This window comes from Pseudomonas fluorescens group sp., assembly GCF_020093335.1.
Lineage (GTDB): Bacteria > Pseudomonadota > Gammaproteobacteria > Pseudomonadales > Pseudomonadaceae > Aquipseudomonas > Aquipseudomonas petroselini.
In genome coordinates this window covers 1-56,683 of the sequence record NZ_JAIOKW010000027.1, presented here as the reverse complement: position 1 = coordinate 56,683, position 56,683 = coordinate 1, and the positions used below count along the sequence as shown (strand labels likewise).

Genomic DNA, 56,683 nt, shown 5'->3' with positions numbered 1-56,683 from the left:
TGGCATGCTGGTCACCGTGTACGGCCTGGCCGTGTGGTTCAACGACCTGAAGGCGGCGCGCCCGGAATCCCACGGCCCGTGGATCTTTTTCATCGGTGGCCTGCTGGTGGCCTACATGATGTTTGGCTGGTTCGGCGCGGTGATCAAGGAAAGCCGCGCCGGTTTGTACAGTTCGCAGATGGACCGCTCGTTCCGCTGGGGCATGACGTGGTTCATCTTTTCCGAAGTGATGTTCTTTATCGCATTCTTTGGTGCGCTGTTTTATGTACGGCACATGTCCGGCCCTTGGCTGGGCGGCGAAGGGCATAAGGGCATTGCGCACATGCTGTGGCCGAATTTCGAATTTGCGTGGCCGTTGCTGAACAACCCCGATCCGAAAATGTACCCCGCGCCGGAAGGCACCATCAGCCCTTGGGGCCTGCCGCTGGTCAATACCATCCTGCTGGTGAGTTCCAGCGTGACCATCACCATCGCCCACCATGCGCTGCGCAAAGGCCATCGCGGTGCGCTGAAGATCTGGCTGGCGATCACGGTGCTGCTGGGCCTGGCATTCCTGGGGTTCCAGGCTGAGGAATACATCCACGCTTATAAAGAGCTGGGCCTGACCTTGGGCTCGGGCGTATACGGCGCGACCTTCTTCATGCTCACCGGATTTCACGGCGCCCACGTCACCATCGGCACGATCATTCTGTTCGTGATGCTGATGCGCATCCTCAAGGGGCATTTCAATGCCGAGCACCAGTTCGGCTTCGAGGCGGCCAGTTGGTATTGGCACTTTGTGGATGTGGTGTGGATCGGGCTGTTTTTCTTCGTCTATGTGCTGTGAAGCGGTTTACCACGGCGCATGAGAAACCAGTTGGCCGCTGAAAAAGCCCCAGGTGATCAACGCCAGGGTAATCACGGCCAGTACGACACGCACGGTCAGGGCGGTGACGAGGCGATTGGAGTTGCCCTCGTCCTTGACCAGAAAGAACAAGCCACTGAACAGACTCACAACGGTCGCGATCAGCATCAGGGCAATGGCGGCTTTGAGCATGGTCGGGCTCCAATGGGATGGGCGGGCAATGAAAACAAGTATAGCCAGCGCCGCAAAACGCTTTCGTCCAGGGATCGCACCCACCTTAGTGGTGCTGGTGTTGCTGCCGTTGATGGTGGGGCTGGGGTTCTGGCAGCTGTCTCGCGGCCATGAAAAGCAGCTGCTGGTGGACAGTTACACCGAGCGCCGCGCAGCGGATCCGATCAGCAGTGCGCAACTCACCGATATGCCTGACCCGGCCTTTCGCCGTGTGCGGCTGCGCGGACAATTCGATGCCGAACACAGCGTTTTCCTCGATAACCGCATGCGCGACGGCAAGGCCGGCGTTGAACTGCTGCAACCCTTCCACGACCAGGCCAGCGGCCTGTGGCTGTTGCTCAATCGTGGTTGGCTGCCCTGGCCGGATCGGCGCACGCCACCGGTCTTCAGCACCCCTGAGCAACCTGTGAACCTGGATGCCTGGGTCTACGTCGCCCCCGGCGAAACCTTCCAGCTGCACGCCGACCCGGCGGGCGCGCAATGGCCGCGCCTGCTGACGGCGCTGCACCCGGCCGCATTGTGGGCGGAGCTGGGACGCAGCGGTTTCGCCTACGAGCTGCGGGCCGAAGCCGGCCCCGGCACCTACGAAACCACTTGGCCGATCGTGGCCATGGGGCCGGAAAAACACCTGGCGTACGCCGTGCAGTGGTTCGCCATGTCGCTGGCCCTGCTGGCGCTTTACCTCTACCTCGGATGGCACAACAAAAAGGAGAAGCCCCATGGGAGCGGCCATGAATCCACTCAACATGTCTGAAGTGCCTGATCGGCGCAAAGGCCGTTGGCAGTTGATCCTGATCCTGATGATGGTGATCGGTCCGATGGCGCTGGCGACCTTCATGTACAAGCTGCAGTTCTGGGTGCCGGACAGCCGCAGTTACCATGGCGAAATGATCGGCAACGGCCAGACCCGCGCCGACATCGGCGTGCAGGCTGATGAACAGCGTTGGCAACTGCTGGTGACCGCGCCCGCCGCTTGCGCCGCGGATTGCCAGCAACTGGTGTACCTCGCGCGGCAATTGCAGATTGGCCTGGGGCGCGATGCCTCCCGCGCCAGCCATGCCTTGGCCAGTGCTCAGCCGCTGGGCAGCGACTATGACGCCAAGCTCAAGGCCGAGTACCCGCAACTGCAACGTTACCCGCTGGACCTCTCGACCTTCAGCAAAAATGCCGGTGCGCCGGGTGATGCGCAGCTATGGATCGTCGATCCCCACGGCAACCTGGTGTTGCGCTACGACGCCAAGGTCAAGGGCAAGGACTTGCTCAACGACCTGCGCCACCTGCTGAAACTGTCCAACATCGGATAAGGGCATCGTCATGGCCAAACCTGGATTTCGCCTCGCGCTGTTTGCCACCTTGCTGGCGCTGATTGTCGTGCTGCTCGGCGCCTATACCCGCCTGACTCACGCCGGACTTGGCTGCCCGGACTGGCCCGGCTGCTACGGCTTTATCAGCGTGCCCAAGACCGAAGCCCAATTGGCCCATGCCGAGCTGCACTTCCCTGATACGCCGGTGGAAGCGGACAAGGGCTGGGCCGAGATGACGCATCGCTACTTTGCCGGCACCTTGGGCTTGCTGATCGTATTGCTGGCCGCGCGCTCGTGGGGCCATCGGCGCGATCCGGGGCAGCCGGTGAAATTGCCGCTGTTCGTGCTGGCGGTGGTGTTCGCGCAGGCGGCGTTTGGCATGTGGACGGTGACGCTGAAGCTGTGGCCGCAGGTGGTGACGGGGCATTTACTCGGCGGCTTTGCGACCTTGAGCCTGCTGTTCCTGCTGACCCTGCGCCTGTCCGGGGTGTTGCCCGCCTTGATCGTGCCCAAGCGCCTGCAGTATTGGGCAACCGCCGGCCTGGTGCTGGTGATCGGCCAGATTGCGTTGGGCGGCTGGGTCAGTTCGAACTACGCGGCGGTGGCCTGTATCGATTTGCCGACCTGTCATGGCGAGTGGTGGCCGGCAGCGGATTTTGCCAATGGCTTTCATCTCACCCAGCACATCGGCCCCAACTACCTGGGCGGGCAGCTGGACAGCGAGGCGCGCACCGCCATCCACCTCACCCATCGTATGGGCGCCGTCATCGTCAGCCTGGTGCTGTTCGGCCTGGCCTGGCAATTACGCGCGGTCGGCATGACGCGATTGGCCGGCTTGCTGCTGATCGCCTTGGCGGCGCAAATCTGCCTGGGCCTGAGCAACGTGTACTTCCATCTGCCGCTGCCGGTTGCGGTAGGGCATAACGCCGGCGGTGCGGCTTTGCTGCTGACGCTGGTACTGGTCAACTACCACGCCCGCACCAGCCTGGTCCGGGTGCGCAACCAGCTGCCGTTCGGCTGGCGCTTTATCCCGCGCAAACACGTATCGGGCCTCATCACCCTTAAAGGAGAGATGCCATGGCGACCTTGATCGGCGCGCGCCACCGCCAGGCGATCTGGCGAGACTATTTGGAGCTGACCAAGCCGAAGGTGGTGGTGCTGATGCTCATCACTTCGCTGGTGGGGATGTTCCTGGCGACCCGCGCCGGCGTGCCGTGGACGGTGCTGGTGTTTGGCAACCTGGGGATTGCCCTGTGTGCGGGGGGGGCGGCGGCGGTCAACCATGTGGTGGATCGGCGCATCGACGCGGTGATGGCGCGCACTCACAAGCGGCCGTTGGCGGAGGGCCGTGTGTCGCCGCTGGCGGCATTGGCGTTTGCATTGTTTCTGGCGGTTGCAGGATTGGCGCTGCTGCTGGCGTTCACCAACCCGCTGGCGGCCTGGTTGACGCTGGCCTCGTTGCTGGGTTATGCGGTGATCTACACCGGCTTTCTCAAGCGTGCCACGCCGCAAAACATCGTGATCGGTGGGCTGGCCGGAGCCGCGCCGCCGCTGTTGGGCTGGGTTGCCGTCACCGGCCACATCAGCGCCGAACCCTTGCTGCTGGTGCTGATCATCTTCGCCTGGACCCCGCCGCACTTCTGGGCCCTGGCCATTCACCGCAAGGAGGAATACGCCAAGGCCGATATCCCGATGCTGCCGGTCACCCATGGCGAGCATTACACCAAGGTGCATATCCTGCTTTATACCTTCGCCCTGCTGGCAGTGAGCCTGATGCCCTATGTCATTCATATGAGCGGCCTGCTGTACCTCGCGTGTGCGCTGGTATTGGGCGGGCGCTTTCTGCAATGGGCCTGGGTGCTGTACCGTGGCGCTCAGCCGCACGCGGCGATCAACACCTTCAAGTACTCTATCTGGTACTTGCTGCTGCTGTTCATCGCCCTGCTCGTAGACCACTACCTACTGTTGAACCTATGACTCGAACTCAAAAAACTGTCTTTATCCTGGTGGCCATTGTCGCGTTGATCATGGGCCTGACCGTCAACAAAGTGCTGAGTGGCAAAGGCCAGGGCGATCCCACCGCCTTGATCGACGCCGGCATCATCCTGCTGCCGCAAAGTCGCCAGCTGCCGCCGGTAACCATGACCAATCAGGAAGGGCAGCCGGTGGTGGTCAATGAGTTGAAAGGCAAGTGGAGCTTGTTGTTCTTCGGCTACACCTTCTGCCCGGACATCTGCCCGACCACCCTCGCCCAGCTGCGCCAGATCAAGAGCGAACTGCCCAAGGACGTTGTGGATAAGCTGCAGGTGATCCTGGTCAGCGTCGACCCGAACCGCGATACGCCGACCCAGCTCAAGCAGTACCTGGGCTACTTCGACCCGCAGTTCCAGGGCCTGACCGGCGCGAATGTGGAGGATGTGCAGAAGGTCTCGAATGCCGTGAGCATTCCGTTCATACCTGCCGATACCAGCAAGCCGAACTACACCGTCGACCACAGCGGCAACCTGGCGCTGATCGGGCCGGATGGGACGCAGCGCGGGTTTATTCGTGCGCCGTTGAATAACCAGAAGCTGGTGGCGCAGTTGCCGGGGTTGTTAAAGCGCAACTAACAGGCGACACATAACAAATGTGGGAGGGGGCTTGCCCCCGATTGCTGAGTGTCAGTCATTGCTTTGGTGGCTGACCCACTGCTATCGGGGGCAAGCCCCCTCCCACATTTTTTGATCTCCAGTGCTTGGGAGATCGGGTTACATCAGAACGCCGGCTTGATCGCGCCTTTGTACTTCTCTTCGATGAATTGCTTCACTTCAGGGGTGTGCAGGGCTGCTACCAGCTTCTTCACCGCGTCGGAATCCTTGTTGTCTTCGCGGGTCACCAGAATGTTCACGTAAGGCGAGTCGTTGCCTTCGATCACCAGGGCGTCCTTGGACGGATCCAGCTTGGCTTCCAGCGCGTAGTTGGTGTTGATCAGCGCCAGGTCGACCTGGGTCAGCACGCGCGGCAGGGTGGCGGCTTCCAGTTCGCGGAATTTGAGCTTCTTATCGTTGCCAGTGATGTCCTTGATGGTCGACAGGATATTGGTCGGGTCCTTCAGGGTGATCAGGCCGTTCTTGGCCAGCAGCAGCAGCGCGCGGCCGCCGTTGGTGGCGTCGTTCGGGATCACCACGTTGGCACCGTCAGGCAGGTCGGCCAGCTTCTTGTACTTGCTGGAGTAAGCGCCCAGTGGTTCCAGATGCACGGCGCCGACGCTCACCAGGTGAGTGCCCTTGGCTTTGTTGAACTCATCCAGGTACGGCTGGTGCTGGAAGAAGTTGGCGTCCAGGCGTTTTTCCGCGACTTGTACGTTGGGCTGCACGTAGTCGGTGAAGACTTTGACCTGCAGATCTACGCCTTCTTTGGCGAGGGCAGGTTTCACGAACTCCAGGATTTCCGCGTGAGGAACCGGCGAAGCGGCGACCGTGATGGTCTCGGCGTGGGCGGAAAACGCGGCAACGGCGGCGAAAGCAACCAGTAGTTTTTTCATCCAACAAGCTCCTTGTTCGGGCATGGGCCGGCGGGGGCCGGCCATGGCCGTTATTTTCGAGAAAAGTGCACCACCAGCTTGTCGCCGACGGTTTGCAGAATTTGCACCAGGATCAACAGCATCACCACCGTGACCACCATCACATCGGTCTGGAAGCGCTGGTAACCGAAACGGATTGCCAAGTCGCCCAGGCCACCGGCACCGACCACACCGGCCATGGCCGTGTAGGACACCAGTGTAATCGCCGTCACCGTAATCGCTGCGAAAATGCCCGGACGGGCTTCTGGCAGCAAGGCATTGGTGATGATCTGGCGCGTGCTGGCGCCCATGGATTGGGTGGCTTCGATGATGCCGCGGTCCACTTCACGCAAGGCGGTCTCCACCAACCGCGCGAAGAACGGCGTCGCGCCCACGACCAGCGGCGGAATCGCACCCGCCACACCCAGCGAAGTGCCGGTGAGCAGCACGGTGAACGGGATCATCACGATCAACAGAATGATGAACGGCAGCGAGCGCAGAATGTTCACAATCAGCGACAGCAGCGCGTACAGGCCCTTCTGCTCGAACAGTTGGCGCGGGCTGGTCAGGAACAGCAGCACACCCAGCGGCAGGCCGAGCACCACGGTGAAGAACAGCGAGCCGAACAGCATGGTCATGGTGTCGCCCGTGGCCAGCCAGATTTCAGACCAGTCGATATTGGCGAAGAAACTCATCAGGACTTCCATTAGCGCAGGACCTCCATGTGGACGTCGGCGGCGGTGAAGCGTGCAAACGCGGCTTCCATGTCACCACCGGTGACGGCGAGGGTCAGTTGCCCGTAAGGGATGTCTTTGATGCGGTCGATACGACCGGCCAGGATGCTGTAGTCCACCCCCGTTTCCCGGGCGACGGTACCCAGCAATGGTGCGTAGGTCGCTTCGCCCTGGAATGTCAGGCGCACGATGCGGCCCGGCACGTGGGCGAAGTCATCGTGTTGCTCGCCTTCGTCGACCTGCTCGGCTTCTTGCACGAAGCGTTTAGTGGTCGGGTGCTTGGGGTGCAGGAACACATCGGCCACCGAGCCTTGCTCGACGATCACGCCGGCGTCCATCACGGCAACTTGGTCGCAGACGCGGCGGATCACGTCCATTTCATGGGTGATCAGCACGATGGTCAGCTTCAACTCGCGGTTGATCTCGGCCAGCAGTTGAAGCACCGAAGCGGTGGTCTGCGGGTCAAGGGCACTGGTCGCTTCGTCGCACAGCAAAATCTTTGGCTTGGTCGCCAGGGCGCGGGCGATGCCGACGCGTTGCTTCTGACCACCGGACAACTGCGCCGGGTATTTCTTGGCGTGGTCGGACAGGCCGACGCGGGCGAGCAATTCGGCCACTCGCAGGTCGATGTCCTTGCGCGACAATTCGCCGGCCAGGGTCAGCGGCAGCGCCACGTTGTCGGCGACGGTCTTGGAGGCCAGCAGGTTGAAGTGCTGGAAGATCATCCCGACCTGCTGGCGGAAACGGCGCAGGCCGTTGGCATCCAGGGCGGTAACTTCTTCGCCATCCACCGTGATCTTGCCGCCGCTCGGTTCTTCGAGCCGGTTGATCAGGCGCAGCAGGGTGCTTTTGCCCGCACCAGAGTGGCCGATCAGGCCGAATACCTGGCCGTTTTCGACACTCAAGCTGGTGGAGTGCAGCGCGGGAATATCCTTACCGGCGACGCGGTAGGTTTTATGGACGTTTTGAAACTCGATCACGTAGCGAACCTTGTGGGGCGCATGGAAAAGGGATCAGCGGTTAGCCGGGCGCGCATTTTAGCCTGTCCGTATAGCGTTTCTTAGCATTTATTTCGCATTCAACCTTTGATTTGGCAATAACGCGATCAAAGGTCATAAAAAAGGAACGGCCCAAAACCCCATCAGTCACTACTTAAGCAACTCGATTTCCCAGGTGCCGTGCCTGGGGTTTTGCTCAAACGAGCCGGGGACCGCTCTGGCCACTTTGAATAAGGAGTTTTGTCTGATGAGTACCAAGAAGCCAGCCACCCCGCCGAAGAGTGAACTCGCGGGCACCGATACCCTGGACCGTGGCAACACCAACGCCAAGCTGCAGGCCCTGGAGGAATTCCGTTCCGATGCGACCGGCCAGGCCCTGCGTACCAACCAAGGCGTCAAGATTTCCGACAACCAGAACACGTTGAAAGTCGGCTCCCGTGGCCCATCGCTGCTGGAAGACTTCATCATGCGTGAAAAAATCACGCACTTTGACCATGAGCGCATCCCGGAGCGCATCGTGCATGCCCGTGGTACGGGTGCCCATGGCTATTTCCAGACGTATGAGAACCATTCGGCGCTGACCAAGGCCGGGTTCCTGCGTGACCCTGGGCATAAAACCCCGGTATTCACACGCTTTTCCACCGTGCAGGGCCCGCGTGGCTCGGGTGATACGGTGCGCGACGTACGGGGCTTTGCCGTGAAGTTTTTCACCGAAGAAGGCAACTTCGACCTGGTGGGCAACAACATGCCGGTGTTTTTCATTCAGGACGCGATCAAGTTTCCTGACTTCGTGCACGCCGTTAAGCCTGAACCGCACAACGAAATTCCTACCGGCGGATCGGCACACGATACGTTCTGGGACTTCGTTTCGTTGCAGCCCGAATCTGCCCACATGGTGATCTGGGCAATGTCTGACCGCGCCATTCCAAAAAGCCTGCGCAGCATGCAGGGCTTTGGCGTGCACACCTTCCGCCTGGTGAATGCCGAGGGTCAATCCAACTTCGTCAAATTCCACTGGCGCCCTACGGCGGGTACTTGCTCGCTGGTGTGGGACGAGGCGCAGAAGCTGGCCGGTAAAGACACTGACTACCATCGCCGCGATCTGTGGGAAGCCATTGAGATGGGCGACTACCCTGAGTGGGAATTGGGCGTGCAGGTTATTCCTGAGGACAAGGAGCATGCCTTCGACTTCGACATTCTCGACCCGACCAAGCTGATTCCCGAAGAGCTGGTGCCCATCACCCCATTGGGCAAGATGGTGCTCAACCGCAACCCGGATAACTTCTTTGCTGAAGTCGAACAGGTGGCATTCTGCCCAGGGCATATCGTGCCGGGTATCGACTTCTCCAATGACCCACTGCTGCAAGGTCGACTGTTTTCCTACACCGATACGCAGATCAGCCGACTGGGTGGCCCGAACTTTCACCAGCTGCCGATTAACCAGCCTGTGACACCGCTGCATAACAACCAGCGTGACGCCATGCACCGCAGCACCATCGACAAAGGGCGTGCGGCTTACGAGCCAAACTCCATCGATGGTGGCTGGCCGAAAGAAACCCCGCCGGCGGCGCAGGATGGCGGTTTTGAGTCTTACCCTGAGCGTATCGATGCGCACAAGATCCGTGAGCGCAGCGAGTCGTTCGGCGATCACTTCTCCCAGGCGCGCCTGTTCTTCCGCAGCATGAGCAAGCACGAGCAAGAGCACATCATCGCGGCTTATAGCTTTGAGTTGGGCAAGGTGGAGCGTGAGTTCATTCGCGCGCGCCAGGTCAACGAGATCCTGGCCAATATCGACCTCGAACTGGCCAAGCGCGTGGCCCAGAACCTGGGGCTGCCAGCACCGACCAAAGGCACTGTACCGGAGCGCAAAACCCAGCCGGAGCGCTCGCCAGCATTGAGCCAGGCGAACCTGCTGCCGGGCGATATCAAGACGCGAAAAGTGGCGATACTGGCGGCCAATGGTGTGGACGGCGTGGCGATTGCCGCGTTGAAGAAGGCGCTGGAAGCGGAAGGTGCTCACGCCAAACTGCTGGGGCCGACCTCGGCACCGGTGAAGACGGCCGATGGCAAGAGCCTGCCGGTGGATGCGTCGATGGAAGGCATGCCGTCCATTGCGTTTGATGCGGTGTTCGTGCCGGGTGGGAAAGAGTCGATCAAGGCGTTGAGCGGTGACGGTGTGGCGCTGCATTTCGTGCTGGAGGCGTACAAGCACCTGAAGGCGATTACCGTCGCCAGTGATGCGAAGCCATTGCTCGATCTGTTGAAGCTTGAGGCGGATGCAGGGCTGATCGTCGGGTCGGATGCCAAGGCGTTCAAGGCGTTTTTTGCCGCGATCGGCCAGCATCGGGTCTGGGATCGGGAGCCTAAGGCCAAGGCGATTCCGGCTTAAGTCTTTGGTTGTTTGTTAGATCGTCATCGGGGGCAAGTCGAATCGTCGCTCCGCCCCCGATGCTCTTACTCCGCTTTGCGCGGAATCAGCACAACCTGCGCCGGAATATTCTTCAGAATCTGCCGGTGAATCTTCAGGTCATACCCCGAATCGATACGCTTCACCCGTTTGGTCAGCAAGGTGGCCAGCCACGGGTAATCCTCTGTGCGCGGCGCTTGGATGCTCACATCGCACTGGTAATTCACCACATCGGTGGCAATTGCATCCAGCTGGTGGCGCAGTTCTTCGATATGGGTGAGGTTCAGCGCCACGGTCGTGCTCGGTGCCGCCGGGTCGATGACCTTGGCGGCGGGCTTGGCTTCGGCGGCTTTCAGGGCAGCCTCGGCTTTGTCCAGCTCGGCTTTGCGGGCGTGGGTGATGGCGCTGTTTACGCCGCCGGTGAGTGCGGGTGCCTTGGGCATCAGGGCGCGGGCACGGCTGAGGGCGGTGGCGGCGGCGTTTACGTCACCTTTTTGCAGCACGATCTGACTGCGCTGCAGATAGGCTTCGGCCAATTGACGCTGGTAGGTTTCCAGCGCCGGGTCGTTGGGCGACTGGGCCTGTAGCGCGGCTAACTGGTCTTCGGCGGTGGCCAACTCGCTGCTGGCCAGGTTTTGCTCCAGCTGTGCAATGGCCACAGCGCGTGCGTCCGGGGCCTCGGGGGCAGCGGGCGGTGTGCTTTGACAAGCGCCCAGCAGCAGGGAAAATGCGGCAAGGAGCAGATAACGGGAGGTGAACGGCTTCATTCCTGCGACTCTCTATTTGCGCAAAAAGCGAGCAAGTCTACACCCCTCGACGGGGCAGGACAAAACTCAGCAAAAACAGGGCGGCGGCCGTGACCACAATCGATGGCCCGGCGGGCGTATCCTTGAACCAGGACAGTGCCAAGCCCCCGCACACTGCGAGCATCCCCAACAGGCTGGCGCCGATCGCCATTTGCTCCGGCGAACGGGCATGGCGCTGGGCAGCAGCTGCAGGAATGATCAACAGCGACGTGATCAACAATACGCCCACTATCTTCATCGCGACAGCAATCACCACGGCGATCAGCAACATCAGGGCCATGCGCAGGCTCGGCACCGGCAAGCCCTCGACCGTGGCCAGCTCTTCGTGCACGGTAATCGCCAGCAATGGGCGCCACAGGGCGACCAGCAATACCAGGACGGCCGCGCTGCCGCCGAGGATCCACGCAAGGTCGGTGGGGCTGATCGCCAGCAAATCGCCGAACAGGTAGGCCATCAAGTCGATGCGCACTTCGTGCATGAAGCTCAGCACCACCAGGCCCAACGACAGGGTGCTCGGCGCCAGGATGCCGAGCAAGGTGTCGGAAGCCAGCGGCTGGCGCTGCTGCAGCGTCACCAGCAGCACCGCCAGGAGCAGGCAGCCCACGGTCACGGCGATGGTGGGGCTGACATCCAGCAAGAAGCCCATGGCCACACCCAGCAGCGCAGCGTGGGACAACGTGTCGCCGAAGTAAGCCATGCGCCGCCAGACCACGAACGAGCCCAGTGGGCCCGCCACCAGCGCCAAAGCCAAGCCTGCCAGCAGGGCGTAGAGCAGAAAATCAGCCATGCTTGCAGCTATCTCCATGAACGTGGGTGTGAGGGGCAACGGGATCGTCGACCACGGCGCCATGCAGATCGTGGGCGTGGTCGTGATGGTGGTGGTAGATCGCCAGGCTTTGGGCATTCTTGCCGAACAGCTCGACGAAGGCCGGGTCGCCGCTGACCTGTTCCGGATGACCGGAGCAGCACACGTGGCGGTTGAGGCACACCACTTGGTCGGTGGTGCTCATCACCAAGTGCAGATCGTGGGACACCATCAGCACGCCGCAGCCATGACGGTCGCGCAGCCGGGTGATCAGGCTGTATAGCTCGGCCTGGCCGGCGACGTCGACGCCTTGCACAGGCTCATCCAGCACCAACAGTTCCGGCTCGCGCAACAGGGCGCGGGCCAGTAGCACGCGCTGCATTTCGCCGCCGGAGATGCTTTGCACCGGGCTGTCGATCACCTGTTCAGCGCCGACTTCCTTGAGCGCAGCCTGGGCACGGGCGCGATCCACGCCTGGCACCAGGCGCAGGAAGCGCAACACGGAGAGTGGCAGTGTGGGGTCGACGTGCAGTTTCTGCGGCATATAACCGACGCGCAGCTTGGGTTTGCGCCACACGCTGCCGGTGTCGGGCTTGAGCAGTCCGAGCACGGCGCGTACCAGGGTGGTCTTGCCGGCGCCGTTGGGGCCGATCAGGGTGACGATCTGCCCAGGCTCAACGCTGAGTGCGATGTTATCCAGCACGGTTTGCCCGGCGAACGTGACCCCAACCTGCTCCAGGCGGATTAACGCGTTGCTCATCAAGCCCCCTGGCAGCCCGAGCACAGGCCGACCACTTCGACCGTTTGCCCTTCGACCCGGAAGCCGACATCGGCGGAGCTTTTGATGATGGCGTCGCTGATGCTTTTTTGTTCAAGCTCGATGGCGGCGTGGCACTCGCGGCAGATCAGGAACTGGCCCTGGTGCGCGTGCTCCGGGTGGCTGCAGCCGACGAAGGCGTTGAGCGATGCGATGCGATGCACCAGGCCGTTTTCCAGCAGGAAGTCCAGCGCGCGGTACACGGTCGGCGGTGCGGCGCGGCGGCCATCCTGCTCGCTGAGCACGCCGAGAATGTCGTAGGCGCCCAGCGGCTTGTGGCTCTGCCACACCAGTTCCAGCACGCGGCGCCGCAAGGCGGTCAGGCGCAACCCCTTCTGTGTGCACAGGGTGTCGGCCTCCGACAGCGCGGTATGCACGCAGTGAGAGTGGTCGTGGGGACGGCTGGCAAGCGGTGTTTTAGGCATGAGCGGCGACAGATATTTGATAGAGACGTTATTATGTTACCCGTTCCTACGCCATTGAGTGGTCATCGTGTCCCGACTTTTTCCCGTTTTTGTCGTATTTGTCACCAGTTTGTTCATTACTGGCGCCGCTCAGGCCGAGGTCAAGGTGCTGACCAGCATCAAGCCATTGCAGTTGATTGCCGCTGCTGTGCAGGACGGCGTAGCGGTGCCCGAGGTGTTGTTGCCGCCGGGTGCATCGCCTCATAACTACGCGTTGCGACCATCCGACGTACGGCGCGTGCAGTCGGTGGACCTGCTGTACTGGATCGGTCCGGATATGGAGAGTTTCCTACCACGCGTGCTGAAAGGTCGTACGGCTGCAACGGTGGCGGTGCAGGACCTTCCGGGCATGAAGCTGCGTCGATTCGCCGAAGATAGCCACTCCCACGCCGACGATGCCGACGAGCACGACCACGATCACCGACCAGGCAGCCTGGATGCGCACTTGTGGCTATCGACTGTAAACGCTCGGGTGATTGCCGCGCGTATGGCGACTGACCTGGCGACAGCCGACCCGGCCAATGCCACGCGTTACCAGAGCAACGTGAAGGCCTTCGATGAACGCCTGGATGCCCTGGACGCGCGCTTGAAAGCCCGCCTGGCGCCGATTGATGGCAAACCTTACTTCGTGTTCCACGAAGCCTTCGATTACTTCGAAGACGCTTATGGGCTCAAGCATGCCGGTGTGTTCAGCGTTGCCGCAGAGGTACAGCCTGGTGCCCAGCACGTGGCGGCGATGCGTACGCGTTTGCAGGAAGTGGGCAAGACGTGCGTGTTCAGCGAGCCACCGTTGCGTCCGCGTTTGGCTGAAACCCTGGTGGCGGGTTTGCCGGTGAAGCTGGCGGAGTTGGATGCGCTGGGTGGGTATACCCCGGCTACGGCTCAGGGTTATGAGCAGGTGTTGGAGAAGTTGGGGAATGACTTGGCCGGGTGCCTGGAGTCGTTGTAACAGACGGCGCACGTCTAATGTCGGAGCTGGCTTGCCTGTGATTGCGGTGGGCCTGCGACGAAATTGCTGGCTGACCTGACGCTATCGCAGGCAAGCCAGCTCCCACATTGACCGAGTTGGGGCTTTAGAGGGCGAACGGTAGTTGGATCGTGACCTGCTGGCGTTGTGCCAAGCGGTGCTCGAACTCTGCCGGGTCATGGATCAACACATCCTGCCCTGCAAACGACTCGGCGGCGATCAGGCGTGACAGCCAGAACCGCACACACGCCACCCGCAACATCGTCGGCCACAGTTCGGCTTCCTTGGCAGTGAACGGTCGCAGGCCGGCATAGGCGCCGAGCAGCGCACGGGCGCGTTGCCCGTCAATCACGCCATCCGCGTCCGAGCACCAGTCATTCAGGGCGATTGCCACGTCGTAGAGCATCGGGCCCGAGCAGGCGTTGTAGAAGTCGATCAGGCCGGTCAGGTGCGTGCCTTCGAACATCGCGTTATCGCGGAACAGGTCGGCGTGCACATTGGCGCGCGGCAGGGCGAGGATCTGGGCCTTGTGCGCTTTGATCTCATTCAGCGCGTCTTGCAGCAGGCGCTGCTGTGCGTCGTTCAAGTGCGAAATCAACTGCGCGCCTTCGTTGAGCATCCAGTCCAGGCCGCGATCGGTCTTACGTTCCAGTACCTTCTCGCCTTGTGTCGCCAAGTGCAGGTGGCCAAGCAGGTCGCCGACCTGGGCGCAGTGCTGGGCGTTGGCGTCCTTGATGTGCTTGCCGGCCAGGCGCGGTTGCAGCAGGGCCGGTTTGCCTTTCAGCTCGCGCAGGGCCACACCGTCGGTGGTGCGCAGGGCGTAGGGCACGGGCAGGTCGGCGTCGTGGAGCACGTCGAGCAGTTCGATGAAGAACGGCATTTCCGCGACCGGGCCGCGTTCAACCAGGGTCAGGACGAATTCACCCTGCTCCAGGCTGATAAAGAAATTGGTGTTTTCGCTACCGGCGGCAATCCCCTGGAAGTCGATCAGGCGGCCGAGCCCGTAAGGGGCGAGAAAGGTTTCCAGCTCGGGCCGAGCCAGGGGGGTGAACACAGACATGGTTAAAACTGCCAGTACGGGCGCCGCGGTGTGCGGCGCCAATTGAAGTTAAGAAATCATTTCCATTCGAAGATCTTCCATGACGGGATCAGCATATCCGGCTGGTCAGAGCGGATGAAGTTCGCGTCGGTTCCGTCCGCGCGTACCAGGAAATACGGAGGTGCACCCTTCGGGGTGACCTTGATTGCGTACAGGAAACCGTTCTGACGGTATTCCTGGATGGTCTTGTCGCCTTCCGTGCGGATCGTAACTTCCGGATCACCCCCAGGGGCATCGTCTGCCGCCATGGCAGCCATCGGAGCGAGTGCAATCAAGCCGGTCAACAGCAGGCGATTGAATGTACGCATGATAACCTTGTCCCTTTGTCGTCATTGGTCCGGCTATTCTAGCGCCTGACCCGCCGAAAAGGTTGATTCTGCTCATGAGCCAAGCACCCCTCGTCCTGGTGGACGGTTCTTCCTATCTGTACCGCGCGTTCCATGCGCTGCCACCGCTGACCACCTCCAAAGGCCTGCCCACCGGCGCGGTCAAGGGGGTGTTGAACATGCTCAAAAGCCTGCGCAAGCAGTACCCGGACAGCCCGTTCGCGGTGGTGTTCGACGCCAAGGGTGGGACCTTTCGCGATGACATGTACGCCGAATACAAGGCCAACCGCCCGAGCATGCCCGATGACATGCGCCTGCAGATCGAGCCGCTGCACCAGAGCGTGATCGCCCTGGGCTTCCCGTTGTTGTGCGTCGAAGGCGTTGAGGCCGATGACGTGATCGGCACCCTGGCCCGCAGCAGTGCGGCCGCTGACCGTCCGGTGGTGATCTCCACCGGGGACAAGGACATGGCACAGCTGGTCGACGGGCACATTACCTTGGTCAATACCATGACCGGTAGCGCGATGGACATCGAGGGCGTGAAGGAGAAATTCGGTGTCGCTCCCGAGCAGATCATCGACTATCTGGCCTTGATGGGCGATTCGTCCGACAACATCCCAGGCGTCCCGGGCATTGGTCCGAAGACTGCTTCCGGCTTGCTGGTCGGTGTGAATGGTGGCCTTAAAGAGCTGTATGAACAGCTGGATATCGTGCCGACCCTGCCTATTCGGGGCGCGAAGACGCTGCCGGCCAAGCTGGAAGAGCATAAGGAGATGGCGTTCCTTTCCTACCAGTTGGCGACGATCAAGATTGATGTGCCGCTGGATGTGGGCCTGGATGACCTGCACCTGATTGAGCCGGACCGTGAAAAACTGCTGGAGCTGTACACGCTGCTGGAGTTCAAGAGCTGGTTTGATGAGATCCAGCGCGACGCCAAGCGGGTGGAGCTCAAGGCTGCGCCGGTTGTTGAGGACGTCGCTGAGGTAGCGGCGCCGGCGGAGGCGACCTACACCACGATCCTTGATCAGGCCACCTTCGACATCTGGTTGAAGAAGCTCAACGACGCGAAGCTGTTCGCCTTCGACACCGAAACCACCGGGATCGATGCCCAGCAGGCGCAGTTGGTGGGTGTTTCCTTCGCGGTGCAGCCCCACGAAGCGGCCTATATCCCGCTCACCCACGCCTACATCGGCGCGCCGGAGCAGTTGGATCGCGATACCGTGCTGCTGGCCCTCAAACCGCTGCTGGAAGACCCGACCAAGCTCAAGGTCGGCCAGCACGCCAAGTTCGACATGAACATCCTGGCCAATTGCGCCATCGGCGGCGACCCGGCGCACGGCATTACCGTGCGGGGCATCGCCTTCGACACCATGCTCGAATCCTATGTGTTGAACGCCACCGCAACGCGGCATGACATGGACAGCCTGGCCAAGAAGTACCTGGACTACGACACCGTCGCCTTCCAGGACATTGCCGGCAAGGGTGCCAAGCAGCTGACTTTCGATCAGATCGCGCTGGAGCAGGCTGGCCCTTATGCGGCGGAAGACGCCGATGTGACCTTGCGTCTGCACCAGGCGCTGTTTGCGCAACTTTCAGCCATTCCGAGCCTGGCGAGTGTGCTCACGGATATCGAGATTCCGTTGGTGCCGGTGTTGGCGCGTATTGAGCGCCAGGGTGCGCTGGTCGACAAGGACCTGCTGGGTATCCAGAGCATCGAACTGGGCAACAAGATGGTCGAGCTGGAGCGCCAGGCGTTCGAGATCGCCGGTGAAGAATTCAACCTGGGTTCGCCCAAGCAACTCGGGGCGATTCTGTACGAAAAACTCGGCCTGCCGGTACTGAAGAAAACCGGCAAAGGCCAGGCTTCAACCGCCGAAGAAGTGCTGGCAAAGCTGGCCGAAGATGACTACCCGCTGCCCAAGGTGCTGATGCAGTACCGCAGCATGAGCAAGCTGAAAAGCACCTACACCGACCGTCTGCCGGAACAGATCAACCCGCGCACCGGGCGTATCCACACGTCCTATCACCAGGCGGTGGCGGCGACCGGGCGTTTATCGTCCAGCGATCCGAACCTGCAGAATATCCCGGTGCGTACCGCTGAAGGGCGGCGGATTCGCCAGGCCTTCATCGCGCCCAAAGGCTACAAAATGCTGGCGGCGGACTATTCGCAAATTGAGCTGCGGATCATGGCTCACCTGTCGAAGGACGAAGGTTTGATGAACGCCTTCCGTCACAACCTCGACGTGCACACGGCCACGGCGGCCGAGGTGTTCAAGGTTGAGCTGGGTGACGTCACGTCTGATCAACGCCGCAGCGCCAAGGCGATCAACTTTGGTTTGATCTATGGCATGGGCGCACAGAAGCTGGGCAAGGATATTGGCGTCGATACCAAGACGGCCAAGGCGTACATCGATGTGTATTTCGCCCGTTATCCCGGGGTTCGTGAGTACATGGAACGCACCCGCGCCCAGGCGTCCGATCAGGGCTACGTAGAGACCTTCTTCGGTCGCCGCCTCTACTTGCCGGATATCCATTCCAACAAGCCCCAGGAGCGCGCGGCGGCTGAACGCACTGCCATCAACGCGCCCATGCAGGGCACAGCGGCAGACATCATCAAGAAAGCCATGGTGCTGGTGGATAACTGGCTGACGGATTCAGGCCTGGATGCCAAGGTGATCCTGCAGGTGCACGATGAATTGGTGCTGGAAGTGCGTGAGGATCTGGTCGCGGAAGTCAGCGAGAAGATTCGCGAGTACATGAGTGCCGCTGCTCAGCTGGATGTGCCGCTGCTGGTGGAAGTGGGCGTCGGCGATAACTGGGACCAGGCGCACTGATCTCGGGGCTTTGCTGCCACTGTGGGGTGGTGGCAGAGTGCTTTAGTCCGGAAATCGCCGTCAGTTATTTCAAATAGTTTTTCGAACCTGCCGGAACTTAACCCGTGAATTGCCACTCAGAGTTACTGAATGGGTGGTGAAGCCCTTCAATGCTCCTATGTTGTGTTAAGTGTTGGCAGATATCTGGACCCCGCCCTAGCGGTCCGGAACTTGAACCCCGAACTTCCCCTCCCCATACGAAGTCCGGGGTTTTTTTTGCCTGCGCAAAAGTTACTCCGCGATTTCCGCGCCCTTGTCCGCCAATTCCATCCAGCCGGCCAGTGCGGTGTAGGCGTCTTCCAGGCCCATGCGCTTGGGCGCCGAGAACAGTTGGATGGTGATCGCATCACCCCAGCCTTTACGGATTTCAGACTGCACTTTAAGCAACGTGTTTTTGGCGGCGCCGTAGGTCAGCTTGTCGGCTTTGGTCAGCAGGATATGCATCGGCATGCCGCTGGCAACTGCCCAGTCGAGCATCAGCAGGTCGAAATCGGTCATCGGATGGCGGATGTCCATCATCAGAATCAAACCCTTCAAACTCTCCCGGCCACCCAGGTAGGCCTCCAGGTGACGCTGCCAGTGCAGCTTCAGCGGGATAGGTACTTTTGCATAACCGTAGCCCGGCAGGTCGACCAGACGCCGATCATCGTCTAGCTTGAAGAAATTGAGTAGTTGCGTACGGCCTGGGGTTTTCGAGGTGCGTGCCAGGCTGGCGTGAGTCAGGGTGTTCAGCGCGCTGGACTTACCGGCGTTGGAGCGCCCGGCAAAGGCGACTTCAAAGCCCTCGTCATCGGGGCATTGGTCAACTTTAGCGGCGCTGAGCATAAACGTGGACTGTTGGCACAGGCCAAGGATGGGATTCTTGAGTTGCATGAGATTTCCGATGTGGGCGATGCCGAGAAAGGGTGCGGCAAGCGGTGTCGTTTCCGTTTCAGTAGCGCCAGTATATAATGCCGCAGATTTTGTGTGTGCTTTGTCCCAGCGAAGGATGAAGTTCACGGGAGCGAAAGACCTTTATTGCGCATTAGAACGCAAAACGCTCTCAAACCCTGAAATGGTCGACGTATGACCAAGTGGTTGCTCGCTATCGGTGTCCTGCTTCCGCTTTATGGCGCTCAGGCTACACAGGATCCGGAAGCGGTGTACAACCGAGTTTGCGTGGCTTGCCATGCCGGCCAGTTGCCGAATGCCCCGAAGCGGGGTGATCAGGCTGCTTGGGCGCCAAGACTGGCGCAGGGCATGGACACATTGGTGCAACACGTGACCCAGGGTTTCAAGGCAATGCCGCCGCGTGGTTTGTGCATGGACTGCAGTACTGAGGATTACCAGGCCGTCATTGAGTTGATGGTGAGTAAACCCGGTAGATAACTCTTAAACCCCTTAGCCGTAGTTGGATTAGCTGATGAACAAACTGATCGTGAGTCTGCTGTTGACCTTGGGCATCACAGGCGCTGCCGTCGCTGCAGAGGGCCCCCTTAAAGGTGATGCCACTGCCGGTCAAGCGAAGGCCGCTGTATGTGGTGCTTGCCATGGACCGGATGGTAACAGCCCGGCGCCGAACTTCCCCAAACTGGCCGGCCAGGGTGAACGTTACCTGACCAAGCAACTGCACGACATCAAGGACGGCAAGCGAACGGTGTTGGAAATGACCGGCTTGCTGACCACCCTCAGCGATCAGGACCTCGCGGACCTCGCAGCGTATTTTGCCAGCCAGAAAGGCAGTGTGGGAGCTGCTGATCCGAAACTGGTGGCCCGTGGTGAGAAACTGTTCCGCGGCGGCGACCTGGAAAAAGGCCTGCCAGCCTGCACCGGCTGCCATTCGCCCAATGGCGCGGGCATAGCCGCCGCCGGCTTCCCGCACCTGAGTGGCCAGCACGCGACCTACATCGCCAAACAGTTGACCGATTTCCGTAAGGAAGAGGCAGGGCGAGCTAACGATGGCGACGCAGCGATCATGCGTACCATTGCGCGCAAGCTGAGCGATGAAGACATTGCAGCGGTCTCCAGCTATATCCAGGGCCTGCACTAACATGCCTGCAACGTTAACACTCGATTAATCCAGCGATGCAAGCATAAAAAGGGTGGCTTAGGCCGCCCTTTTTTGTGGCCGGTGCCGTTACACTAACGAACTCATGCCCGCGCAGACCTGTCACAACAAAGGTCGCGTGAGGCGACTTTATTTGTCCAGGAGTAAAGCATGCGTAATCTGATCCTCAGCGCCGCTCTCGTCACTGCCAGCCTCTTCGGCATGACCGCACAAGCTGCCGACGTGCCGCTTGAAGCCGGTAAAACCTACGTTGAATTGGCTAACCCGGTTCCGGTCTCGGAGCCAGGCAAGATCGAAGTGGTGGAGCTGTTCTGGTACGGCTGCCCGCATTGCTACGCCTTTGAGCCGACCATCAACCCATGGGTCGAGAAGCTGCCTAAAGACGTGAACTTCAGACGTATCCCTGCCATGTTTGGTGGCCCATGGGATGCCCACGGCCAGCTGTTCCTGACCCTGGAAGCCATGGGCGTGGAGCATAAGGTCCACAACGCGGTATTCGACGCGATCCAGAAACAAGGCAAACGCCTGACCAAACCAGACGAAATGGCTGACTTCGTGGCCACCCAAGGTGTCGACAAGGACAAGTTCCTGGCCACCTTCAACTCCTTCGCGATCCAGGGCCAGATCAAACAGGCCAAGGAGCTGGCGCAGAAGTACGGCGTACAGGGCGTTCCAACCATGATCGTCAACGGCAAATACCGTTTCGACCTGGGCACCTCCGGTGGTCCTGAGCAGACCCTCAATGTTGCCGACCAGCTGATCGCCAAAGAGCGCGCAGCCAAGTAAGGGGCTCGTCATGCGCCGCTGGGGTACCGAACGCGTGGTTGGCCTGCATGATCCGCAGGTCAACGAACATCACCTGGAGTCCACGGGGTTGCCGCCGGACAGCCGCTTGCGGCTGCTCAGCTTCAATATCCAAGTGGGGATCAGTACCGAGAAATACCGTCACTACCTCACCCGTGGCTGGCAGCACCTGCTGCCCCACAACGGGCGGGCCGGCAACCTGCAAAAGATTGGCAACCTATTGAATGACTTCGATCTGGTTGCGTTGCAGGAAGCCGACGGCGGCAGCATGCGTTCCGGTTACATCAATCAGGTGGAGCACCTGGCCCAGCTCGGCGCGTTCCCCTATTGGTACCAGCAACTCAATCGCAACCTCGGGCGCCTGGCGCAGCACAGCAATGGTGTGCTCAGTCGCCTGAAGCCCACCGCCATCGAAGACCATCCGCTGCCAGGCCCCAAGGGCCGGGGGGCGATCCTTGTGCGTTTTGGCGAAGGCCCAGAGGCGCTGGTGGTGGTGATGATGCACCTGGCGTTGGGTGCGCGCACCCGCACGATGCAACTGGCCTACATCCGCGAGCTGATTGGCGGTTACAAACACCAGGTACTGATGGGTGACATGAACACCCATGCCAATGACCTGTTGTTGAATTCTCCGTTGCGCGACCTCGGGCTACTGGCTCCGCAAGCCGAAGCCACATTCCCCAGCTGGCGCCCGCAACGCTGTCTTGACCATATCCTGCTCAGCCCTACCCTCACACTCGAGAGTGTGCAGGTGCTGGCGCAGCCCATCTCCGATCACCTGCCGGTCGCGGTAGAGATTCGTCTGCCGGGTTCGCTCACGGCTGATGCATTACCCGCGTTGAGCCCCGGCCCTCGCGGACCCCTTGCATGAGCGACGACGCCCAGCGCTGGAAAGAGAAATACCTCAAAAGCATAGAGCAACAAGAAAAGCTCGAACGCCGTTGGGCAGCCCGCCTCGACCTGCTACGCCGTGGGCTGGTGCGCAGCACGCTGGCCGCTGAAGGCACCGACCGTGCCGTCGACCAGTGCATGAAGGAAATGCGTGACGTTGTCCGTACAGATGATATGGACGCCGCCCTCGCCGCCTTGCTGCCGCGCCTGGAAAAAGCCGTGCTGGATTCGGAGCAGCGCCGTGAAACTCGGGTCGACCAGATCAGCACCGCGCTGACGTCCCTGGTTACCCAGCTGCAAAAGTTGCCATTACCGCGTGAGGTTGCCCGGCCGCTTAAGACGTTCGCCAAGCAGTTGGACGGCCGAGTCAGCCAGGCACGTGAGATCCCCTTGCTGCTCAGCGAGTTGAGTGGCCTGCAGGGCCAGGCGCTGAACAACCTGGAGCCGGACGGCGAAACCACACGCCCAGGGCCGGGGCTTTTGCAGCGCCTGTTTGGTTCCAAAGACGTCGCGACCGAGCCGGAGGCCAGCGAATCGACAGCCCGCCCGGCACCGCAACCCATTGTGGCCAAGCCTGTCGCCGAGCCCCAGCCGCCCGAACAGTCCGAGGAACTGACGCAAGCCTTGCGCGCCTTTGCGCCGCCGCCTCAGGAAAAGGTTGCCTCCGCAGTTGAGTCGGCCGGGCCGGCCAAGGTGGCGGACGCTGTCAGTGAAACGTTTGTATACGAGGCTCCGCCTCAAGCTGAGCCCGTTGAAGCGTCCGTAGTACCCGTAGCGTATGTCGAGCGGGAGCTTCCGACAGAAGAGCCGGCACCGGAAAGCGCCCTCGCCGCTTTTATCGAAACGCCTGACGTTCAGGTCGAAACGCCGGGTGAGACCACCATCGGCAGCCTGTCGCTCCCTCCTGTGCTGGAGGTCGAGGAGTCCGATCCCGACGAGCTGCAAGCGGACGGCACCTATGCCTTACCTGATTCGCCGGAGCCGTCCTACAGCTCCGTAGCCAAGCATATTGAAGACACTCTGCTCGGGCTGCTGGAGGAGTTGTCGCTACCCGAGCGTCACCGGCCCCAGGCCGAAGCCATGCGTGAGCGTCTGGCGCACGGCCTGAACTGGTACGAACTGCTACCGATCCTCGACGATCTGGCCGTCTTGATGCTGGCAATCACCGACAGCGGCCAGCACGAATTCGAGGCTTACCTCAAGCAGCTCAACGAGCGTCTCGAAGCGTTCCAGGGGCATTTGCAGGTCGCCAGCGACGGCCATGCCGATAGCCGTTCGGCCGCCCGTGAGCTGGACACGCAGATCCGCGAACAGGTCGATGGCTTGCAAAGCAGCGTGCAGGAGGCCGCCGATCTGGAAAGCCTCAAGCACGTATTGGAAAGCCACCTCGAAGGTCTTCTCGGCACCATGGACGAGCACCAGCAGCAGCGTGACCAGCGCGAGCAGGAAACGGCAGCGCGACTGAAAGGCTTGGCCGAGCGGGTTGCCAATATGGAGCAGGAAGCCCAGGGCTATCGCGAGCACTTGGAGGTGCAGCGCCAGAAGGCCTTGATCGATCCGCTCACTGGCCTGCCCAACCGCGCCGCGTGGAGTGAGCGGCTCGATCACGAGGTCAACGCCTGGCATCAACGGGGCAACAGCCTGTCGCTGGCGATGCTGGACTTGGATCACTTCAAGCGCATCAACGACGGCTACGGCCACCTGGCTGGCGACAGGGTGCTGAAGATCATCGCCAACGTACTGCGCAAGCGCCTGCGGCCGACCGACTTTATCGCGCGTTTCGGCGGTGAGGAGTTCGTGTTGCTGATGCCCGACTCATCCCTCGCGGATGCCCTGGCGGCGGTTGAAGTGTTGCGCGGCGCGATTGAAGCCTGCCCGTTTCACTTCAAGGGGGAGCCGGTAACGATCACTGTGTCCATGGGTGTGGCGCAGTTCCAGCCGGGAGAGCGCAGTGACCTGGCGCTCAAGCGCGCGGATGCGGCCTTGTACCGGGCCAAGGCCGCAGGCCGAAACCAAGTGCAGGCCGCCTAAAAAATGTTCCATTTTGTAATTTGACGGTTAGGTCACAAGCGGTACGTTACACTGTTGCATTATCGTCTTCAGCGTAACGTCTTCCGTCATGAAATTTTTGTACATTGCCTTTGTGTTTCTTTTCCTTGCGGGCTGCGCCAGCGGCCCTCGCCTGGACACCAACCACCCCTCGGTGAACCACGACAACCGCGTGCAGTTCGTGGTGGTGCATTACACCTCCACCAACCTTGAGCGCTCCCTGGCATTGCTCACCCACGGTCAGGTGAGCAGCCATTATCTGATCGGCGACGATGCCTCAGGCACTATCTACAAGCTGGTGGATGAGAGCCAGCGCGCCTGGCATGCCGGGGAAAGCGAATGGATGGGCCGCACCTGGCTCAACTCCAGCTCCATTGGTATTGAGATCGTGAACCCTGGCTACAAGGACACGCCGACAGGCCGCTTGTGGTATCCGTACTCCGAAGCCCAAGTGAAATCGCTGGTGGTGCTGCTCAAGGACATCAGCAAGCGCAATGGCATCGACCCCAAGAACATCATCGGCCACAGCGATATCGCACCGCTGCGCAAGCTGGACCCGGGTCCCTTGTTCCCCTGGAAGCGCCTGGCCGCTGAGGGGCTGGGTGTTTGGCCGGATGCACAGGCCGTCGCGCGGTTCCAGGTGCAGTACGCCACAGAACTGCCGAGCATTACCTGGTTCCAGGAACAATTGGCCCACTTGGGTTACCAGACGCCACAGACTGGAGAGCTGGATGTGGCTACACGTCATGTGATCGCGGCGTTCCAGATGCATTTCCGGCCATCGCTGTTCGACGGCACGCCTGACGCGCAAAGCGCTGCGATCCTGCGAGCGTTGAACTGTGGCGAGCAAGCGTGCTTGCGCTCGGGTGCGGAGCGCCCTTAAGAGGCGGGTGGAGCGGTGCGACGCTTCAACAAGCGTCCTTGCTACAACAAGCGGGGTTCCTACAAAGGCAACGCCATATAGAACTGAGTGCCCTGCCCCGGCCGCGAGTACACACCCATGCGGCCGCCGTGCAATTGCACGATCTCTTTGCACAGCGCCAGCCCCAGGCCGGCGCCGCCTTTCTTGCGACCCACCTGCACAAAGGGCTCGAAGATCCGCCCCTGCTGCCCATAGGCGATGCCTTCGCCGTTATCTTCGACGCTGATAATCACGCGCTCGCCGTGGCGGCGTGCCTGCAGACGAATCTGCCCCCCATTAGGCGTGTGGCGTAGGGCATTGCCCAGCAGGTTGTCGAGCACCCGTTCCAACTGTGCTTGGTCCGCATATAACCGCGGCAGGTCGGATTGGGCTTCTACCATCAGCTCGACGTTTTGCACGTTGGCCGGCTCGACGAAGCGTGCTCGTGCGTGTTCAAGCAGATCGGTCACGTCGCACGGGCCTAAGGTGAGCTTCTGCAGGCCGTTCTGGTAGCGCGAGAAGTTGAGCAGGTCGTTGATCAATTGCATCAGCCGCTGCATCTCTTCATTGACTGTATCCAGCAGGTCCGCTTCACGGGAGTCCGGTGGAAATTTCGCCCGCTCGCGGAACAGCCCGAATGCCATGTGCATGCCGGTCACCGGTGTTCGCAGCTCATGGGAGGCGCGCAGTACGAACTCGCTGCGTACCCGCTCGAAGGCGCGTTGTTCGGTGACGTCATGCAGCACCATCACCGCCCCGAGGATATGCCCCTGGGTATGGCTGACGGGGGTCAAGCTGTAGGTCAACAGGCGCAATTCGCCTTCGACTTCCACTTCCAGATCTTCCGGCGCCCGCTCCAGGCTGCCGCCACGCAGTACCAATTGCAGCTGTTCATCCAGTTCCGGTCGCACCAGGGCCTCGCCCAGGCCCTGGCCAAGGCGCTCCTCGTCCCAGCCCAGTTGGCGTTGGGCCACCGGGTTGAGGTGTTCCAGGCGGCCTTGCCGGTCAATCATCAGCAGACCATCGTCTATGCTGTCGAGCACCGCTTGCAGGCGCTGCTGACCAGCCAGGAGTTCATCGACATTGGTCGCCTGATGCTGGCGCAACGCCTCGGCCATGATGCCGAAGCGGCGGGTGAGTTGGTTCATCTCTGCTGCCGACGAGATCGGCAGTGTCACTTCGAAATCGCCCTGCCCTATCTTGTCCGCCGCCTTGGCCAGCGCTTCGATCGGTCCGCCAAAACGCCGGGCGATGCCATGCGCCGTCACAAACCCGATGATCAGCACCGCGAGCCCGACCAGCCCCAGTAGCCCGGCGATCAGCAGGGCACGTTCGCGGGATTTGTGTTCGCTGTTGCTGATGTTCTCCAAGGCCTGCTTGTGCTCGTTGATCAAGCCATTGCGCAGCGCATTGAAGGTGTCGGTGAGTTTTTCCTTGGCCCCAGGTGGAGGGGTCGGTTGCTGGGACTCGTCAAAAGCGTTCAGCAGTTCCTGATACTGGCCCTTGGCCTGGCTGAACCCCGTCCCGCGACCGTCGCGTTGTTCATGGGCGATACCTTGGTCCAGCAGGTCGACGTAGCGCTGCTTGGAGGTTTGCAAGGCCTCGGGGTCGGGGCGCTCCTCCAGCATCATGATCAACTGATCACCCAGGCTCTGACGCAGCTTGAGGCCCAGGTCCAAGGTGATGAAGTTGCTGCGAATCAGGGATTCCTGAGTCTTGGCCATTTGCATGACGCTGACCAGGCCCAGGATCAAACCCAGCAGGGCAACGGTGATCAGCGCTGAGATGCTCAGGAATAGCCGAGTGCGCAGCTTCATCGCTAACTTCATAGGGTACAGCTCACAGGTTGTACTGTTTGCGTTTGCGGTACAGGGTCGACGCGTCGATACCCAGGGTGCGAGCCGCCTGGTCCAGGGTGTCGCTGGTGGCGAGCACGGCGCCGATGTGAGCTTTCTCCAGCTCGTCCAGGCTCAGCGCCGCGCCGATCCGCGGAGCGTTGTTGGTCGGCTGCTCGGCCATCCCCAGGTGGCTGATTTCTACCTTCTCTTGCGGGCAAATGATGCTGGCGCGCTCTACTACGTTGCGCAGCTCGCGGATATTTCCCGGCCAGCGGTAGTTGAGAAGGGCCTCGCGCGCTTCGTCGCTGAAACCGCGCGCCGGTCGGGCGTAGTCCTTGACGAAACGTGCCAGGAAGCGGTCGGCCAGGGTCAGGATGTCCTCGCTACGTTCGCGCAGCGGCGGCAAGTGCAGGGTGATCACGTTGAGGCGGTAGAGCAGATCTTCGCGGAAGCGGCCATCACGCACCATGTCTTCCAGGTTCAGGTTGGTGGCGGCGAGGATGCGCACATCCGCACGTCGGGTAACGGGGTCACCGACCCGCTCATATTCTTTGTCTTGGATAAAGCGCAGTAACTTAGGTTGCAACGTGAGCGGAAAATCGCCGATTTCGTCGAGAAACAGCGTGCCGCCGTCCGCCTGGTTGACACGGCCCAAGGTGCTTTCACTGGCGCCGGTAAAGGCACCACGACTATGGCCGAACAGCTCGCTCTCCATCAGTTCCGCCGTCAGCGACGGGCAGTTGATGGTCACACAGGATTTCTTCGAGCGCTTGCTCCAGCCGTGAATGGCTCGGGCCAGTTCACCTTTACCCGTGCCGGATTCACCCAGGATCAGAATGTTGGCGTCTGTGCCAGCCACCTGGCGTGCGGTTTCCAGTACTACCATCATCGACGGGCTGTGGGAATCAAGGCCGTCTTTCGGTTGGCGCACTGCGCCTTCCAAGGCTTCGAGGCGCGCAGAGAGTTGACGCACTTCCAGCTGCTTGGCAGTGGCAAGGCGCAGTTGGTCTGGGCTGCAAGGCTTTACCAAGTAGTCAGCGGCACCGGCCTGGATCGCATCAACGGCAGTGTCGACCGCCGAATGGGCGGTGACAATGACCACACGCATCCATGGCGCCTGGATGCGCATCTGGGCCAGTACGTCCAAGCCGTTGTCTTCACCCAGGCGCAAGTCCAGGAAGCACAGGTCGAACACTTGGCGCTGCATCAAGGTATCCGCTTGGGCAGCGCTGTTCGCCGTGGCGACGGTGTAGCCCTCATCTTCCAGGCAATAACGGAAGGTGCGGAGGATCGCGGATTCGTCATCCACTAAAAGAATGCGGCCTTGAAGTTCCTTGGCTGATTCCATCTGTCCCGCGCTCCTTAACTCTATGAATGATGGTGTTTAGTCCCGGAATAATCGGGCAAGTTGCATGGTTTATTCTGATCGATAAAAGACAACGTTGTGCAGGTATCTGCATCACTTCCTACAAGGCGCCGATTGCTGGCGTTTTCATGCCGTCTTGCCACTTCGGCAACACACCCTCCGTGTTCTATCCCTTGATCCGACCGCTGGCTATCGTGCATTTCGCACGGCCCTCAAGGGGGCATCGTGCAGGATGCTGGAAGCTTGTTGGTTTATAAATATTTAACTCATTGATTTTATTGGTATTTATTTTGTAAAAAAGCTGGCATGCGCTCTGCAATACCTCTCCTAACGAATAATCAGAATGCGGGAGAACATCAGCATGACTCGCCAAAGCTTCAGCCCACTGCGTGTATCGCCACTGCGCTTGCAGCAAGGTCTGTTTGCCAGCCTGGCCTTGATGGTCACGTTGATTGGCGGCCAGCAGTTGCAGCATTGGCAGCAGAGTCAGCAGCAGATCCCGCAATTTGAACGTCCGAGCATGACCCAGAACCATTTCCGTTCCGTTGGCAGTGTTGCTGCCGATGCAACAGCCCCGCAATTGCAGATGGTTGATCAGGAATCTTCCCTGAGTGAACTGCCGTCGCAAGAGCGTTGGGTGTTCTAGGCACCAAAAGCCGCTCGTGTTGAGTGGCAGTACGGCACTACCGCTGTTACCTCTAAAAGAAGCATAAGGAGAATCACCATGTTGAGTTGGGCAATCACATTTCTGATCATCGCCATTGTGGCTGCAGTCCTGGGCTTCGGTGGTATCGCGGGCACCGCCACGGGTATCGCAAAAATTCTGTTTGTGGTCTTCCTGGTGATGTTCATCGCTTCCTTCTTCTTTGGTCGTCGCGGCCGAGGCTGAAAATGACCACTTTGTCCTTCAAAGCCATTACTGCCGCCCTACTGTTGGGCGGCAGCGGTTTGGTGATGGCCGCCAATGACGGTCAATCCCGAGCCAACGAATTGCTCAGCGCGGACCCGCAATACCGTGAGACCTGGCAAAGCGTGGTGAAGAAAGAAGAGCGCCTCCCGGAATGGGTGATGAACCTGTCGGGTACGGCCGAGCAAATGAATGCCGTGGAAGAAGATGGCGACAAGTACTTGGTCGGGCCGCTCTGCGAAACCGCAGACACCTGCCGGAACAAGCGTCTGATCGTTGCCTTCAGCCTCGACAAGGAAGATGCCTACGCCATGTTGGTGGAAGTCCCGGCCGGCCTGCCGGCGGACAAGTCCCCAACGCGCCACGCCGATTACCGGTTTATCGGTAAACCGGATGAAGGCATGCAGAAGTTGCTGATGGAACAGCTGAAGAAAGATCCGAATTGGTACTAGGTTCCGTCCGGCGCGTCTGTCGTCAGCGGGACCAGCGTCCATAGAAAGAAGCCCCCTCGCTTCTTTCTGTTTGCACTGCTCGCCAAGGGTGGTGCATGACCAGGGGGCTGGGTTGCTCTGATCAAATGGGATCGGCGTGACCTACGGGTACAGGGAGTGCCTGCGCAAGGGCCGGGTCAGGAGAAAAGCTGCGACGCAGGTTCACAAGCCCATCGCTTGCTGAACTTGCGGCGGGCTTGTGACTTTCATCCATCCCCTCGCCTCTCATATCGCTCTGTCATACCTCTCGCTCTGTTATACCTCCCATAGCCGCAAATTTTGTTATCGCTCGCCTTTAACCATTTCTTGGTGTGTCGAGACGACCATCTATCGATAAAATTTTCGTCGCGCTATAGGACATATCTGGCGTCAGGTCGCGGATTCCCCAGGCATTTCTGCCAGCACCGCAAAGACGTGCTGCATCTCTAGGCGAGCCGGGTTTGGCAGGTTAACGGCATATTTGCCGGACAATCTGTCGCATTTGAACTGACCGTTCGGACAGTTATTATGAAAAAAGGCCATGCCGATTCGGCATAGGGTAGGCGTTTACGGCATTAGACGTCGCTCCCTTGCATGGGAATAGTTGCGCCTTTTTTCGCCTGCCAGTAAGCCATTTCGGCCACGCTGCGGTGACCTTCCATGGAGGCAGATGCACACACTTTTTCGCTCTCGAGCGTTCCAGCTGGCGCATTTGCCTTAAGTTCACTTGAAGTAAGGGTAATGACATGAAGAAGGCAAAGCTAAGCCTCGCCTGGCAGATCCTCATCGGTTTGGTGCTGGGGATCGCAATCGGTGCAGTGCTCAACCATTTCAGTGCTGAAAAGGCCTGGTGGATCAGCAATGTGTTGCAGCCAGCGGGCGATATCTTTATCCGCCTGATCAAGATGATCGTGATCCCAATCGTGATCTCCTCGCTGATCGTCGGCATTGCCGGTGTCGGTGACGCGAAGAAGCTCGGGCGTATCGGTGTCAAAACCATCCTTTACTTCGAAATCGTCACCACCATTGCCATTGTGGTCGGCCTGCTGCTGGCCAACGTGTTCCACCCAGGCGCTGGCATCGACATGAGTACCCTGGGTACCGTCGACATCTCCAAGTACACCGCCACCGCTGCTGAAGTGCAGCATGAGCATGCGTTTATCCAGACCATCCTCAACCTGATCCCATCGAACATCTTTGCCGCTGTTGCCCGTGGCGAGATGCTGCCGATCATCTTCTTCTCGGTACTGTTCGGCCTCGGCCTGTCGAGCCTCAAGCCTGAGCTGCGCGAGCCGCTGGTGACCATGTTCCAAGGCGTGTCCGAGAGCATGTTCAAAGTCACCCACATGATCATGAAGTACGCCCCGATCGGCGTATTCGCATTGATCGCCGTGACCGTCGCCAACTTCGGCTTCGCCTCGCTGTTGCCGTTGGCCAAGCTGGTGATCCTGGTTTACGTCGCCATCCTGTTCTTCGCTTTCGTGATCCTCGGCCTGATCGCCCGCCTGTTCGGCTTCTCGGTGATCAAGCTGATGCGCATCTTCAAGGATGAGCTGGTACTGGCCTATTCCACCGCCAGCTCCGAAACCGTGCTGCCACGCGTGATCGAGAAGATGGAAGCCTACGGCGCGCCGAAGGCGATCTGCAGCTTCGTGGTGCCGACCGGCTACTCGTTCAACCTCGACGGTTCGACCCTCTACCAGAGCATTGCGGCGATCTTCATCGCCCAGCTGTATGGCATCGACCTGTCGATCGGCCAGCAACTGATGCTGGTGCTGACCCTCATGGTCACCTCCAAAGGCATCGCCGGTGTGCCGGGCGTGTCCTTCGTGGTGTTGCTGGCCACGCTGGGCAGCGTGGGCATTCCGCTGGAAGGCCTGGCGTTTATCGCCGGTGTCGACCGCATCATGGACATGGCACGTACCGCCCTGAACGTAATCGGCAATGCCCTTGCAGTGCTGGTGATCTCCCGTTGGGAAGGCATGTACGACGATGCCAAGGGCGAGCGCTATTGGAATTCGCTGCCGCACTGGCGCAGCAAGGAAGCCTCGCCGCTGGGCCAAGCCACCCGCAGCTGATAATACGACTGCTCTGACACAAACCCCGGAAAATTCCGGGGTTTGTCGTTTCTGCCAGCCCCGCTATCATTCGCTCCATTCTTCGGGGGATTTAACTGATGCTCAATGGCCTGTGGCTTGGCTTCTTTGTCGTGGCAATGGTGTCGGCACTGGCGCAATGGCTGGTCGGCGGTAACGCCGGGATTTTCGCGGCGATGGTCGAAAGCATTTTCGCCATGGCCAAACTGTCGGTGGAAGTGATGGTGCTGCTGTTCGGCACCCTGACGTTATGGCTGGGCTTTTTGCGCATCGCCGAAAAAGCCGGGATCGTCGACTGGCTGGCCAAGGCCCTCGGCCCGCTGTTCCGCCGCCTGATGCCGGAAGTGCCCGCCGGCCATCCGGCCATCGGCTTGATCACCCTCAACTTCGCTGCCAACGGCCTGGGCCTGGATAACGCCGCCACGCCTATCGGTTTGAAAGCGATGAAGGCGCTGCAGGAACTCAACCCAATCCCCAACACGGCGAGTAACGCGCAGATCCTGTTCCTGGTGCTCAACGCCTCATCGCTGACGTTGTTGCCGGTCACCATCTTCATGTACCGCGCCCAGCAAGGCGCTGCGGACCCAACACTGGTGTTCCTGCCGATCCTGCTGGCGACCAGCGCGTCCACCTTGGTGGGCCTGCTGTCGGTGGCGGTGATGCAGCGCCTGCGGCTGTGGGATCCGGTGGTGCTGGCCTACCTGATTCCAGGCGCATTGGTGCTGGGCGGCTTCATGGCGCTGCTGGCGACCCTCTCCGCCACCGCTCTGGCCGGGTTGTCGTCGATCCTGGGCAACCTCACGCTGTTCGGCCTGATCATGTTGTTCCTGGTGATCGGTGCGTTGCGCAAGGTCAAGGTGTATGAGGCGTTTGTCGAAGGGGCCAAAGAAGGCTTCGATGTGGCCAAGAACCTGCTGCCCTACCTGGTGGCGATGCTGTGTGCCGTGGGTGTGTTGCGTGCCTCAGGGGCGCTGGATTTTGGCCTTGAAGGCATTCGCCATGTGGTCGCCTGGACGGGCATGGACACGCGCTTTGTGGATGCCTTGCCGACCGCGATGGTCAAGCCGTTCTCCGGCAGCGCTGCGCGAGCGATGCTGATCGAGACCATGCAGACCCAGGGCGTGGACAGCTTCCCGGCGTTGGTGGCGGCGACGATTCAGGGCAGTACCGAGACCACTTTCTATGTGTTGGCGGTGTACTTTGGTTCGGTGGGGATCCAGCGAGCGCGGCATGCCGTGGGTTGTGCGTTGCTGGCGGAGTTTGCCGGTGTGGTGGCGGCGATTTCGGTGTGCTACTGGTTCTTCGGTTAAGGCTTGGATTGCTATCGGGGGCAAGCCCCCTCCCACATTTGAATGTGTTCACAGATCAACCTGTGGGAGGGGGCTTGCCCCCGATGAGGCCCTCAGTGTTTAGCTGCGTTATTGCCTTGCTGAACCACCCAATCCACCACCTGCTTATTCAACTGATCCCCCGCCTGTCCAAACCCGGCGACCACCGCCGGCACCTTGGTATCGCTCACCGGTTGCCTCACTTCAAACCGCCGACTGGCAACAATCCGCTGATCACTGCCGCGTACCAGGCGCGCGTCCAGGCGAATCACCACCTCCACCGCACTGCCGCGGTATTCACTCTGGAACGCCTGCAATTGCCCGCCCAGTTCATAGTCGGACTGCAGGTTGGTGTCATCGGTACTCAGCAGCGTCACCCGACCATCGCGTTGAAAGCCATCCATGAAGCGGTTGCGCAACAGTACCGGCGACGGATCGCTCCAGCGCGAGTTGGCATAGCTGCTGATCAGGTCGCCATTGGGCACCACGGCAATACGTGGGCTGTCGAGAAATTCGCTGGTCTGCGGCTTATTCACACGCAGCGACCAACTGACCGGCGCACCCTGGCTGGTGGTCTGGGCCGAGGTCAGGCGATACACATCAGAAGGGTCGGCCTTGGGAAGAATCGAGCACGCGCTCACGAGTGCCAGCGCCACAGGGGCGATCATTTGGTAAGCACGCTTCATGGCGTGAACTCCTTGTTCTTGTCGCTGCCCAGCAGGTAACCGCTGGGGTTGGCTTCCAGGCGGCGGGAGATGGCGCGCAGCGAACCGAGGGTTTCGCGCAGTTCGCGCACGGCCGGCGCCAGTTCGTTGAGGCCTTGCATGCCGCTGTTCACCGAATCCTTGTTGTTGGTCAGCAAGGTGTTGATGGTCGCGGTGCTGTGTTCCAGGGACTTCATGGCCTGCTCGGCGCTGCCAAAGGCCTGCTTGCCTTGTTCGTTGAGCAAGCCGTTGGCGTTGCGCATCAGCACAGTGGTCTGCTCCAGGGCGGCGCTGGCCTGTTTGCTCACTTGCATCAGTTGCTGCATCACCACCTTGATATCGCCGCGCTGGTCGGCGATGACGCCGGTAGTTTTTTGCAGGTTATCCAGGGTGTTGCTCAGGCGCTCGACGTTCTCGCGGGAAAACAGGTCGTTGGCGTTATGCAGCAGCAGGTTGATGCTGGTCATCAGGTCGTTGCTGTTGTTCAGCAGGCGCGCGATAGGTGAGGGTGAGGCGATGATTTCCGGCAAGTTACCGTCTTTGCCCTTGAGTTCGGGGCTTTGCGGCGTACCGCCGCTGAGTTGGATAATCGAGGTGCCGGTGATGCCGGTCAGCGCCAGCTTGGCCTGGGTGTCTTCCTTGATCGGCGTCTCACCGGCCAGGCGGATACGTGCCAGTACGCGACGCGGATCTTTGGGGTCCAGGCGCAGGCTGATCACATCGCCCACTTTAATCCCGCTGTACTGCACCGAACTGCCCTGTGACAGGCCGCTGACCGCCTCGTTGAAAATCACTTCGTAATCCTGGAAGGCGCTGTCGACGCTGGACTTGGCCAGCCACAGGCCGAACAACATCGCGCCGACTACCACGATCACGCTGAACAAACCGATCATCACATGATGGGCTCGGGTTTCCATGTCATACCTCGTTGAGCGATTGAGCGGCATCCAATGCCGCGCGGCCTCGGGGGCCGTGGAAATATTCGTGAATCCACGCGTCGTCCGTTTCCGAGACGACATCGATGGCGTCGGCCACCAGCACCTTTTTCTGTGCCAGCACTGCCACGCGGTCGGTGATGGTGTACAGCGTGTCCAGGTCGTGGGTGACCAGGAACACGCTCAGGCCCAGCGCATCGCGCAGGGTCAGGATCAGTTGATCGAATTGCGCCGCGCCAATCGGGTCGAGGCCAGCGGTGGGTTCGTCGAGAAACAGGATGTCGGGGTCCAGGGCCAGCGCACGGGCCAGCGCGGCGCGCTTGATCATGCCACCCGACAGTGACGCCGGGTATTTGTCGGCTGCCGACAGTGGCAACCCGGCCAGGGCCAGTTTGACCGCGGCCAGGTGCTCGGCGTCGCGGCGGCTGAGGCCGGCGTGCTCGATTAATGGCAGCGCTACGTTTTCGGTCACGGTCAGCGAGGAAAACAGCGCGCCCTTCTGGAACAGCACGCCAAAGCGTCGCTCCACCAGGGATCGCTCATGCTCCGCCAGGCTCGGCAGGTTCTTGCCGAACACCCGGACTTCGCCTGCGCTGGGCCGGCGCAGGCCGACGATGCTGCGCAACAACACCGACTTGCCGCTGCCGGAGCCGCCGACCACGGCAAGGATCTCGCCTTTGTACAAGTCCAGATCGAGGTTCTCGTGCACGCGTTGAGTGCCAAAGCGATTGCACAGGCCGCGCACTTCAATCACCGCCTCGGCGGTCGCACGGTGTAAGCGACTCACCAGCCCATCTCCATAAAAAACAGCGCGGCGACCGCGTCCAGCACGATCACCACAAAAATCGATTGCACCACGCTGGAGGTGGTGTGGGCACCGACGGACTCGGCGCTGCCGCTCACCTTGAAGCCTTCCAGGCAGCCGATGGCGGCGATCAGGAAGGCGAAGATCGGCGCTTTCACCAGGCCCACCAGGAAATGCTGCACGCCAATGTCCGATTGCAGCAGTGAGAGGAACATCGCCGGCGAAATATCCAGGGCCACGGCGCACACCACGCCACCGCCGACAATGCCCGAGAGCATTGCCAGGAAGGTCAGCATCGGCAGCGCTACCAGTAGCGCCAGTACGCGCGGCAATACCAGCAGTTCCATCGGGTCCAGGCCCAGGGTGCGGATCGCGTCGATCTCTTCGTTGGCCTTCATCGAGCCGATTTGTGCGGTAAAGGCACTGGCGGTGCGACCGGCGATCAGGATCGCGGTCAGCAACACTCCGAATTCGCGCAGGAAGGAGAACGCCACCAGGTCGACGGTGAAAATCGTCGCGCCAAAACTCTTGAGTACGGTGGCGCCGAGGAACGCCACCACGGCACCGACCAGAAAGGTCAGCAGGGCCACGATGGGGGCGGCGTCGAGGCCGACCTGTTCCAGGTGCGCGACCATCGGCGTGAGGCGCCAACGCCTGGGCCGGAAAATTCCGCGGGCGAAGGTTTCGAGGATCAGGCCGATAAAGCCCAGCAGTTGCTTGCTGTCTTGCCAGACGGTGTCTACCGCCCGGCCGATGCGAGCCAGCACTTGAATACCGGCGGCTTCTTCCGGGGCTTTCTCCGGTACGCAAAAATCATTCAGGGAGCGGTAGACGGTCTTGAGCAGTGCACGGTCAGCGGCAGACAAGCTGCAATCGGTCTGCTCGGCGGATTGCTCGATGCGGGTCGGTCCCAGCAACTCCACCAGCAGCGAGGCGCCGGCGGTATCGAGGGCGCCCAGGCCATTGAGGTCGATACGCGCGCCCGCATCGTATTGGCCGTCGAGCTTGTCCGACAGCTTCTTCAGGCTGGCATAGTGGGCAAGCGTCCAGTCTCCCGTAATCCTCAGCTGTGGCGGGGTGGTGGACGTATCGAGGTGGGCTGCACCGGCTGAGGTACTGGTGGTCATAAGCTCCGAGCTTGTTGGCTATCCACAATTCCTACGTAATAGCACGATCCTGCCTACTTTGGGTTGTCCGTTTGTGCTGAGTCCGTCACTTTGAAACGCAGCACGCCGATCACCTGCCCGTCTTCGGTCAGCACCTGTACCTGCCAGCGACCCACGGCGTCGGCGGGGAAGTTCTGCTTGTGGGTCCAGGCGCGATAGCCCTCTTTGCGCCCGCCGTGGATATCCAGGGCGATGCGGTCAACCTCTTTGCCATTGAATTTCCACACGTGGTAAATCCGCTCATCCAGCCCACGCGGGGCGTTGATCGCGGTGTAGGCGTAGAGCCCGCCGCTGCGCAGTTGAGCGGCGGTGACTTCCTTGAGGTCGTCGCCCGGCGTGCGGTCTTGCAGTTGGGTGCTGATGGCCACTTCGGTCATCCACAGCGTGGCTGGCGGCACCCAGCTGCGCAGGAACCAACCGGCGCAGCCAATCGCAGCGGTGACCCCCAGTAGCATCGCCCAGCCTTTGAGGCTGCGCAGCGGCAGGCTTACCGCCAGGCTCGGGATCGACAGTGCCATGGCGACGCCGAGGGCCAGCTTGTAACTCTCAGCCGTGGTCAGGTGCAGGATGATCGGCAGTGCGGTGAGCAGCGCCGCGAACAGCGTGAAGGTGTGCAGTGCGAGGAACAGCGAGCGTTTGGGCGCCAGCCATTTGTAGTACAGCGGGTCGATTATCGATACCAGCGCTGCGGCGCCGAGCAGGCCGGTGAACACCGACTGGCCGCTGTTCCAGGCGGTGGTGATGAAAAAGAACGGCAGCACAAAGAACAGGCTTTCCTGGTGAATCATCTGGGTCGCATAGCGCAGCAGCGGCTCGGGGATTTCGCGCTTGAAGACTTTGGTGAACAGCTGGGTAAAGCTGTTTTCCAGCATCAGCCACAGCCAGCTCACCAGCATGATCACGGCGATCCAACTGGCCATGCCCTGCTGGCGATCCACCAGAATGAAGCTGCCCACACCCGAGACAAAACCGCCCAGTGCTATCACCCCGGGGTAGCGCTTCATCAGTTCGAGGATGCGGGTGATCAAGCGGGTCAGGTTTTGCATTCGGCGGTTCGCAGTCTTTGTAGGAGAAAATCCCAGACAGAATAACGTCTTAGCCCGTTGTCCGGTGCCTCATTACGCAAACCGTTTGCGATAAACCCGCACGCCGATCAACACAAAGGTGATCAAGCCGAGCACGCCGACACCGATCCAACTCAGGCCGTCATAGCTGAGCAGCGGTTTCTCGATACGCCAGTAGCCGGGCTGCTGGAACACTTGGCGCATGGCCTGGTTGGTCTGGTCCAGGCTTACCGCCTTGATGCGCTTGACCGGGTCGCTGAAGTGGCCGTTGTTGTAGTCACCGGAAGCGCTCCAGTAGTAGTCGGCCAACGCGCTGTTGCCCTGCACTGCCCAGGCCTGGCGCGCGATGGCGGCTTGTTGCAAGCGAGCGAATACCGCCGGATCGAGGCCATCCTTGAGCAGTTGGGCCTTGAGGTCCTGGAGAACCTGCTCTGCTTCGGGGAGGTTTTCGCGCTCAAGGTCGGCATTCAGGCTGAGGAAGCCGACGCCGCCGAGGACTTCACGTTCGCTCCAGGGGCCGTAGGACAAACCGTGCTTGAGGCGCAGTTGGCGGTACAGCGCCCAATCGAGGTAATCCTTGAGCAGGTCGTAGGTCTCATCATGCTGGTCGTCCAGCACCGGCTCGGGGAACAGCCAGTGCAGCTTGGCGCTGTCGCCGACCCAGCCGTGGATCAGTTCGCGATGGCTGGCGGCGGCGTGCTGGATCTCCGGCAGCGCTGGGTGTTCAGTGGGGTCAACCGGGTCGAGTTGCCCGAAGGTGCGCTCCAGATAGGCCGGCAGCAGCTTGTCGAGGTCGCCGACGATGATCAAGGTCATGTTGTTGGGCGCGTACCAGTGTTTGCGCAGGTGCTCCAACTGGTCGCGGGTCAGGTGGTCGACCTCGGCGCGCTCGGCGCATTTGAGTCCCAGTTCGACCGCCAATTGGTTGCTGGCGGTGTGGCCCAGGTCCTGGCGGTCCAACAGGCGTTGCAGGTGTGAGTAGTGGCCGCCGTCTTCACGTTCGACGACCTGCTTGGCGGCGTTGATATTGGCGTCGGTCAGTTCGGTGCGGGTGATGATCGCCAGCAGCAGGTCCAGCACTTTGCGCTGGTTTTGTGCGGGCGCCTCGATCACAAAGGTGGTGTCGGCGTTGCTGGTGTAGGCGTTCCACTCGCCGCCCAGCGCTTGCATGCGGTCTTCCAGCTCACCTTCGCCGCCGCCGTCGATGCCGCTGAACAGCAAGTGTTCCAGCAGGTGCGGCAATTCCTTGTCTTCGCAGCTGAAGTCATCCAGGCCCACGCCCACCACCAGGCGGATCGCCACATGCCCGCGCTCGGTGCCCGGTTTGAGCAACAGTTGCAGGCCGTTGGGCAAGGTGTAGCCCTCGACTTGCAGGCGGTCAAAGGCGAAGACGTGGGCAGAACCCATGAGCAGACAAGCGAACAACAGGCGACGCATAACAAGCTTCCTGGCGAGTGAGGTCAGTGTTAACTGACTTCACGGGCCATAGTACGTTCAGGGCGAATGTGTGATGTCGGCAATATCTTCGGCAGAGAGCGCGCCGGTGTCAGACGTTTCCAAGACTACATAGGCACTGCTGCAAAACAACGAGTTCAGTCGTTTCATGTCGGCAATCAGTTCCAGGTGCAGGGAGCTGGTCTCCAGGCTTTGCACGATTTTGCGCTGTAACCGGCTGACGTGGGCGTGGGCCAGGCGGCGTTCCTGGGCGCGGAAACGGCGTTTTTCGCGCAGCAATTGGCGGGCGCTTTCCGGGTCGGCGCTGAGGAACACCGACAGGCCGAGGCGCAGATTGGCGATCAGTTGGCTGTGCAGGCCAGTGAGTTCTTCCAGGCCGACTTCGGAGAACTGGCGACGCTGTGAGGTTTTTTGCTGCTGGACTTTGCGCAGCATGCGTTCGATCAGGTCGCCGGCCAGTTTCAGGTTGATGGAAAGCTCGATGATTTCCGCCCAGCGGCGGCTGTCGTGCTCGCTGAGGTCTTCGCGGGGCATCTGCGCCAGGTAGAGTTTGATCGCGCTGTAGAGCGACTCGACGTCATCGCTGAGGCTGCGCATTTCCTGGGTGATGGCGGTCTGTTTGCCACGCAGGACTTCCTGCATGGCGGTGAGCATATTGTCGATCAGGTCGCCCAGGCGCAGGGTTTCACGGGCGGCGTTGGCCAGCGCCAGGCTCGGTGTGGCCAGGGCGGCCAAGTCAAGGTGGCGGGGTTTGGCCTTGCCATTGGTTTCTTCGCGCTCGGGCAGCAACCAGGCACATAGCCGGGCCATCGGGCCGATGGTCGGCAACAGGATCAGGCAGCGGCTGACGTTATAGAGCAGGTGGAAGGTGATGACCATGCCTTGGGCGCTGTAGTCCAAGCCGTCCATCCACAGCACCAGCGGGTCAAGTACCGGGATGATCAGCAGCAAGCCGATCAACTTGTACAGCACGCTGCCCAGCGCCACTTGGCGTCCGGCGGCGTTTTGCATGCTCGTGCTGAGGAAAGCCAGGACGCCGCTGCCGATGTTGGCGCCGATCACCAGGCCGATCGCCACGTGCAAGCCGATCACGCCGGCGCCGGCGAGGGTGGCGGTCAGCAGAACGGCGGCCAGGCTGGAGTAGGAAATCATCGCGAACAAAGCGCCGACCAGGGCGTCGAGCAAAATGTCGCCGGTCAACGAAGCGAACAGCACTTTCACACCTTGGGCGTGGGTGATGGGGCCGGCGGCTTCGACGATCAATTGCAGGGCGAGGATGATCAACCCGAGGCCGATGCCGACCCTGCCCAACTGCCCTGCCCGCGTTTGTTTGCGCGACAGAAAGAAAATCACCCCGAGAAAGATCAGCAGCGGTGACAGCCATGACAAGTCAAACGTCAGCACCCGCGCCATCAGCGCGGTGCCGACGTCGGCACCGAGCATGGTCGCCAAGGCGGGCATCAGCCCCATCAGGCCCTGGCCGACAAAGGAGGTCACCAGCATTGCCGTGGCGTTGCTGCTCTGCACCATGGCGGTCACCAGGATACCGGCGATAAACGCCAGCCAGCGCTTGGACATGTTCTGCCCGATGACTTGGCGCAAGTTGGAACCGTAGACCCGCAGGATGCCGGTACGGACGATGTGCGTGCCCCAGATAAGCAGGGTCACGGCGGAAAGCAGATTGAGCAGGGTCAGCATGCTCGGCCCCCCGTGTAGGTGCGCTCTAAAATGAGCGAAGGAAAGTTACCGCGTGCCGCTCTACGTCTTTTACTTAAGCTGTAGTTGGCGAATGGGCTCTGCGCCAGCATCGCATAGCTAAAGTGGGGATTGAAACAAAACTGTCATGAAATCAGCTTTTTGCAGATGCGAAAAAGGGGCTCGAAAGCTAATGCCAGTCAGTTAAGGGCAAACACTGTACCTGTGGCGAGGGAGCTTGCTCCCGTTGGACTGCGCAGCAGTCCCAGTCTTTTGAAACAAAGAGCTGGGGCCGCTTCGCGGCCCAACGGGAGCAAGCTCCCTCGCCACAGGTTATTTTGTACCCTTTCTACGTCTTAACTGACTGGCATTAGGCGCGAAAGCCCCTTTCAGCAGCGGGTCAGCTTTATTGACCCGGAATGTCTTTGCGCAGTTTCACCGGATCCTGCTGTTTGCGCTTTTTCGCGATGGCCGTACGCATCTTGATGTTCACCGCTTCCACCGCCAGCGAGAACGCCATGGCGAAGTAAACGTAGCCTTTTGGCACGTGCACATCGAAGGATTCGGCGATCAGTACAGTACCCACCACCAGCAGGAACGACAGGGCCAGCATCTTCAGCGACGGGTGCTTGTCGATGAATTCGCTGATGGTGCCTGCGGCCAGCATCATCACCAGTACCGCAACAACAATCGCCGCGACCATGACCGGCACGTGGGAGACCATGCCAACAGCGGTGATCACCGAGTCCAGGGAGAACACGATGTCGATGATCGCGATCTGGATGATGGTGTAGATGAACTTACCACCCTTGCCGCCTGGCTCGTCGTGGGTTTCGTCTTCACCTTCCAGTGCGTGGTACATCTCCTGGGAGCTTTTCCACAGCAGGAACAGACCACCGAAGAACAGGATCAGGTCGCGGCCGGAAATGCCTTGGCCGAAGACCACGAACAGGTCGGCGGTCAGTTGCATCACCCAGGTGATCGACAGCAGCAACATGATGCGCGTGACCATGGCCAGGGCCAGGCCGAAGATCCGGGTGCGCGCCTGCATATGCTTGGGCATGCGGCTGACCAGGATCGAAATCATGATGATGTTATCGATGCCCAGGACGATCTCGAGGGCCGTCAGGGTGAAGAAGGCAATCCAGATTTCCGGATTGGTCAGCCATTCCATGTGTATTCCTTTGAGCAAGTGTTAAACCGCGCAAGCTGCAGCGCCGCGCGGTGAGTGAGTCGGTACGATTATAGAGTGCTGAACAGCGGAAAAATCCCCATCAGCAATGCGGCGAACATTATGCACAGGCACACCAGTACTGCCCACTTCAGGGTGAAGCGCTGGTGATCGCCAAATTCGATACCGGCCAGGGCTACCAGCAGGTAGGTCGACGGTACCAGCGGGCTGAGCAAGTGCACAGGCTGGCCAACGATGGAGGCGCGGGCCATTTCCACGGCGGTGATGCCGTAGTGGCTGGCGGCTTCGGCGAGCACTGGCAGAACGCCATAGTAGAACGCGTCGTTGGACATGAAGAAGGTAAACGGCATGCTCACCAGTGCGGTGATCACGGCCAGGTAAGGGCCCATGGCCTCCGGGATGACCGCCAGCAGGCTCTTGGACATGGCGTCGACCATGCCGGTACCGGACAGGATGCCGGTGAAGATACCCGCGGCGAAGATCAGACCCACCACCGCCAGTACGCTGCCGGCGTGGGCGGCGACGCGGTCTTTCTGCTGTTGCAGGCAGGGGTAGTTGACGATCATCGCGATACTGAATGCCACCATGAACAGCACCGGCAACGGCAACAGACCGGCGATCAGGGTGCACATCAGGGCCAGGGTCAGTGCGCCGTTGAACCAGATCAGCTTGGGACGACGAGCGTCGGGGTATTGCGACACGCTGATTTCACTGTGGTCGATCTCATCGCCTTGCAGGTGCAGTTCACCCAGGCGCGCACGTTCGCGTTTGCCGTACATGTAGGCAATCACCAGGATCGCCACCACGCCGGCGGCCATCGCCGGGATCATCGGTACGAAAATATCCGATGGGTCCACATGCAGCGCACTGGCGGCACGGGCGGTCGGGCCGCCCCAAGGGGTCATGTTCATCACGCCACCGGCGAGGATGATCAAGCCTGCCATGATCCGCGGGCTCATGCCGATGCGCTGGTACAGCGGCAGCATCGCGGCCACGCAGATCATGTAAGTGGTAGCGCCATCACCGTCGAGGGACACGACCAGGGCCAGCACGGCGGTACCGACGGAGACCTTCAGCGGGTCGCCCTTGACCATCTTTAGGATCTTGCGCACGGCCGGGTCGAACAGGCCGGAGTCGATCATCAGGGCAAAGTAGAGAATGGCGAACATCAGCATCACGCCGGTCGGCGCGAGCTTGGTGATGCCTTCGAGCATCATCGGGCCGATCTTCGGGGCGAAACCGCCGAACAGCGCAAACAGGATCGGCACGATGATCAGGGCGATCAGCGCGGACAGGCGCTTGGTCATGATCAGGAACATGAACGTGATGACCATGGCAAAGCCAAGGAAAGTCAGCATAGGAATACTCCAGGCGTAGCGCGGCTAGGGAATGGCGAACCGGGTGGGGTCAGCGCAGAACTAAAGGCACGAGGCGTACGGGTGGAGTTGGGGCGAACAGGCGGGTACGGACGGACATCGGGAATCACCATTGTTGTTGTTAACAGCCGGTCTGTTGCCGGCAGTGGAGGCGATCCTAGACGGGTAAGCTTTCAGCCAGCTTTCGCCGGAAAAACAGGTGACGAAGGGAATGCACGCAGTCTCTGGCTTTATGTAGATCAAAATGTGGGAGGGGGCTTGCCCCGATAGCGGTGTGTCAGCCTGTGCATGCAGTGACTGGCACGCTGCAATCGGGGGCAAGCCCCCTCCCACATTTGTCTGTGTTTGGCTTGAGGTTTTTAGGGCAGTTCCAGACCGCCCGCTGCTTTGTGCAACGTCCGCAAATGCTCGCCCACCAGTTTGAGGTTGGCTTCGCAGGCGGCAATTTCGGCGGAACGGGAAGGATCCAGCAGCGCCCTCACCTCTTTATCCAATTCGCCGGTCAGGGATTGCAGCTGCTTCTGGCGCTCGGCGCTTTCCGATTCAAGACGCTTTGCTTCCGAAGGTTGCGGCAGGCCATAACCACCGCTGCCCAGCAGCTCCGCCGGGCGACTGAGGAAGCCGCTGTTGGCGAGGATCTGCTGCAGCGTGGCGTTGGCTTTCTCCATGCCACCGTTTTTCAGCTCGCGGGCACCGAGGTAGCGTTGTTTGACTTCGTCCTGGGCCAGCATCAACTGCTTGCGAAAGCTTGCCTGCTCAAGCAGTAGCAGCGCGGCGCTGGTGCGCAGATCGGCCTGGCCGAACCACTGGCGGCGCTCCTCTGCACTGAGGGACAGCCAGTCTTCAACCTGGGTCTGTTTGATCGGCAGGCGTTTGCGCAGCACATCGAACATGGCCTGGTAGCGTTCGCGGAAGGAGTCGAAGTGATAACCCAGGCGCAGTGCCCGGCGTTTGTCATCCAGCACACTGGTGTCGGCCAGGCCGCGGGCGTTCAGGACTTCGAGCAGACCGTTGGGAGTGATGTTGTCCAGGCCGGTCAGTTGCGGGTTGGCGCTGCCGCTGCGTAGCAGTTTCAGGCTCTCCACCGCGCAGTTGTTGGAGATGAAGAAGTAGTTGCCGTCGTAGCTCCAATGCATCTCGGCGGCGTGCTCGACGGTGTCGTTGATTTCCTGGCGGGTCAACTTCAACGGTACGGAAGCCAGGCCGCGCAATTCGGTCTTGGTGTATTCGTCGATCACTTGCGCCAGTGGCAGTACAAACAACCGCGATGGGTACTTGCCGACCAGGCCATCCCAGCTCGATAGCTGTACGTCACCGACGAACGCGCGGTAGGACAACACCAGATGCTGGTCCAGGTCGAGCCGACAATCCGGCCCGCGTGGACGCCCCGGCGCACAGATCACCAGGCGTAGCATGCTGTGGCCCCAGCGGCTGACCAGGTTCTGGTTAGCTTCGGCCAGCAGGTAGTCGATTTCGTAGACGCGCTCCGGGTCCACATGACCCAGCGGCGTCTTGGCGAAATCGTTACCGGCGTTCAGGAAGGCGTAGGTGCTGGCGCAGGTGTCTTGTTCCGGCGGGGCCCAGCCGAAGTGTTCCTGGTAATAGCGGAACAATGCCGGGCGCCGGCAGGCGTAGCTGGGGTCGAGGAGGAAGTACTCCATGTTGACCGCGACGAATTCCAGCGGGCTGGTGGTTTCGTAGATGTCCGGGCTGCGGGCGACCTGATGGTTGTGCTGCTCACGCTCGCCGCGACGGCCGACGTATTGCGGCCAGCCGGCAAGGTCCAGCAGGCGCGGGTCGTCACTGAGGGTAAAGCGACGGCCATTCTGGCCACGGCATTGATCAGGCAGGCCGATCAGGCCGGTGAGGTTGTTTTGGCGGCTGCAACGATTGATCAGCGCGCGGTCCTCTTTGGACCACAGGCGCGCACGGTCATAGATGTGGGTCAGTTCGTGCAGCACCGTGGCGAGCATTTCGCGACGCACGGTGCCGTGGGGGCGATTGGTTTTCTGCGTGGCGGCGCTGCCGTCGGTCAGGCTGGCGAGCAGGTTACGGTTGAGGTCCAGCTCGGACACGAGGGAGGCTTGCCCGTAGGCATTCTCGGGCATTTTGTCGGTCCAGCCGACATCGATGCGCCGGTCCAACTGCTCGATAAAGCGCGGCGGTAACGAGCGCATGGCTTCGTCGAGCAACGCCTGGCTGGCCTGCTGTTCAGCCGGACTCAGACCCTCGGTCTTGAGCCGCAGTTGCAAGCTGGCCTGGGCTGCGCTGGCACACAGCAGCACAGTCCCGGCCAGGAGCCAGGCGGCAATTCGCCTCACAGTGCGAGGATAGCTTCTGCGAGGGTCTGGTCACTGGCGTCGCGGGCTTCCGGCAGGCGTGTGCGCAGGGTGTCGAAGGCCGCTTCCAAGTGCGCGCCACGGATCTCGCCGTTGGTAGCGACGAAACTGGCGGCGTCATCGTGGGCTTCGCGCACCACTTTGGAGTCGCGGATGGAGGTGGTGGTGTCCGAAGTGAAATCAATGGTGCGGCCTGAGGCGCGAACAATGATGTTACTGGTGGCCACCAGGGTATGCGCCTGGGCAACGTCGGCCAACAACAGCAGGCCAAGGGTGGCGGCGATCAGCGGGCTACGCATGGAATTACTCCGAATACAAAGATGGAATGCAAAGATGATTATTGGACGAGAATTGCTTGCGCCAGTTCAAGGTCGCTGGCGTTAAGTTTTGGTTGGCTGCGGCGCAGATAATCCAGCGCTGACTCCAGCCGTGCGCCCCGCCATTCGCCGTCAGTGGCGATAAACGCGGCAGCGTCATCCTGAGCGGCCATTATCACTTTTTTGTCGAAGGGTGCGGAGGTCACCTTGCTGGTGGCATACGCGCTCACGACCGTGCTCTGGGTGGTGAGGTCAAAGGCCGAAGCCAATGGCGACCAGCCGCAGAAAAACACCACAGGGACTATTAAAAGGCGGTATGAAAAAGCCATGGGACTCGACAACTGAAAGCGAGCGCCAAGGCTAGCGCAATGCCCAGGCGAGAGCCAGTGCATCGGTATCAGGGAGCGGCAGACGCTCCCTTTGTGCTCCGAATCAGATAGCCAGGATCGCTTGGGCCAGTTGCGCGTCAGTCGCGGTATTCAATTGCGGCGCTTGTTGGCGGATCTGTGCCAGGGCGCTCTCCAGTTTCACACCACGAATGGCACCTTCGCTGGCGACAAAGCTGGCGGCGTCGTCACGAGCGGCGCGCACGACTTTGTTGTCGCGCAGCGAAGAAGTGGCATCGGAGCTGGCGTCGGAGGTGGCCTTGAGCGCGCCGACGATGGAGTCGGTGGTCACGATGAAGCTGGTCGCGCTGGCGTTGGCAGTCAGGGCCAATAGGGCAGCAGCACTCAGCAAGCGAAGACGGGACATGGGAAGACTCCTGTAGATGAACGGATAAGGTGGCGCAGGGCAGCCATTGGGGATCAGACGCCTGTACAACGCGGTTCGCCACGTGGTGGCTGGATATTAAGCCGCCGCTTATCCGTTCGGGAAGCTTCTTGACTGCCTAGTCACGCCAGAACGGCTTGGACAGCTCGGCCATTCGGTCGCCATGGCTGATGCCCAGGTCTGACAGTTCCCGAGCATCAAGCTGTGACAGTTGACGCCGTTCATAAGCCAGGCGTGCCCATCTAACGAAGGCAAAGGCCACCTGGCGTGGCAGCCGCTTATAAAGAGGGGAAGTCGTATCCATGGCGAGTACCTTTCATGAGGTCTTGGATCACCATGTTGGATGGGGCGGGGTCACCGATACAGATACACCAGAGTTAAATTGTACTGCTTAACTGTTTTGCTTTATTAACTGTACCTGTCATTGAGAAAGGCTTCTGTTTTTACGCTCAAAACCCCAAACCCGGAAACAACAAAGCCCGCCTCCGGTTTCCCGGGGCGGGCTCTGTTTTGACAAATCAGGTTGCTGGCAGTGGACCCGTCAGGTCAGGGCCAGCGAGCGCTAAATCAGCGCCAGAACGGCTTGCTCAGCTCTTCGTAGCGTTGAGCTTCGCTGATGCCTGCGTCAGCCAGCAGACGCGAATCCAGACGAGCCAGTTGGTGGCGGCTGGAGATGCGGCGCTGCCACAACATCAGGTTGGCGATAACGCGCAGAGGCAGGGAAGCCTGGGTGTTTACAGCTTTTTCTTCAAAGAACAGTTCGGAACTGAGTGTACGTTCCATGATGACATCCTTCCGCTTGTGGCGGGATTAGGTAGTGGTTTAACTGATGCCAATGATCCTCTCCCGGCGCAAGACTCTCTAGATACAGTTCACCTGTATTGTGAGGGGCCAGTTAACTGTTTATAGGCGCTGTACTGTACGAAAATAGGGCAACTGTACCTGTCTGCACTTAAGTAGTGCGAAATAGCCATTTTCGATGAGGGTTGTGGGATATTTCGGTAGGAAATGACCGGTACAGCAGTACAGTTTTTTCAAGAAGTGGCAGCGACAAGGCCGAGCTGATGAAACTGTATTTGCATCAGCTCGGATCTGTATCAATCAGGCCTTGAGCATGTGCCCGGTTTCTTCCAGGTTAATGTGCCAGCTCAGTGCTTCGCGCAGGATGTGCGGGGTATGCCCGCCGATGGCACAGGCAGCATCGAAGTAACTGTTCAGCGCATCGCGGTACGCCGGGTGTACACAGTTGTCGATGATCACCCGCGCTCGTTCCCGTGGCGCCAGGCCACGCAGGTCAGCCAGCCCGACTTCGGTCACCAGGATGTCGACGTCATGCTCGGTGTGGTCCACATGACTGACCATCGGCACTACGCTGGAAATTGCCCCGCCCTTGGCAATCGACTTGGTCACGAAGATCGCCAAGTGTGCGTTGCGCGCAAAATCCCCGGAGCCGCCAATGCCGTTCATCATGCGCGTGCCGCAGATGTGGGTGGAGTTGACGTTGCCGTAGATGTCGAACTCCAGTGCGGTGTTGATACCGATGATGCCCAACCGACGCACCACCTCAGGGTGATTGGAGATTTCCTGCGGGCGCAGTACCAGCTTGTCTTTGTAGTGTTCCAGGTTGCCGAACACATCGGCATTGCGCCGCTCTGACAACGTGATCGAGCTGCCCGACGCGAAGCTCAATTTGCCTGCATCGATCAGGTCGAAGGTCGAGTCCTGCAACACTTCCGAATACATGGTGAGGTCTTCGAACGGCGAGTCGATCAATCCGCACATCACTGCGTTGGCGATGTTACCTATCCCTGCCTGCAGCGGGCCGAGCTTGTTGGTCATGCGTCCCGCATCGACTTCCTGCTTGAGGAAGTTGATCAGGTGATTGGCGATGCCTTGTGTGTCGCTGTCGGGCGGCGTCACGGTAGAGGCCGAGTCAGCCTGGTTGGTGATCACGATGGCGACGATTTTTTCCGGTGGGATCGGGATGGCGGTGCTGCCAATGCGATCATCGACTTTCACCAATGGGATCGGCGTGCGCGTCGGCCGGTAGGTCGGGATATAGATGTCGTGCAGCCCTTCCAGGTTCGGGTTGTGCGCCATGTTGATCTCGACAATCACCTGCTTGGCGAAAATCGCGAAGCTGGCCGAGTTACCCACAGACGTGGTGGGCACAATATGCCCCTGTTCCGTGATTGCGACCGCTTCAATCACTGCAATGTCCGGCAGCTTGAGTTGGTTGTTACGCAATTGCTCGACGGTTTCCGACAAGTGCTGGTCGATAAACATCACTTCGCCGGCGTTGATCGCTTTGCGCAAGGTACTGTCGACCTGAAACGGCATGCGTCGGGACAGCACGCCGGCTTCGGTCAATTGCTTATCCAGGTCATTGCCCAGGCTGGCGCCGGTCATCAGGGTGATTTTCAGCGGAGAAGTCTTGGCGCGCTCGGCCAAGGCGTGGGGGACGGCCTTGGCTTCACCGGCACGGGTGAAGCCGCTCATGCCGACGGTCATGCCGTCTTCGATCAGTGCGGCGGCGTCTGCCGCGCTCATGACCTTGTTCAACAACGAAGGCAAGCGGATGCGATCACGGTACATGGATTCTTATCTCGGGCTACGGAAGCAAGGTGCGCAGTTTAGTGATTTCAAAAAAAATCGGCCCGCTACCATGGTCGAATGCCAGGTAGCGATTTAGAGCCTTTGGTCGGGTTTCATGGAGTAATAAAAAACCCCAGCCTACAAGAGGCCGGGGTTTCGAGTATTGCGCTGAAGCAGTGTTACTCGACGGCTTTGACCATGTCTTCAATGACCTTCTTGGCATCTCCGAAGACCATCATGGTCTTGTCCAGATAGAACAGCTCGTTATCCAAACCGGCATAACCGCTGGCCATCGAGCGCTTATTGACGATGATGGTTTTGGCCTTGAACGCCTCGAGGATCGGCATGCCGGCAATCGGCGAGTTCGGGTCGTTTTTGGCGGCCGGGTTGACCACGTCGTTCGCGCCAAGCACCAGCACCACATCGGCCTGGCCGAACTCGGAGTTGATGTCTTCCATCTCGAACACTTGGTCGTAAGGCACCTCCGCCTCGGCGAGCAGTACGTTCATGTGCCCAGGCATACGGCCCGCCACTGGGTGAATCGCGTATTTCACGGTGACGCCGCGATGGGTCAGCTTCTCGGTCAGTTCCTTGAGTGCGTGTTGCGCTCGCGCCACTGCCAGGCCGTAGCCCGGCACAATGATCACGGTGTCGGCGTTGGTCAGCAGGAAGGTCGCGTCGTCGGCCGAACCGGATTTCACCGGGCGCGCTTCTTTCGAGCCCGCCGCCGCGCCGGCATCCGGCGCATTGCCGAAACCGCCGAGCAGTACGTTAAAGAAGGAGCGGTTCATCGCCTTGCACATAATGTACGAGAGGATTGCGCCGCTGGAGCCCACCAGGGAGCCGGCGATGATCAACATCGAGTTGTTCAGCGAGAAGCCGATGCCCGCCGCTGCCCAGCCGGAGTAGCTGTTGAGCATCGACACCACCACCGGCATGTCCGCGCCGCCGATCGGGATGATGATCAGCACGCCAAGCACGAAGGCCAAGGCCAGCATCAGGGCAAAGGCAGTGAGGTTGCCGGTGAACATGAACGCCAGACCGAGGCCAAGTGTTGCGAGGCCGAGCACCAGGTTCAGCTTGTGCTGGCCGCCGAACTGTACCGGTGCGCCTTGGAACAGACGGAACTTGTACTTGCCCGACAGTTTGCCGAACGCGATCACCGAGCCGGAGAACGTAATTGCGCCGATGGCCGCGCCGAGAAACAGCTCCAGGCGATTACCGGCTGGAATCGAGTCGCCCAGGTGTTTGACGATGCCCAGGGATTGCGGCTCGACCACCGCGGCAATCGCAATAAACACGGCGGCGAGACCGATCATGCTGTGCATGAACGCCACCAGCTCCGGCATCTTGGTCATTTCTACGCGCTTGGCCATGATCGAACCGGCGGTGCCGCCGATCAGCAGGCCGACGATCACATAGCCGATGCCGGCGGTGGCGAGCTCAGCGCCCAGCTTATAGATGAGGCCCACCGTGGTAAGTACCGCCAGCGCCATGCCGAGCATCCCGAACAGGTTGCCGCGCCGCGACGTGGTCGGATGTGACAGGCCTTTGAGGGCCTGGATGAAGCAGATCGACGCGATCAGATAGAGCGTCGTTACCAGATTCATGCTCATTACTTCGGCGCCTCTTCTTTTGCTTTCGGGGCTTTCTTCTTGAACATCTCAAGCATGCGGCGGGTGACCAGGAAGCCACCGAATACGTTCACTGCTGCCAGTGCCACGGCCAGCGTGCCCATGGTCTTGCCCAGTGGTGTGACGGTGAGGGCTGCGGCGAGCATGGCGCCGACGATCACGATCGCGGAAATGGCGTTGGTCACCGCCATCAATGGCGTGTGCAGTGCGGGCGTTACGTTCCAGACCACGTGGTAACCGACATAAATCGCCAGCACAAAGATGATCAGGTTGTAGATACCGGGGGAGATAAGCTCTTCCATCGTCTGAATCCCTGCTTAGGCGTTTTTGCGGATGACTTGGCCGTCGCGGCACATCAGGCACGCAGCGACGATGTCGTCTTCGAGGTTGATTTCAAACTGCCCTTCCTTGGTGAAGACCAGCTTCAGGAAGTCCAGCAGGTTGCGCGCATACAAAGCTGACGCGTCGGCAGCGACGGCACCGGCCAAGTTGGTCGGGCCGCAGATGATCACGCCATTTTCCACCACCACCTGGTCGGCGACGGTCAGCGGGCAGTTGCCACCTTGGGCGGCGGCGAGGTCGATGACCACTGAGCCAGGCTTCATCTGTGCGACGGTTTCGGCGCTGAGCAGGGTCGGCGCTTTTCGGCCGGGGATCAGGGCGGTGGTAATGACGATGTCGGCCTGCTTGGCGCGCTCGTGCACGGCCAGGGCCTGGCGCTGCATCCAGCTGGTCGGCATTGGGCGTGCATAGCCACCGACCCCGACGGCGCATTCGCGTTCTTCATCGGTTTCGTAAGGCACGTCAACGAATTTGGCACCCAGGGATTCGATCTGCTCTTTAACGGCCGGGCGCACGTCAGACGCTTCGATCACTGCACCCAGGCGCTTCGCTGTGGCAATGGCTTGCAGGCCTGCGACACCGGCGCCGAGGATCAGTACGCGCGCGGCTTTCACGGTGCCTGCGGCCGTCATCAGCATCGGCATGAAGCGCGGGTAATGATGCGCAGCCAGCAACACGGCTTTATAGCCGGCGATGTTGGCCTGGGATGACAGCACGTCGAGGCTCTGTGCCCGTGAGGTGCGTGGCGCTGCTTCAAGGGCAAAGGCCGTGATGCCGCGTTCGGCGAGCTTGGCAATGGTTTCATTGCTGAACGGATTGAGCATGCCCACCAACACGGTGCCGCTTTTGATCAGCGCCAGCTCGCTGTCACTGGGGGCCACCACCTTGAGAATCAGCTCGGCGCCAAACGCATCGTTGGCACTGCCAATGGTTGCGCCTGCCGCTTCATAGGCATTGTCCACGACGCTGGCCTTTAGGCCTGCCCCGCTTTGTACAGTGACCTTATGGCCCTGGCCGATCAGCTTCTTGATGGTTTCCGGGGTGGCAGCCACCCGCGTTTCACCGGTCTGGGTTTCGAGAGGAACACCAATGTGCACGTCAAATCTCCTGCATGATCTTTTTGCTTTTGATCTTTTTGTAAAAAGGCCAGTGCACCGCGAGTGGCGCAACTGGGGCGGCCGATCAGCACGATCCCGCTGAAATGACAGCGGGGCGCGGCATTTTGCAGGCGAACTTTACGGCCTTCAAGGGATTATGACGGGTGACGAAAAATTAACTACAAGTCACCCTGTGACTGATTGTCGCAATACCCTGAAATAACCTCTTCAAATACATGGGCTTAAAGGGCTGCAGGCAGTTTTGCACTCTTTTGCCATCGCCGATGTGAATAGTCGGCTATTGGCTTGTGACAGTCGCTATAAGCCAAGTAGATCATGGCTTTGAGCCTTTTCTTGGACTGACAGATACAGTCTGCTGAAATGCGACATATACGTATATCTGTAGGATTGAAAATTTACTGACTACAAAGTCAGTAACATGGTTGTGGCCTTTAAATGCTGGGGCTGTAGCGCTGGGACTGGTCGATAAGCCAATCCCTGAAGGCGTGCAATGAGGCAGATTCGACCTTTTTGTCCGGAATCATCAAGTAATAAGCCTTTGAGCTGCTCAGCGCCTCTGGGCTGGCGATCAGCAATTGTCCCTCCTCAAGCTCGCGCTGGATGAGGAACGGTGGAATCAGCGCGATCCCCATATCGTGCATGGCGGCCTGGGACAACATCGAGAATAGCTCGTATCGGGGGCCTGTCATGTCGCGGGGTATGTTCAGTTGTTGGGCGTTGAACCATTGGCGCCACGCGTAGGGGCGTGTGGTCTGCTGCAGAAGCGGCAGTTCTGCGATCTCCTGGGGACTGAACCGCGTGCGGCTACCCAATAGCCGAGGGCTGCACACTGGGACAGGGTTTTCCCCCATCAGTCGGTGGGATTCTGTGCCGGACCAGTCGGCATCGCCGAAGTAGATCGCGGCGTCGAATTCAGTGTCGGCAAACAGGAAGGGTCGTGTTCGGTTCGTGAGGTTAACGGTGACTTCGGGGTGCTGGCGTTGGAAGTCCTTGAGGCGAGGAATCAGCCATTGAGTACCGAATGTCGGGACAACGGCCAGTTCGATGGTGTTAGCGCCCTGCTGACCCATGACGGAAAGCGTATCGCGTTCCACCGCATCCAATTGCGTGGCCACGCGACGACTGTAGGACAGCCCCGCTTCTGTAAGCTTTACCCCACGCCGTGAGCGGCGAAACAGCTCGACACTTAAAAACTCTTCGAGGCTGGCGATCTGTCGACAGATGGCACCTTGCGTGATCAAAAGCTCCTGCGCCGCCTTGGTAAAGCTCTCGTGGCGGGCTGCCGCTTCAAAACTGACAAGAGCGGTGGTGCTGGGGATTTTTCTGCGCATATACCGTGTCCTCACTTACTAAAGCGCATATGCGCCTTTCTCGGCTACTTCGAAGTGAGAAATTAGCACAACCCTATGCGGAAACCTCGTTTGCCCTCTGCGCGTGTCGGGCCTAGGCTGCTTCCACGACTTCCGATTCTTTCCGCGAGGACTTATTCATGGCTGGCAAGGCAAGCTTCAACTGGATCGATCCACTGCTGCTCGATCAACAGCTCACCGAAGAAGAGCGCATGGTGCGCGACAGTGCTGAGCAGTTCGCCCAGGACAAGTTGGCCCCGCGTGTGCTCGAAGCCTTTCGCCATGAAAAGACCGACCCTGCTATTTTTCGCGAGATGGGCGAGACCGGTTTGCTCGGTGCGATGATCCCTGAGCAGTACGGTGGCAGCGGCTTGAATTACGTCAGCTATGGGTTGATCGCGCGCGAAGTGGAGCGTGTCGACTCCGGCTATCGCTCGATGATGAGTGTGCAGTCGTCACTGGTCATGGTGCCGATCAACGAGTTCGGCACTGAGGCACAGAAACAGAAGTACCTGCCGAAGCTGGCTTCTGGCGAATGGATTGGTTGTTTCGGCTTGACTGAGCCCAATCATGGCTCCGATCCGGGTGCGATGATCACTCGTGCTCGCAAGGTCGAGGGGGGTTATAGCCTGACGGGCGCGAAGATGTGGATCACCAATAGCCCGATCGCGGATGTGTTTGTGGTCTGGGGTAAGGACGATGCTGGCGATATTCGTGGGTTTGTCCTGGAGAAAGGCTGGAAGGGCCTGAGCGCTCCGGCGATTCATGGCAAGGTCGGGCTGCGCGCCTCCATCACCGGTGAAATCGTCATGGATAACGTGTTTGTTCCGGAAGAGAACATCTTTCCGGATGTGCGCGGTTTGAAGGGGCCCTTCACCTGCCTTAACTCGGCACGCTATGGCATCTCCTGGGGGGCGTTGGGGGCCGCCGAGTTTTGCTGGCATACCGCCCGCCAATACACGCTTGATCGCCATCAATTCGGCCGCCCATTGGCGGCGACCCAGTTGATCCAGAAGAAGCTGGCCGATATGCAGACTGAGATCACCCTGGCCCTGCAAGGTTGCCTGCGTTTGGGGCGGATGAAGGACGAAGGTACGGCGGCGGTTGAAATCACGTCGATCATGAAGCGCAACTCGTGTGGCAAGTCCCTGGATATCGCACGCATGGCGCGTGACATGCTGGGTGGCAACGGTATTTCCGACGAGTTCGGGGTGGCACGTCATCTGGTCAACCTGGAGGTGGTGAATACCTATGAAGGTACTCATGACGTGCATGCGCTGATTCTGGGGCGTGCGCAAACCGGTCTTCAGGCGTTCTATTAATAGGAGCACGGCATGGGCGCGCTTTCGCATCTGCGGGTACTGGATTTATCGCGAGTACTGGCGGGCCCCTGGTCCGGGCAGATCCTCGCGGACCTTGGGGCTGAGGTGATCAAGGTTGAGCGGCCGGGCAGTGGTGATGACACACGCGCCTGGGGGCCGCCATTCCTTAAGGATGCTTATGGTGAGAACACCAGTGAGGCGGCTTATTACCTGTCGGCCAATCGCAATAAGCAGTCTGTGACGATCGATTTCACGCGGCCGGAGGGGCAGGCGCTGGTCCGTGAGCTGGCGGCCAAGTCAGACATCCTGATCGAGAACTTCAAGGTGGGTGGTCTTGCTGCGTATGGGCTGGACTATGAATCGCTCAAGGAGATCAACCCGGAGTTGATCTACTGCTCGATCACTGGCTTTGGTCAGACGGGGCCATATGCTACGCGTGCGGGTTATGACTTCATGATCCAGGGGCTCGGCGGGCTTATGAGCCTGACTGGCCGCCCCGAGGGTGATGAGGGGGCTGGGCCGGTGAAAGTGGGCGTCGCGCTGACTGACATCCTGACGGGGCTCTACTCGACCGTGGCCATCTTGGCGGCACTGGCTCATCGGGATCATGACGGTGGTGGGCAGCACATCGATATGGCGCTACTGGATGTGCAGGTGGCATGCCTGGCGAACCAAGCGATGAATTATCTGACGACAGGTGCCTCGCCCAAGCGCCTGGGGAATGCTCACCCGAACATCGTGCCTTATCAGGACTTTCCCACGGCCGACGGTGATTTCATCCTGACGGTGGGTAATGACGGGCAGTTTCGTAAGTTTGCTGAAGTGGCCGGGCGGCCACAGTGGGCGGATGATCCGCGCTTCTCTACTAATAAGGTGCGGGTGGCCAATCGGGCGGAGCTGATTCCGTTGATTCGCCAGGCTACGGTGTTCAAGACGACGGCTGAGTGGGTATCGCAGTTGGAGCGGGTGGGTGTGCCTTGTGGGCCGATCAATGACCTGGCCCAGGTGTTTGATGATCCGCAGGTCAAGGCGCGCGGCTTGGCGATGGCGTTGCCTCATGCGTTGGCAGGGATGGTGCCACAGGTTGCCAGCCCAATACGGTTGTCGAAGACGCCTGTGGAGTACCGGAGCGCGCCTCCTCTGCTGGGTGAGCATACGGCCGAGGTGCTTCAGGAAGTACTGGGGTTGGGCATGGCGAATGTAGTCGCTTTAAAGGCGGCGGGGGTTATTTGACTGCTTCCTTCTATATAGAGGGTATTGGCGGCTTTTTGTTGGTGGTTTTTTAATCAATGCTAACTAATTGATAGAAAAGCAGAATTAAGGGTTGACGGCAGATTCTGGAAGTCTATAATTCGCCCCACTTCCGGCGCAGTCGAAACGGAAAACTCCTTGGTAAACAAAGAGTTATGCAGGATTCGACAGCGAGTTGCTTCAGTTCATCGAAGCCCAGAAGGAGTTGGTAGGGCAGTGTTGTTTGGCTCTATTAACGTTTCGATCCTCTCGGTCGAAAGCGGAGAAAAAGAGGTGTTGACAGCAGCGTGTAACGCTGTAGAATTCGCCTCCCGCTAACGAGAGATCGGAAGCGCAAGTG

General features: G+C 60.2%; 55 protein-coding genes (1 of these 55 cut by a window edge). 22 read left to right on the top strand and 33 right to left on the bottom strand.

The genetic code is table 11. The annotated features are described in order from the left end of the window. Positions 1 to 826, top strand: partial view of a cytochrome c oxidase subunit 3 gene (locus K7431_RS22645; protein WP_012721506.1) — the 3' portion only. 62 nt of this gene lie to the left of the window's left edge; only the last 826 of its 888 coding nucleotides appear in the window; its start codon lies off the left edge, out of view; its stop codon occupies positions 824 to 826. 6 nt (positions 827 to 832) lie between these two features. Here the strand turns inward: K7431_RS22645 and K7431_RS22640 are convergent, their stop codons facing one another. Continuing rightward, complete coding sequence (locus K7431_RS22640; protein WP_012721507.1) at positions 833 to 1,036, bottom strand: twin transmembrane helix small protein; 204 nt, start codon at positions 1,034 to 1,036, stop codon at positions 833 to 835. A gap of 28 nt (positions 1,037 to 1,064) precedes the next feature. Between K7431_RS22640 and K7431_RS22635 the strand changes: the two genes are divergently transcribed. The 5 genes from K7431_RS22635 to K7431_RS22615 are packed head-to-tail and all read left to right on the top strand — an operon-like array spanning position 1,065 to position 4,988. After that, the gene (locus K7431_RS22635) at positions 1,065 to 1,829 is read left to right on the top strand and encodes an SURF1 family protein (protein WP_012721508.1); all 765 of its coding nucleotides are present in this window, start codon (positions 1,065 to 1,067) and stop codon (positions 1,827 to 1,829) included. Continuing rightward, the gene (locus tag K7431_RS22630; protein WP_012721509.1) at positions 1,795 to 2,379 is read left to right on the top strand and encodes a hypothetical protein; all 585 of its coding nucleotides are present in this window, start codon (positions 1,795 to 1,797) and stop codon (positions 2,377 to 2,379) included. The genes K7431_RS22635 and K7431_RS22630 overlap by 35 nt, the downstream gene beginning before the upstream one ends. Positions 2,380 to 2,389: 10 nt before the next feature. Continuing rightward, a complete protein-coding gene (locus K7431_RS22625) occupies positions 2,390 to 3,469 on the top strand; it encodes a COX15/CtaA family protein (protein WP_012721510.1) in 1,080 nt (359 codons plus the stop codon). Further along, positions 3,457 to 4,356: a heme o synthase gene (gene cyoE, locus K7431_RS22620; RefSeq protein WP_012721511.1), complete on the top strand. Its 900-nt coding sequence runs from the start codon at positions 3,457 to 3,459 to the stop codon at positions 4,354 to 4,356. The genes K7431_RS22625 and cyoE overlap by 13 nt, the downstream gene beginning before the upstream one ends. Continuing rightward, positions 4,353 to 4,988, top strand: a complete 636-nt coding sequence (locus K7431_RS22615; protein ID WP_012721512.1) for an SCO family protein — start codon at positions 4,353 to 4,355, stop codon at positions 4,986 to 4,988. The genes cyoE and K7431_RS22615 overlap by 4 nt, the downstream gene beginning before the upstream one ends. Positions 4,989 to 5,131: 143 nt before the next feature. Here the strand turns inward: K7431_RS22615 and K7431_RS22610 are convergent, their stop codons facing one another. Genes K7431_RS22610 through K7431_RS22600 form a run of 3 tightly spaced genes read right to left on the bottom strand, consistent with a single transcriptional unit; the run spans position 5,132 to position 7,634 of the window. Further along, a complete protein-coding gene (locus K7431_RS22610; protein ID WP_012721513.1) occupies positions 5,132 to 5,902 on the bottom strand; it encodes a MetQ/NlpA family ABC transporter substrate-binding protein in 771 nt (256 codons plus the stop codon). A gap of 50 nt (positions 5,903 to 5,952) precedes the next feature. Beyond that, positions 5,953 to 6,627, bottom strand: a complete 675-nt coding sequence (locus tag K7431_RS22605; RefSeq protein WP_012721514.1) for a methionine ABC transporter permease — start codon at positions 6,625 to 6,627, stop codon at positions 5,953 to 5,955. Further along, positions 6,627 to 7,634: a methionine ABC transporter ATP-binding protein gene (locus tag K7431_RS22600; protein WP_012721515.1), complete on the bottom strand. Its 1,008-nt coding sequence runs from the start codon at positions 7,632 to 7,634 to the stop codon at positions 6,627 to 6,629. The genes K7431_RS22605 and K7431_RS22600 overlap by 1 nt, the downstream gene beginning before the upstream one ends. A gap of 244 nt (positions 7,635 to 7,878) precedes the next feature. Here K7431_RS22600 and katE point away from each other — a divergent pair, with 244 nt between their 5' ends. Continuing rightward, positions 7,879 to 10,041, top strand: coding sequence for a catalase HPII (katE, locus tag K7431_RS22595; protein WP_255611140.1), 2,163 nt, complete (start codon positions 7,879 to 7,881; stop codon positions 10,039 to 10,041). Between the two features lie 65 nt (positions 10,042 to 10,106). Here katE and K7431_RS22590 read toward each other — a convergent pair whose 3' ends face one another. Genes K7431_RS22590 through K7431_RS22575 form a run of 4 tightly spaced genes read right to left on the bottom strand, consistent with a single transcriptional unit; the run spans position 10,107 to position 12,912 of the window. Continuing rightward, entirely contained in the window at positions 10,107 to 10,826 is a 720-nt protein-coding gene (locus tag K7431_RS22590; protein ID WP_012721517.1) for a PA5502 family lipoprotein, read from the bottom strand. Positions 10,827 to 10,863: 37 nt separating this feature from the next. Then, entirely contained in the window at positions 10,864 to 11,652 is a 789-nt protein-coding gene (znuB, locus tag K7431_RS22585) for a zinc ABC transporter permease subunit ZnuB (RefSeq protein WP_012721518.1), read from the bottom strand. After that, a complete protein-coding gene (znuC, locus tag K7431_RS22580) occupies positions 11,645 to 12,430 on the bottom strand; it encodes a zinc ABC transporter ATP-binding protein ZnuC (RefSeq protein WP_012721519.1) in 786 nt (261 codons plus the stop codon). Before znuC ends, znuB begins: the two co-directional genes overlap by 8 nt. After that, complete coding sequence (locus tag K7431_RS22575; protein WP_012721520.1) at positions 12,430 to 12,912, bottom strand: Fur family transcriptional regulator; 483 nt, start codon at positions 12,910 to 12,912, stop codon at positions 12,430 to 12,432. Before K7431_RS22575 ends, znuC begins: the two co-directional genes overlap by 1 nt. 58 nt (positions 12,913 to 12,970) lie before the next feature. On the opposite strand from K7431_RS22575, the gene K7431_RS22570 reads away from it, so the two are divergent. Continuing rightward, a complete protein-coding gene (locus tag K7431_RS22570) occupies positions 12,971 to 13,900 on the top strand; it encodes a zinc ABC transporter substrate-binding protein ZnuA (RefSeq protein WP_012721521.1) in 930 nt (309 codons plus the stop codon). A gap of 124 nt (positions 13,901 to 14,024) precedes the next feature. Here the strand turns inward: K7431_RS22570 and K7431_RS22565 are convergent, their stop codons facing one another. Continuing rightward, positions 14,025 to 14,978, bottom strand: coding sequence for a homoserine kinase (locus K7431_RS22565; RefSeq protein ID WP_012721522.1), 954 nt, complete (start codon positions 14,976 to 14,978; stop codon positions 14,025 to 14,027). Between the two features lie 56 nt (positions 14,979 to 15,034). After that, entirely contained in the window at positions 15,035 to 15,325 is a 291-nt protein-coding gene (locus K7431_RS22560; RefSeq protein ID WP_012721523.1) for a DUF2782 domain-containing protein, read from the bottom strand. Positions 15,326 to 15,399: 74 nt separating this feature from the next. Between K7431_RS22560 and polA the strand changes: the two genes are divergently transcribed. Then, a complete protein-coding gene (gene polA, locus K7431_RS22555; RefSeq protein WP_043204607.1) occupies positions 15,400 to 18,177 on the top strand; it encodes a DNA polymerase I in 2,778 nt (925 codons plus the stop codon). A 270-nt stretch (positions 18,178 to 18,447) separates the two neighbouring features. Here the strand turns inward: polA and yihA are convergent, their stop codons facing one another. Then, positions 18,448 to 19,089: a ribosome biogenesis GTP-binding protein YihA/YsxC gene (yihA, locus tag K7431_RS22550; RefSeq protein WP_012721525.1), complete on the bottom strand. Its 642-nt coding sequence runs from the start codon at positions 19,087 to 19,089 to the stop codon at positions 18,448 to 18,450. A gap of 192 nt (positions 19,090 to 19,281) precedes the next feature. On the opposite strand from yihA, the gene K7431_RS22545 reads away from it, so the two are divergent. The 6 genes from K7431_RS22545 (at position 19,282) to K7431_RS22520 (ending at position 24,890) form a co-directional block, all read left to right on the top strand. Then, on the top strand, positions 19,282 to 19,584 hold the full coding sequence (locus tag K7431_RS22545) for a c-type cytochrome (RefSeq protein ID WP_012721526.1): 303 nt from the start codon (positions 19,282 to 19,284) through the stop codon (positions 19,582 to 19,584). 34 nt (positions 19,585 to 19,618) lie between these two features. Then, entirely contained in the window at positions 19,619 to 20,245 is a 627-nt protein-coding gene (locus K7431_RS22540; protein WP_012721527.1) for a c-type cytochrome, read from the top strand. A 168-nt stretch (positions 20,246 to 20,413) separates the two neighbouring features. After that, the gene (dsbA, locus tag K7431_RS22535) at positions 20,414 to 21,049 is read left to right on the top strand and encodes a thiol:disulfide interchange protein DsbA (protein ID WP_010207835.1); all 636 of its coding nucleotides are present in this window, start codon (positions 20,414 to 20,416) and stop codon (positions 21,047 to 21,049) included. Between the two features lie 10 nt (positions 21,050 to 21,059). Beyond that, positions 21,060 to 21,938 (top strand): endonuclease/exonuclease/phosphatase family protein, encoded by an 879-nt coding sequence (locus K7431_RS22530; RefSeq protein WP_012721528.1) that lies wholly within the window; start codon positions 21,060 to 21,062, stop codon positions 21,936 to 21,938. Further along, a complete protein-coding gene (locus K7431_RS22525; RefSeq protein ID WP_012721529.1) occupies positions 21,935 to 23,989 on the top strand; it encodes a GGDEF domain-containing protein in 2,055 nt (684 codons plus the stop codon). The genes K7431_RS22530 and K7431_RS22525 overlap by 4 nt, the downstream gene beginning before the upstream one ends. An 88-nt stretch (positions 23,990 to 24,077) precedes the next feature. Beyond that, on the top strand, positions 24,078 to 24,890 hold the full coding sequence (locus K7431_RS22520) for an N-acetylmuramoyl-L-alanine amidase (RefSeq protein ID WP_012721530.1): 813 nt from the start codon (positions 24,078 to 24,080) through the stop codon (positions 24,888 to 24,890). A 59-nt stretch (positions 24,891 to 24,949) separates the two neighbouring features. Here K7431_RS22520 and K7431_RS22515 read toward each other — a convergent pair whose 3' ends face one another. Beyond that, positions 24,950 to 26,737: an ATP-binding protein gene (locus tag K7431_RS22515; protein ID WP_012721531.1), complete on the bottom strand. Its 1,788-nt coding sequence runs from the start codon at positions 26,735 to 26,737 to the stop codon at positions 24,950 to 24,952. Positions 26,738 to 26,747: 10 nt separating this feature from the next. After that, entirely contained in the window at positions 26,748 to 28,094 is a 1,347-nt protein-coding gene (gene algB / locus K7431_RS22510; protein WP_012721532.1) for a sigma-54-dependent response regulator transcription factor AlgB, read from the bottom strand. 379 nt (positions 28,095 to 28,473) lie between these two features. Here algB and K7431_RS22505 point away from each other — a divergent pair, with 379 nt between their 5' ends. From K7431_RS22505 to K7431_RS22485, 5 genes are all read left to right on the top strand, one after another. Further along, positions 28,474 to 28,758 carry a hypothetical protein gene (locus tag K7431_RS22505; protein WP_012721533.1) on the top strand — a complete coding sequence of 95 codons (285 nt, stop codon included), beginning with the start codon at positions 28,474 to 28,476 and terminating at the stop codon, positions 28,756 to 28,758. 78 nt (positions 28,759 to 28,836) lie between these two features. After that, positions 28,837 to 29,001 carry a DUF1328 domain-containing protein gene (locus K7431_RS22500; RefSeq protein ID WP_003170804.1) on the top strand — a complete coding sequence of 55 codons (165 nt, stop codon included), beginning with the start codon at positions 28,837 to 28,839 and terminating at the stop codon, positions 28,999 to 29,001. A 2-nt stretch (positions 29,002 to 29,003) separates the two neighbouring features. Further along, positions 29,004 to 29,471, top strand: coding sequence for an inhibitor of vertebrate lysozyme family protein (locus K7431_RS22495; protein WP_012721534.1), 468 nt, complete (start codon positions 29,004 to 29,006; stop codon positions 29,469 to 29,471). A 764-nt stretch (positions 29,472 to 30,235) separates the two neighbouring features. After that, on the top strand, positions 30,236 to 31,567 hold the full coding sequence (gltP, locus tag K7431_RS22490) for a glutamate/aspartate:proton symporter GltP (protein ID WP_012721535.1): 1,332 nt from the start codon (positions 30,236 to 30,238) through the stop codon (positions 31,565 to 31,567). A gap of 98 nt (positions 31,568 to 31,665) precedes the next feature. After that, entirely contained in the window at positions 31,666 to 32,895 is a 1,230-nt protein-coding gene (locus K7431_RS22485; protein WP_012721536.1) for a nucleoside recognition domain-containing protein, read from the top strand. A 92-nt stretch (positions 32,896 to 32,987) separates the two neighbouring features. Here the strand turns inward: K7431_RS22485 and K7431_RS22480 are convergent, their stop codons facing one another. The 20 genes from K7431_RS22480 to K7431_RS22385 form a co-directional block, all read right to left on the bottom strand. Beyond that, complete coding sequence (locus K7431_RS22480; RefSeq protein ID WP_012721537.1) at positions 32,988 to 33,599, bottom strand: ABC-type transport auxiliary lipoprotein family protein; 612 nt, start codon at positions 33,597 to 33,599, stop codon at positions 32,988 to 32,990. Continuing rightward, the gene (locus K7431_RS22475; protein WP_012721538.1) at positions 33,596 to 34,534 is read right to left on the bottom strand and encodes an MlaD family protein; all 939 of its coding nucleotides are present in this window, start codon (positions 34,532 to 34,534) and stop codon (positions 33,596 to 33,598) included. Before K7431_RS22475 ends, K7431_RS22480 begins: the two co-directional genes overlap by 4 nt. Position 34,535: 1 nt before the next feature. Continuing rightward, positions 34,536 to 35,339: an ABC transporter ATP-binding protein gene (locus K7431_RS22470; protein ID WP_012721539.1), complete on the bottom strand. Its 804-nt coding sequence runs from the start codon at positions 35,337 to 35,339 to the stop codon at positions 34,536 to 34,538. Then, a complete protein-coding gene (locus K7431_RS22465; RefSeq protein ID WP_012721540.1) occupies positions 35,336 to 36,484 on the bottom strand; it encodes an ABC transporter permease in 1,149 nt (382 codons plus the stop codon). The genes K7431_RS22470 and K7431_RS22465 overlap by 4 nt, the downstream gene beginning before the upstream one ends. Before the next feature lie 53 nt (positions 36,485 to 36,537). Next, a complete protein-coding gene (locus K7431_RS22460; RefSeq protein WP_012721541.1) occupies positions 36,538 to 37,569 on the bottom strand; it encodes a DUF5924 family protein in 1,032 nt (343 codons plus the stop codon). Between the two features lie 72 nt (positions 37,570 to 37,641). After that, entirely contained in the window at positions 37,642 to 39,024 is a 1,383-nt protein-coding gene (locus K7431_RS22455) for a M16 family metallopeptidase (RefSeq protein ID WP_012721542.1), read from the bottom strand. A gap of 57 nt (positions 39,025 to 39,081) precedes the next feature. Further along, the gene (locus K7431_RS22450) at positions 39,082 to 40,740 is read right to left on the bottom strand and encodes a Na/Pi cotransporter family protein (RefSeq protein WP_012721543.1); all 1,659 of its coding nucleotides are present in this window, start codon (positions 40,738 to 40,740) and stop codon (positions 39,082 to 39,084) included. A gap of 403 nt (positions 40,741 to 41,143) precedes the next feature. Continuing rightward, positions 41,144 to 41,911, bottom strand: coding sequence for a TerC family protein (locus K7431_RS22445; RefSeq protein ID WP_012721544.1), 768 nt, complete (start codon positions 41,909 to 41,911; stop codon positions 41,144 to 41,146). 68 nt (positions 41,912 to 41,979) lie between these two features. Continuing rightward, the gene (locus K7431_RS22440) at positions 41,980 to 43,287 is read right to left on the bottom strand and encodes a CitMHS family transporter (protein ID WP_003170826.1); all 1,308 of its coding nucleotides are present in this window, start codon (positions 43,285 to 43,287) and stop codon (positions 41,980 to 41,982) included. Positions 43,288 to 43,664: 377 nt separating this feature from the next. Then, positions 43,665 to 45,626 (bottom strand): DUF7844 domain-containing protein, encoded by a 1,962-nt coding sequence (locus tag K7431_RS22435; RefSeq protein ID WP_012721545.1) that lies wholly within the window; start codon positions 45,624 to 45,626, stop codon positions 43,665 to 43,667. After that, positions 45,623 to 45,943, bottom strand: coding sequence for a DUF2388 domain-containing protein (locus tag K7431_RS22430; protein WP_012721546.1), 321 nt, complete (start codon positions 45,941 to 45,943; stop codon positions 45,623 to 45,625). The genes K7431_RS22435 and K7431_RS22430 overlap by 4 nt, the downstream gene beginning before the upstream one ends. Before the next feature lie 38 nt (positions 45,944 to 45,981). Continuing rightward, positions 45,982 to 46,290: a DUF2388 domain-containing protein gene (locus K7431_RS22425; protein WP_012721547.1), complete on the bottom strand. Its 309-nt coding sequence runs from the start codon at positions 46,288 to 46,290 to the stop codon at positions 45,982 to 45,984. A gap of 103 nt (positions 46,291 to 46,393) precedes the next feature. Continuing rightward, the gene (locus tag K7431_RS22420) at positions 46,394 to 46,714 is read right to left on the bottom strand and encodes a DUF2388 domain-containing protein (RefSeq protein ID WP_012721548.1); all 321 of its coding nucleotides are present in this window, start codon (positions 46,712 to 46,714) and stop codon (positions 46,394 to 46,396) included. Positions 46,715 to 46,850: 136 nt separating this feature from the next. Further along, positions 46,851 to 47,036, bottom strand: coding sequence for a DUF1127 domain-containing protein (locus K7431_RS22415; protein WP_012721549.1), 186 nt, complete (start codon positions 47,034 to 47,036; stop codon positions 46,851 to 46,853). 263 nt (positions 47,037 to 47,299) lie between these two features. Further along, entirely contained in the window at positions 47,300 to 47,515 is a 216-nt protein-coding gene (locus tag K7431_RS22410; RefSeq protein ID WP_012721550.1) for a DUF1127 domain-containing protein, read from the bottom strand. A gap of 318 nt (positions 47,516 to 47,833) precedes the next feature. Continuing rightward, positions 47,834 to 49,327, bottom strand: a complete 1,494-nt coding sequence (locus K7431_RS22405) for an acetyl-CoA hydrolase/transferase family protein (protein WP_012721551.1) — start codon at positions 49,325 to 49,327, stop codon at positions 47,834 to 47,836. 179 nt (positions 49,328 to 49,506) lie between these two features. Beyond that, entirely contained in the window at positions 49,507 to 50,943 is a 1,437-nt protein-coding gene (locus tag K7431_RS22400) for an NAD(P)(+) transhydrogenase (Re/Si-specific) subunit beta (RefSeq protein WP_012721552.1), read from the bottom strand. Then, positions 50,943 to 51,263, bottom strand: a complete 321-nt coding sequence (locus tag K7431_RS22395; RefSeq protein WP_003220416.1) for an NAD(P) transhydrogenase subunit alpha — start codon at positions 51,261 to 51,263, stop codon at positions 50,943 to 50,945. The genes K7431_RS22400 and K7431_RS22395 overlap by 1 nt, the downstream gene beginning before the upstream one ends. A gap of 15 nt (positions 51,264 to 51,278) precedes the next feature. Beyond that, complete coding sequence (locus tag K7431_RS22390) at positions 51,279 to 52,400, bottom strand: Re/Si-specific NAD(P)(+) transhydrogenase subunit alpha (RefSeq protein WP_012721553.1); 1,122 nt, start codon at positions 52,398 to 52,400, stop codon at positions 51,279 to 51,281. Positions 52,401 to 52,852: 452 nt separating this feature from the next. Beyond that, entirely contained in the window at positions 52,853 to 53,752 is a 900-nt protein-coding gene (locus K7431_RS22385; RefSeq protein WP_012721554.1) for a LysR family transcriptional regulator, read from the bottom strand. A 158-nt stretch (positions 53,753 to 53,910) separates the two neighbouring features. Between K7431_RS22385 and K7431_RS22380 the strand changes: the two genes are divergently transcribed. Beyond that, positions 53,911 to 55,092 carry an acyl-CoA dehydrogenase gene (locus K7431_RS22380; protein ID WP_003170842.1) on the top strand — a complete coding sequence of 394 codons (1,182 nt, stop codon included), beginning with the start codon at positions 53,911 to 53,913 and terminating at the stop codon, positions 55,090 to 55,092. A 12-nt stretch (positions 55,093 to 55,104) separates the two neighbouring features. Further along, positions 55,105 to 56,325 carry a CaiB/BaiF CoA transferase family protein gene (locus tag K7431_RS22375; RefSeq protein ID WP_012721555.1) on the top strand — a complete coding sequence of 407 codons (1,221 nt, stop codon included), beginning with the start codon at positions 55,105 to 55,107 and terminating at the stop codon, positions 56,323 to 56,325. Positions 56,326 to 56,683 lie beyond the last annotated feature (358 nt).

Coding starts and splice junctions, on each gene's coding strand:
- K7431_RS22640 (WP_012721507.1), bottom strand. CDS start 1,036: ATGCTCAAAGCCGCCATTGCCCTGATGCTGATCGCGACCGTTGTGAGT.
- K7431_RS22635 (WP_012721508.1), top strand. CDS start 1,065: ATGAAAACAAGTATAGCCAGCGCCGCAAAACGCTTTCGTCCAGGGATC.
- K7431_RS22630 (WP_012721509.1), top strand. CDS start 1,795: ATGGGAGCGGCCATGAATCCACTCAACATGTCTGAAGTGCCTGATCGG.
- K7431_RS22625 (WP_012721510.1), top strand. CDS start 2,390: ATGGCCAAACCTGGATTTCGCCTCGCGCTGTTTGCCACCTTGCTGGCG.
- cyoE (WP_012721511.1), top strand. CDS start 3,457: ATGGCGACCTTGATCGGCGCGCGCCACCGCCAGGCGATCTGGCGAGAC.
- K7431_RS22615 (WP_012721512.1), top strand. CDS start 4,353: ATGACTCGAACTCAAAAAACTGTCTTTATCCTGGTGGCCATTGTCGCG.
- K7431_RS22610 (WP_012721513.1), bottom strand. CDS start 5,902: ATGAAAAAACTACTGGTTGCTTTCGCCGCCGTTGCCGCGTTTTCCGCC.
- K7431_RS22605 (WP_012721514.1), bottom strand. CDS start 6,627: ATGGAAGTCCTGATGAGTTTCTTCGCCAATATCGACTGGTCTGAAATC.
- K7431_RS22590 (WP_012721517.1), bottom strand. CDS start 10,826: ATGAAGCCGTTCACCTCCCGTTATCTGCTCCTTGCCGCATTTTCCCTG.
- znuB (WP_012721518.1), bottom strand. CDS start 11,652: ATGGCTGATTTTCTGCTCTACGCCCTGCTGGCAGGCTTGGCTTTGGCG.
- znuC (WP_012721519.1), bottom strand. CDS start 12,430: ATGAGCAACGCGTTAATCCGCCTGGAGCAGGTTGGGGTCACGTTCGCC.
- K7431_RS22575 (WP_012721520.1), bottom strand. CDS start 12,912: ATGCCTAAAACACCGCTTGCCAGCCGTCCCCACGACCACTCTCACTGC.
- K7431_RS22565 (WP_012721522.1), bottom strand. CDS start 14,978: ATGTCTGTGTTCACCCCCCTGGCTCGGCCCGAGCTGGAAACCTTTCTC.
- K7431_RS22560 (WP_012721523.1), bottom strand. CDS start 15,325: ATGCGTACATTCAATCGCCTGCTGTTGACCGGCTTGATTGCACTCGCT.
- polA (WP_043204607.1), top strand. CDS start 15,400: ATGAGCCAAGCACCCCTCGTCCTGGTGGACGGTTCTTCCTATCTGTAC.
- yihA (WP_012721525.1), bottom strand. CDS start 19,089: ATGCAACTCAAGAATCCCATCCTTGGCCTGTGCCAACAGTCCACGTTT.
- K7431_RS22545 (WP_012721526.1), top strand. CDS start 19,282: ATGACCAAGTGGTTGCTCGCTATCGGTGTCCTGCTTCCGCTTTATGGC.
- K7431_RS22540 (WP_012721527.1), top strand. CDS start 19,619: ATGAACAAACTGATCGTGAGTCTGCTGTTGACCTTGGGCATCACAGGC.
- dsbA (WP_010207835.1), top strand. CDS start 20,414: ATGCGTAATCTGATCCTCAGCGCCGCTCTCGTCACTGCCAGCCTCTTC.
- K7431_RS22530 (WP_012721528.1), top strand. CDS start 21,060: ATGCGCCGCTGGGGTACCGAACGCGTGGTTGGCCTGCATGATCCGCAG.
- K7431_RS22525 (WP_012721529.1), top strand. CDS start 21,935: ATGAGCGACGACGCCCAGCGCTGGAAAGAGAAATACCTCAAAAGCATA.
- K7431_RS22520 (WP_012721530.1), top strand. CDS start 24,078: ATGAAATTTTTGTACATTGCCTTTGTGTTTCTTTTCCTTGCGGGCTGC.
- K7431_RS22515 (WP_012721531.1), bottom strand. CDS start 26,737: ATGAAGTTAGCGATGAAGCTGCGCACTCGGCTATTCCTGAGCATCTCA.
- algB (WP_012721532.1), bottom strand. CDS start 28,094: ATGGAATCAGCCAAGGAACTTCAAGGCCGCATTCTTTTAGTGGATGAC.
- K7431_RS22505 (WP_012721533.1), top strand. CDS start 28,474: ATGACTCGCCAAAGCTTCAGCCCACTGCGTGTATCGCCACTGCGCTTG.
- K7431_RS22500 (WP_003170804.1), top strand. CDS start 28,837: ATGTTGAGTTGGGCAATCACATTTCTGATCATCGCCATTGTGGCTGCA.
- K7431_RS22495 (WP_012721534.1), top strand. CDS start 29,004: ATGACCACTTTGTCCTTCAAAGCCATTACTGCCGCCCTACTGTTGGGC.
- gltP (WP_012721535.1), top strand. CDS start 30,236: ATGAAGAAGGCAAAGCTAAGCCTCGCCTGGCAGATCCTCATCGGTTTG.
- K7431_RS22485 (WP_012721536.1), top strand. CDS start 31,666: ATGCTCAATGGCCTGTGGCTTGGCTTCTTTGTCGTGGCAATGGTGTCG.
- K7431_RS22480 (WP_012721537.1), bottom strand. CDS start 33,599: ATGAAGCGTGCTTACCAAATGATCGCCCCTGTGGCGCTGGCACTCGTG.
- K7431_RS22475 (WP_012721538.1), bottom strand. CDS start 34,534: ATGGAAACCCGAGCCCATCATGTGATGATCGGTTTGTTCAGCGTGATC.
- K7431_RS22465 (WP_012721540.1), bottom strand. CDS start 36,484: ATGACCACCAGTACCTCAGCCGGTGCAGCCCACCTCGATACGTCCACC.
- K7431_RS22460 (WP_012721541.1), bottom strand. CDS start 37,569: ATGCAAAACCTGACCCGCTTGATCACCCGCATCCTCGAACTGATGAAG.
- K7431_RS22455 (WP_012721542.1), bottom strand. CDS start 39,024: ATGCGTCGCCTGTTGTTCGCTTGTCTGCTCATGGGTTCTGCCCACGTC.
- K7431_RS22450 (WP_012721543.1), bottom strand. CDS start 40,740: ATGCTGACCCTGCTCAATCTGCTTTCCGCCGTGACCCTGCTTATCTGG.
- K7431_RS22445 (WP_012721544.1), bottom strand. CDS start 41,911: ATGGAATGGCTGACCAATCCGGAAATCTGGATTGCCTTCTTCACCCTG.
- K7431_RS22440 (WP_003170826.1), bottom strand. CDS start 43,287: ATGCTGACTTTCCTTGGCTTTGCCATGGTCATCACGTTCATGTTCCTG.
- K7431_RS22430 (WP_012721546.1), bottom strand. CDS start 45,943: ATGCGTAGCCCGCTGATCGCCGCCACCCTTGGCCTGCTGTTGTTGGCC.
- K7431_RS22425 (WP_012721547.1), bottom strand. CDS start 46,290: ATGGCTTTTTCATACCGCCTTTTAATAGTCCCTGTGGTGTTTTTCTGC.
- K7431_RS22420 (WP_012721548.1), bottom strand. CDS start 46,714: ATGTCCCGTCTTCGCTTGCTGAGTGCTGCTGCCCTATTGGCCCTGACT.
- K7431_RS22415 (WP_012721549.1), bottom strand. CDS start 47,036: ATGGATACGACTTCCCCTCTTTATAAGCGGCTGCCACGCCAGGTGGCC.
- K7431_RS22410 (WP_012721550.1), bottom strand. CDS start 47,515: ATGGAACGTACACTCAGTTCCGAACTGTTCTTTGAAGAAAAAGCTGTA.
- K7431_RS22405 (WP_012721551.1), bottom strand. CDS start 49,327: ATGTACCGTGATCGCATCCGCTTGCCTTCGTTGTTGAACAAGGTCATG.
- K7431_RS22400 (WP_012721552.1), bottom strand. CDS start 50,943: ATGAGCATGAATCTGGTAACGACGCTCTATCTGATCGCGTCGATCTGC.
- K7431_RS22395 (WP_003220416.1), bottom strand. CDS start 51,263: ATGGAAGAGCTTATCTCCCCCGGTATCTACAACCTGATCATCTTTGTG.
- K7431_RS22385 (WP_012721554.1), bottom strand. CDS start 53,752: ATGCGCAGAAAAATCCCCAGCACCACCGCTCTTGTCAGTTTTGAAGCG.
- K7431_RS22380 (WP_003170842.1), top strand. CDS start 53,911: ATGGCTGGCAAGGCAAGCTTCAACTGGATCGATCCACTGCTGCTCGAT.
- K7431_RS22375 (WP_012721555.1), top strand. CDS start 55,105: ATGGGCGCGCTTTCGCATCTGCGGGTACTGGATTTATCGCGAGTACTG.